This is a genomic window from Pseudomonas frederiksbergensis (assembly GCF_003732275.1).
GTDB classification, from domain to species: Bacteria; Pseudomonadota; Gammaproteobacteria; order Pseudomonadales; family Pseudomonadaceae; genus Aquipseudomonas; species Aquipseudomonas frederiksbergensis_H.
This window is the reverse complement of the sequence record NZ_MOBM01000043.1, coordinates 1-57489: the sequence shown is the minus strand read 5'-3', so window position 1 is coordinate 57489 and position 57489 is coordinate 1. Positions and strand designations below refer to the sequence as shown.

The following is a 57489-nucleotide window of genomic DNA, read 5'->3' as shown; positions in this document are numbered from 1 at the left end:
GTTGGAGGCCAAGGCTCAGCTGAAGCAGACCGCCGCGGTAGCCTGAACACCACAAAAGCCACTGTGGGAGCGGGCTTGCTCGCGAAGACGGACTGACATTCAATATTGATGTCGACTGACACACCGCTTTCGCGAGCAAGCCCGCTCCCACATTTGGATCAGTGTTTACAGGCCCAAGTCGGACAAGCCCGGGTGATCATCCGGCCGACGACCCAGCGGCCAGTGGAACTTGCGGTCGCTTTCCTTGATCGGCATGTCGTTGATGCAGGCGTAACGATTGAACATCAAGCCGTTCTCGTCAAACTCCCAGTTCTCGTTGCCATAGGAGCGGAACCAGTTACCCGAGTCGTCATGCCATTCGTAGGCATAACGCACGGCAATGCGGTTGTCGCCATAGGCCCAGAGCTCCTTGATCAGTCGGTAATCCAGTTCCTTGGCCCATTTGCGGGTCAGGAAAGCTTTGGCTTCTTCGCGGTTATGGGCAAACTCGGCGCGGTTACGCCACTGGGTGTTCAGGGTATAGGCCAGGGACACCCGTTCCGGGTCGCGGGAGTTCCAGCCGTCTTCGGCCAGGCGAACTTTTTCGATTGCCGATTCACGGGTGAACGGCGGCAATGGCGGACGAACTTCGGCAGTAGACATATAAAGTCTCCCTATCAAATTAACGTTCAAGCAAGTTGTCGGGCTTATTAAAGTGTTACAGGTCCAATAACTTTCGCGCCATGCATTGCGCATTATCGGCGGCACTGTGATCACCCATCACAAGCGCTACGGTAATGGCACCGTCGATCAGGATCAGCAGCTGTTTGGCCAGCGTCTCCGGGTCTTTTGCGCCATATTCGGTACAGAGCTCGCGCACGTAATCGAGCAGCTTCTGTTTGTGGTCTTTGGCGACCAGGCGAACCGGATCTTGCGCATCGCCGGTTTCGCCACTGGTATTGATGAACGCGCAGCCGCGGAAACCTTCGGAGGCGAACCAGGCTTTGAGCACGGTAAACAGGTTCAGCAGCCGGTCAGCCGGGGTTTGTGCCTTGCCGACTTCGCCTCGATACCAATTCATCCAGCGCACATCACGGCGTTGCAAGGCCGCGACGGTGAGCTCTTCCTTGTTGGCGAAGTAGCGGTAAATACTTTTTCTGGAGACGCCGGCGGTTTTCACCAGAAGATCCATGCCGGTGGCAGCGATGCCACTTTTATAAATCAACTTTTCGGTGACATCCAGAATGATGTCGCGTGTGTCGTTGCTAGTGATTTTGTTCATGTGGCCAACAGTAGAATGATCGTTCTCCTTGGTCAAGAAATTATTTGTGGTGACTGTGAAATTGCCATCGCGAGCAGGCTCGCTCCCACATTTGAAATGCATTCCCCTGTGGGAGCGAGCCTGCTCGCGATAGGGTCTTTACAGACACTAACAAGACCCAAGGCAATCCATGGTGTAAGCTCTCGGGTTCTTCGGATTCGACCCTTTTGCGAGCCCTATGCCGTCGCTTTTCAAACGCTCTCTGCTGCCTAAACTGCGCAGTTTTCCGCTGACCGCCGATGCCGTCACCATCCTCTCTGGCGCCGCCGAGTTCCGTCGTTGCCTGTTGGAACAAATCGCTAAGGCCACCCAGCGCATCTATATCGTCGCGCTGTACCTGCAAGAGGACGAAGCCGGCCAGGAAATTCTCGATGCCCTGCACGCGGCCAAACTGGCACGCCCGGAACTGGACGTGGTGGTGGTCGTGGACTGGCTGCGCGCCCAGCGCGGTTTGATCGGTGCCGGCAAGCAGCCAGGCAACTCGGCCTGGTATCAGGAAACGACCCACACCCACGAAAGCGTTGTGCCGGTGTACGGTGTGCCGGTGCAGACCCGCGAGCTGTTCGGCGTGCTGCATTTGAAGGGCTTCGTGATCGACGATTGCGTGCTCTACAGCGGCGCGAGCCTGAACAACGTTTACCTGCACAAATTCGACAAGTACCGCTTCGACCGCTATCACCTGCTGCAGAATCACGCGCTGGCTGACTCGATGCAGCACCTGATTCAGCACGGTCTGATCACCTCCAAAGCGGTGCATCGCCTCGATTTGCCGAACCTGCCGACCACCCGCAGCCTGCGCAACGACATTGGTGACCTGCGCAGCCGTCTCAAGCACGCGGCGTACGACACCACGGCGGGCAGCACGGCGAAGGACGGTTTATCCGTCAGTCCATTGCTCGGTGTGGGCAAGAACAACCCGTTGAGTCGGGTGATCTGCGAGTTGATCGCCAGCGCCCAACATCAGCTGACCATCTGCACGCCGTACTTCAACCTGCCGCTGGCGGTGACCCGGGAAATCAACCGGGCCTTGGCTCGCGGCGTGAAGATAGACATCATCGTCGGCGACAAAACCGCCAACGACTTCTACATTCCGCCCAGCGAGCCGTTCAAGGTGATCGCGGCGCTGCCATACCTTTACGAAATCAGCCTGCGACGCTTCGCCAAGCGCCATCAGCGCAGCATCGACAGTGGCAAGCTGAACCTGCATTTGTGGAAGGATGGCGACAACACCTATCACCTCAAGGGCATGTGGATCGATCAGCGCTACACCTTGCTGACCGGCAACAACCTCAATCCACGGGCGTTTCGCCTCGACCTGGAAAACGCGTTGCTGATCGATGATCCGAAAGGGGAGTTGCTGGAGCCGCGTGGTAATGAGCTGACGGAGATTTTCCGGCACACCCGGCGCATCGAGCGGTATCAGGATCTGGAAACGCTGCCGGACTATCCGGCGGGAGTGTCCAAGTTTCTCAAGCGCGTGAGTCGGGTACGGATCGAGCGGTTGTTGTATCGGATTTTGTGAGGGTTAACACGGCGGAGCGGATGTGTCGCCGGTGAGAAGGCTTTCGCGAGCAAGCCCGCTCCCACAGTGAGTTATGTGTCGGTCACACAATTGTGCATCGACTCAAATCCACGGTGGGAGCGGGCTTGCTCGCGAAGGGGCCGGTCCAGACGCCACAAAAACTCAATTCAAACCCAGTTTCCCCCGCAACATCGACAAATCCTCAGCCAACGTATTCACCGGCCCCACCAGCATCTTGCGGTCGCTGTCCTGCACCTTGTCATACGTCTCAAACCCACCACCCGTGGTTTTGTACTTGGCCAGCGTCTTGTTCACCGTGGCGAAGTTCTTGTCGACCTTGGCCATGAACGCCGCATCCTGCTTTTCGATCTGCGGACGGAACAGGTCGACGATTTTCTTCGCGCCGTCGATGTTGCCCTGGAAGTCATAAAGGTCGGTGTGGCTGTAGCGGTCTTCCTCTCCGGAAATCTTGGTGGCGGCCACTTCTTCAAGCAACGCGGCAGCGCCGCCGACGACTTTTTCCGGCGGGAAGGTCAGGCCGGCGACGCGGGTTTGCAGGTCTTTCACGTCTTTGTTCAAACCGTCGGCCAACTCGTCCAGGCCCTTGGTGCTGTTCTGCGAGAACAGCGAATATTCGAGGCTGTGGAAACCGGTGAAGTCTTCGGCCTTCACGCCTTTTTCGTGGTCGTCGACCCGGGAGTCGATGGACGCATCGAGGTCACTGAACAGCTCGGCAATCGGCTCGATGGATTCGTAGTAAACCCGGGTCGGCGCATAGAGTTTTTTCGCGGTGGCCAAGTCGCCTTTTTTCACCGCGTCGGTGAATTTCCGGGTGTGGCTGGCCAGTTCATCCAGTTGCTCGGTGACGTAGATCTTGTAGTCCGAGATCGGCCCCACCAACTCCAGCGGCGCCGTCGCCGCGAACGCCGAAAGCGGGGTGTTGAGCAAGCCAAGGGTCAGCAGTAACGCGAGGGGCGACTTTTTCATGGGACGGTTCCGTGGGGTTGTTAAGAGTCAGGCTGAGGCTTTGGGTTGTGTGGCGTTGAGCAACGAGCGACCGATGAAATCCTTGTCGCCGGTCATGCCAGGCAAGGTGAAGAAGTACCCGCCGCCGACTGGCTTGAGGTATTCCTCCAGCGGCTCGCCGTTGAGTCGGGTTTGCACGGTGATGAAGCCTTTTTGCAGGTCCGCCTGGTAACAGATGAACAGCAAACCCATGTCCAGCTGCCCGTTCTTGTTCACGCCGTTGGAGTAGTTGAACGGCCGGCGCAGGATCAGGTTGGCTTGGGTCGCGGTGGTGCGCGGGTTGGCCAGGCGGATGTGGGCGTCGAGTTTGGTCAGCTTGCCTTCCGGGTCCTTGGCGTAGTCCGGGACCTGGGTTTCATGCTCGCCGCCCATGGGGGCGCCGGTGCTCTTGACCCGGCCGAGGATGCTTTGCTGTTCTTGCAGCGGCGTGCGGTCCCAGCGTTCGACGAAGTTGCGGATGATCCGCACTGCCTGATAGCTGCCGTTGACCGTCCAGGCCGGTTCGTCGCTGCCGGGCTGCACCCAGACGATGCTGTCCATGGCCTTGGCGTCATTGGAATCGGGGTTGGCCGAGCCGTCGCGAAAACCCAGAAAGTTGCGCGCGCTTTGCGCCGGCACTCCGGGTTTCGCCGGGGCCTGGGGCGGCACACTGCCTTCCTGTTTCCAGCGCACCAGCAGCAGGTCCGGCAGGTTTTTCACAATGTCGCGCAGGGCGTGGATATTGGTGTCGGCGGTGTTGGAGCAGAACTGCAGGCTCAAGTCGCCGTGGCAGCAGTCCGCTTCCAGCGCATCGTTGGGGAAACCGACCATGCGGATCAGCCGCTTGGGCTTGGCACTGGCCAGACCGAAGCGTTCGTCGAACAGTGATTCGCCCACCGATACGGTGATGGTCAGGTTGTCTGGCGTCACCACCGGGCCAAGAATCCCCGAATCCAGCGGCGGCAGTTTCGGATCGACCTGAGCCACCGGGCCGCCCTGCATCAGGAACGCGATGCGTTCGTTGAGCGTGCGAAACAGCCGCTCCAGATCTTTACGGTCGCTGGCCAGCACGTCGAACGACACCAGCATGCCCGACGCCGGACGCGGGGTGACGATGCCGGTCTGGTGCTTGCCGTGGAACGCGTGGCGGTCCTCGGTTTTGTCGCTGCTCGGCGCTTCGGTGACTTGCGTGGGGTTGGCGGCCATCGCCGGGCAGCTCAGGGCCGAACCGGCTAATGCCACACCGGCGGCGCCCATGCCCATCAATACCCGGCGGCGTTGTGCTGAAAACTGTTCTGAGTCGTTCATGTAAAAGTGGTCTTCTGCTTACAGGCCGGAAAGGCCAAGGGCGGGATCGATTCCATCGAGTGCATCGGCCAGAACCTTGGCCTTGTCGGCGATGTGCTTGCGTTGCTCGGGGCTGACGGTGTCGTAGCTGGCGTAGCCTTCCTTGACCTTGAAGCCGTTGAGTTCGGCGTCGAAGGCCGTGATTGCGCTGTCGATTTTCGGCAGCAATTGGGCAGCGGATTTGCTCAGCAATGGCCGCAACAGGTCGACGACTTTGCGGGTCGCATCGAGGTTGGCGGCAAAGCCGTTCAGGTCGGTGTGGCTGTAGCGTTCTTCTTCACCGCTGCTGGCGCGTACTTCAGCGAGACTGTTGAGGTTGCGCACCAGAATGCTCACCAGTTGTTCCGGCGGCAGCGACTGGGCCAGCAGTTGTTGTTTGAGCGCGGTGACATCGCTGATCAGGCGCTGGGCGATGGGCGTCAAACCGTCGAGGTTGCGTTGCTGGAACAGTGCGTATTCGAGGCGGTGGAAGCCAACGAAACCCGCATCTTGCTCGCGCTTGTCGAAGTAATCGGCGCGGGCGTTGATCGCATTGTCCAGCTCCGCCAGGCGCTGGGCCGCTGGAGCCAACCGTTGATAGGCCGCGCGCGCCGGCACATACAAGGCTTGTGCCTGGCTCAGGTCGCCGGCTTCGATCGCTTGCTCAAGGGCGGTGACGGCTTTGATCAGCGCTGTGCTCTGGCTGTTCAGGTAGACGCGAAACTCCGACAGCGGGCCAATGAACGCCACCATCGATGGACGCGCCTTGGCAGCCGCATCGGAAGCGGCGGTCGGGGTGACATGCAAGGTGCCGCGTGGATTGCTCAGCAGGCCACAAGTGATTGCATAGTCGCCGGGCAGCAGATTGGCGTTGATCACCTGGCTCAGGCCGGGGGCGATGTTCTCGCGTTCTTCGACCACCAGCACCCCGTCGAGGATTTCCCATTCGACGGCACGGTCCGAGCGGTTGACGATGCGGAAACTGGCGCGACCGGCCGGGACCGTCAGCGCATTAGGCTCGCAGCTGTGCGGGTGAATGGTCACTACCACTTCGTCATGGTTAGTCTGGCGCTTGGCCGCGGCCATTTTCGAGGCGTAGTAGAACAGGCCGCCGGCAGCGATCATCACGATCACCGAACCGGCCACCGCCCAGCGCAAGGCGCGGGGAGGGGAAGCCTGGGGAGGGGCTTGATTTGGCATAGGTGCCCTTACTGACTGGAAACAGAAGAGGGTGTTTGAGCGGGGGCGGCAGCAGGAGCCGGAAGAAAAAACATCACCAGCGCCACCAGCAGATAAATCAGATACGCCCCGAGGGTGCTGACGGTCGGTGCGTCCTGATAGCCGAACATGCCGGCCAGCACCGAGCCCATCGGGCCATCCATTGGCAGCGTGGCGCTGAAGTCGAAGAGCACGGTTTGCAGGTGATTCCACATGCCGGCTTCATGCAGCGCCTGCACCGAGTTGGCGAGAATCCCGGCGGCCACCACCAGGATGAACAGCCCGGTCCAGCGGAAAAACGCCGATAGGTTCAGGCGCATGCTGCCGGTGTAGATCAGGAAGCCGATGATGATCGCCAGGACCAGGCCGAGCAGGGCGCCAATCGGTGCCGCCGGGCCTTCGCTTTGCTGGAACACGGCGAGCAGGAAGAACACCGTTTCCAGGCCTTCCCGGGCTACGGCGAAAAACACCATGGCGATCAGCGCGGTGACTTGATGTTTGGAACCGGTCAACGCGTGATCGAGGGAAGCGTGCAGCGAATGCTTGATCGAACGCGCCACCTTGCGCATCCAGAACACCATGGAACTGAGGATGCCGACGGCCACCAGACCGACCACGCCTTCAAACAGTTCTTGCTGTTTTTGCGGGAATTCGGCGCTGACCAGTTCCAGGCCACCACCCACCAAAAGGGCCAAAGCGGCAGCGAGAAATACGCCGATCCACACGGCGGGCATCCATTGACCGCGACCGGTCTGCTTGAGGTAGCTGGCGATGATGCCAACGATCAGCGCGGCTTCAATGCCTTCGCGCAGCATGATCAGAAAAGGAACGAGCATTCAGCACCGGAGGGGAATTAGATAGGGTGCTAAGTTGTAACATAATGACACTCATTCTCACATGGCAGTCATTGGCATTTAGCTGAACGTAAGCTGAACAGTTCTCAAGATCCCACCATCCCCTGTGGGAGCGAGCCTGCTCGCGAAAACGGTGTGTCAGGCGATATCAATGCTGACTGGTACGGCCCTTCGCGAGCAGGCTCGCTCCCACAGGGTTCTGCGCTAAGATGCCTGCACTCAAATAACAAGGCTCGCCACGGTCAATGTCGGAAAAAGACACCATCTCCATTCAACTGGTGCGTGAAGCGCTGTTGCAAAGTTGCGCCCCGGGCGCTGCCACCGAAGAGGTGTTGAACAAGGTCGGCATCGATCCGGCGTTGCTGGGTACAGCCGACACCCGTGTTCCGGCCACCGCTTATGCAAGGCTGTGGCGCTTGCTGGCCCGGCGTGGGGACGATGAGTTTTTTGGCATGGACCCACGCAAGCTCAAGTCCGGCAGTCTGGAGTTTCTGTGTCGTTGCTCGATGGTTCAGTCGAGCCTGGCCGCCGGGCTGACTTCGGGGCTGAGCTTTCTGTCGTTGATGCTTGAGCGCATGCCCGCGCAACTGGTTCGCCAGCAAAGCCTGGCGGAAATCGTCCTGCTGGAGGACGACGAAGACCCGCACCGCGCCTTCACCTATTTCACTTACTGGATGATCGTGCATGGCGTGGCCTGCTGGCTGGCGGGGCGGCGGATACCGATCCTGGCCATTGAGTTGCGTTGCCCGGCACCGGATTTTTGTGACGACTATCGGGTGATGTTCTCGGAGAACCTGCGGTTCGACCGGCCGCGCACGCGGATGATTTTTTCCGCTGACTGCCTAGACTTGCCGATCAAGCGCAGCCCTGAAGAGCTCAAGCGATTCCTCGCCCATGCGCCGGCGAACATTCTGGTCAAGTACCGCGATCCCGAAAGTCTGGCCAGCCGGATCAAACACGACTTGCGGCAACTGCCTGCCGAGCATTGGCCGGAGACCGAGGCGCTGGCGCAGCGACTGTGCATGTCGGCCTCGACCCTGCGCCGCCGCCTGGCCGAAGAGGGCCAGACGTATCAGGGGCTCAAGGACAGTGTGCGCAAGGAACTGGCCATTGTCTGGCTGGCTGAGCCGGCCATCAGCTTCGCCGAAATCGCCACCCGTTTGGGGTTTGCCGATACCAGCTCGTTCTACAAGGCGTTTCGCAAGTGGTCGGGGTCTAATCCGGGGCATTATCGGAGTTTGATTCTTAACGAAGCCAGCTGATCCGAGGTCACTGTCGTCGGGGCGGATGCCATCGCGAGCAGGCTCGCTCCCACATTGGATCTATGGTTTGAACACTCTCTATGTCACACCCAAATCCCCTGTGGGAGCGAGCCTGCTCGCGATGGGGCCTTCTCAGGCACCACACCTCTGAACCTTGGCCAAACCAGTCACACAACTTGATAGCTTTGACCATTGTCCCGCACCCCGCGCAGAGCGAGTATTTCCCTGTTATTTACGGTTCCCCAACCTAATAAAAATACACAGGGATTCTGGCAATGCGCGATTACTTGTCTGCCACGTCACAGTTCAATTATCAGCACACCGTCGATGCCGCGCTCACAGGGTCGTTGAGCGCGCTCAACGCCTGCGTCGAGTGTTGCGACCGGCATGCCTTGCCGGGGCGCATCGCGCTGTTCTGGGAAGGCCGCGACGGTGCCAGCGCGACCTACACCTTCAGCGACTTGCAGGATAAGGCCGCGCGATTTGCCAATTTCCTGCTGGCCCAGGGCGTGAAGAAGGGCGATAAAGTCGCCGGCCTGCTGCCACGCAACATCGAATTACTGATCACCGTATTCGCCACCTGGCGCATCGGCGCGGTCTATCAGCCGTTGTTTACCGCCTTCGGCCCCAAAGCCATCGAACATCGCCTCAACAGCTCCGGCGCCGCCGTCGTGGTGACCGACGCCGTCAATCGCTCGAAACTTGCTGAAGTGGCCGACTGCCCGACCATCGTCACCGTCGGCGGCCCCAAGGGCCAGGGCATCGTGCGCGGCGACTTCAGTTTCTGGGCCGAACTGGCCAATTATTCCCCTGAATGCGAACCGGTATTGCTGACCGGCGAAGACCCGTTCCTGTTGATGTTCACCTCGGGCACCACCGGCCCGTCGAAAGCGCTGTCGGTGCCGCTCAAGGCGATCGTCGCGTTCCAGAGTTACACCCGTGACGCGGTGGATTTGCGCCCTGAAGACGCATTCTGGAACGTCGCCGATCCGGGCTGGGCCTATGGCATCTATTTCGGCGTCACCGGCCCGATGTCGATGGGGCATCCGATCACCTTTTACGATGGCCCGTTCACCCTCGAAAGCACCTGCCGGGTGATCAACAAATACGGGATCACCAACCTCACCGGTTCGCCGACTGCCTACCGTTTGCTGATTGCCGGTGGCGATGAATTCGCCCGTTCGATCAAGGGCAGGCTGCGCATTGTCAGCAGTGCCGGCGAGCCGCTGAACCCGGAAGTAATCCGCTGGTTCGCCGACAACCTCGGCGTGGTGATTCATGACCACTACGGCCAGACCGAACTGGGCATGGTTCTGTGCAATCACCACGGCCTCGATCATCCGGTACACGTCGGCGCCGCCGGTTTCGCCTCGCCGGGCCACCGCATCGTGGTGCTCGACGACGAATACAAAGAGCTGGGAGTTGGCCAGCCAGGCATCCTGGCCATCGACCGTAGCCAGTCGCCGATGTGCTGGTTCGGCGGCTACGAAGGCGCACCGACCAAGTCCTTCGTCGGCCACTATTACCTGAGCGGCGACACCGTCGAGTGGAACCCGGATGGCAGCATCAGCTTCGTCGGCCGCAGCGACGACGTGATCACCACGTCTGGCTACCGCGTTGGCCCGTTCGACGTGGAAAGCGCGCTGATCGAACACCCGGCAGTGGTCGAAGCGGCGGTGATTGGCAAGCCCGATCCGGAGCGTACCGAACTGGTGAAAGCCTTCGTCGTGCTCAGCCCGCAATACCGCGCCGAACCTGCGCTCGCCGAAGAGCTGCGCCAACACGTGCGCAAGCGTCTGGCGGCGCACGCTTACCCCCGTGAAATTGAATTTGTCAGCGAACTGCCGAAAACCCCAAGCGGCAAATTGCAGCGCTTTATCTTGCGCAACCAGGAAATCGCCAAGGCTCAAGAGGCCACCGCGAAGAACGTTTCAGCTTGAATCCAAGGAAACAATGATGCAGATCGAAAACAAGGTTTTTCTCGTCACCGGCGGTGCGTCCGGCCTCGGTGCCGCCACTGCCGAAATGCTGGTGGCTGCTGGCGCCAAGGTGATGCTGGTGGACATGAACGCCGAAGCCGTCGCGGCGCAGGCTGCACGTCTCGGCGCACAAAGCGTGGTGGCGGATATCAGTAATGAAACGGCTGCGCAAGCGGCGGTGCAGGCGACGGTCAAAGCGTTTGGCGGCCTCAATGGTCTGGTCAATTGCGCTGGCATCGTCCGTGGCGAGAAGATCCTCGGCAAGAACGGCCCCCATGCACTGGACAGTTTCAGCCAGGTGATCAACGTCAACCTGATCGGCAGCTTCAACATGCTGCGCCTGGCCGCGGCGGCGATTGCCGAAACCGAAGCCGACGAAGACGGTGAGCGTGGCGTGATCATCAATACTGCTTCGGCCGCAGCCTTCGACGGCCAGATCGGCCAAGCGGCGTACTCGGCTTCGAAAGGCGCGATCGTCAGCCTGACCTTGCCCGCCGCCCGCGAACTGGCGCGCTTCGGCATCCGCGTGATGACCATCGCCCCGGGCATTTTCGAAACGCCGATGATGGCCGGCATGACTGCGGAAGTGCGCGAATCCTTGGCCGCCGGTGTGCCGTTTCCACCGCGCCTGGGCAAGCCGAGCGAGTACGCCGCGCTGGTCAGGCATATCATAGAAAACAGCATGCTTAACGGCGAGGTGATCCGTCTCGACGGTGCCCTGCGCATGGCCGCGAAATAAGGAGGATTTAGACATGACACTTTCCAACGATCCGATTGTTATTGTCAGCGCCGTCCGCACCCCGATGGGCGGTTTCCAGGGCGAACTGAAAAGCCTGACCGCGCCACAACTGGGCGCCGCGGCGATTCGTGCTGCCGTCGAACGCGCCGGTATCGCTCCTGAATCCGTAGAAGAAGTGCTGTTCGGCTGCGTGCTCTCCGCCGGTCTCGGCCAGGCCCCGGCGCGGCAAGCGGCACTGGGCGCCGGGCTGGATAAATCGACCCGTTGCACGACACTGAACAAAATGTGCGGCTCGGGCATGGAAGCCACGATTCTGGCTCACGACATGCTGATTGCCGGCAGTGCCGATGTGGTCGTCGCCGGGGGCATGGAAAGCATGTCCAACGCGCCGTACCTGCTGGACCGCGCCCGCAGCGGTTATCGCATGGGCCATGGTCGGGTGCTCGATCACATGTTCCTCGATGGCCTGGAAGATGCCTACGACAAGGGCCGCCTGATGGGCACCTTCGCCGAGGATTGCGCCGAAACCAACGGTTTTACCCGCGAAGCTCAAGACGCCTTTGCCATCGCTTCGACCACCCGCGCGCAACAGGCGATCAAGGACGGCAGCTTCACCGCCGAGATCGTGCCGCTCACCGTGACCGTCGGCAAAGAGCAGGTGCTGATCAGCCACGACGAACAGCCGCCGAAAGCCAAACTGGACAAGATCGCCTCGCTGAAACCGGCGTTCCGCGATGGCGGCACCGTGACGGCGGCGAACTCCAGTTCGATCTCCGACGGCGCGGCGGCACTGGTGTTGATGCGCCGTTCCGAAGCAGAGAAACAAGGCCTGAAACCGTTGGCGGTGATTCATGGTCACGCTGCATTTGCCGACACGCCGGGGTTGTTCCCGGTGGCTCCGGTGGGCGCGATCAAGAAGCTGATGAAGAAAACCGGCTGGTCTCTGGACGAAGTCGAGTTGTTCGAAGTCAACGAGGCCTTTGCGGTGGTGAGTCTGGTGACCATGACCAAACTGGAAATCCCCCACGAGAAGATCAACGTCCACGGTGGTGCTTGCGCCCTGGGCCACCCGATTGGTGCGTCTGGCGCGCGGATCCTTGTGACCTTGCTCTCGGCCCTGCGCCAGAAAGGCCTGAAGCGCGGCGTTGCAGCGATCTGCATCGGCGGCGGCGAAGCCACGGCCATGGCTGTGGAATGCTTATATTAAGGGCTGACGCCCAATCCCTGTGGGAGCGAGCCTGCTCGCGATAGCGGTGTAACAGTTGATAGAAATGTTGAATATGAGTCCGCCATCGCGAGCAGGCTCGCTCCCACAGGTTCTGCGTCTTCAGGATAATTTAAGGACTTGGCATGATTCCCAATGACGAACAACTTCAGATCAGCGACGCGGCCCGGCAGTTTGCCCAGGAACGGCTGAAACCGTTCGCCGCCGAGTGGGACCGTGAACATCGCTTCCCCAAGGAAGCCATCAGCGAGATGGCCGATCTGGGTTTCTTCGGCATGCTGGTGCCGGAGCAGTGGGGCGGTTGTGACACCGGTTACCTGGCCTACGCCATGGCCCTGGAAGAAATCGCTGCCGGCGATGGCGCCTGCTCGACCATCATGAGCGTGCATAACTCGGTGGGTTGCGTGCCGATCCTCAAGTTCGGTAACGACGATCAGAAAGAACGCTTCCTCAAGCCACTCGCCAGTGGCGCGATGCTCGGTGCGTTTGCGCTGACCGAACCGCAAGCCGGCTCCGACGCCAGCAGCCTGAAAACCCGCGCCCGGCTTGACGGTGATCACTACGTGCTCAACGGCTGCAAGCAGTTCATCACCTCCGGGCAAAACGCCGGGGTGGTGATTGTGTTTGCGGTGACTGACCCGAGTGCCGGCAAGCGCGGGATCACGGCGCTGATCGTGCCCACCGATTCGCCGGGCTATAAAGTCGCGCGTGTCGAAGACAAACTCGGTCAGCATGCTTCCGATACCTGCCAGATCCTCTTCGAGGATGTGAAAGTCCCGGTGGCCAATCGACTGGGTGAGGAGGGCGAAGGCTACAAGATCGCCCTGGCCAACCTTGAAGGTGGCCGTGTCGGCATCGCCTCGCAATCGGTGGGCATGGCCCGCGCCGCGTTCGAAGCGGCTCGCGACTATGCTCGTGAACGCGAGAGCTTCGGCAAGCCGATCATCGAACACCAGGCGGTGGCCTTCCGGCTGGCGGACATGGCAACCCAGATCGCCGTCGCCCGGCAGATGGTGCATTACGCGGCGGCATTGCGCGACAGCGGCAAACCGGCGCTGGTCGAAGCCTCCATGGCCAAGCTGTTCGCTTCGGAAATGGCCGAGAAGGTCTGCTCCTCGGCGTTGCAAACCCTCGGCGGTTACGGTTACCTGAACGACTTCCCGCTGGAGCGGATCTACCGCGACGTGCGGGTGTGCCAGATCTACGAAGGCACTAGCGACATTCAGCGCATGGTCATTTCGCGCAATCTTTGAGAATGAACCCCCGTAGGAGCTGCCGCAGGCTGCGATCTTTTGATCTTGATTTTCAGCAGCCCGAGAAGAGCAAGATCAAAAGATCGCAGCCTGCGGCAGCTCCTACGGGGATCGAGTGTTTATCAGGAGTCATATATGAGCTACGAAACGATTTTGCTGGAAACCCACGGCCGCGTCGGCCTGATTACCCTCAACCGTCCGCAAGCCTTGAACGCGTTGAATGCGCAAATTGTCAGCGAATTGAACCACGCCCTTGATGGCCTGGAAGCCGATTCGAATATCGGTTGCATCGTGCTGACCGGCTCGAAAAAAGCCTTCGCCGCCGGTGCCGACATCAAGGAAATGGCCGAGCTGACCTATCCGCAGATCTACCTCGATGACCTGTTCAGCGACAGCGATCGCGTGGCCAACCGCCGCAAGCCGATCATCGCCGCAGTCAACGGTTTCGCCTTGGGCGGTGGTTGTGAACTGGCGTTGATGTGCGACTTCATCCTGGCCGGCGACAACGCCAAATTCGGTCAGCCGGAAATCAACCTCGGTGTGCTGCCGGGCATGGGCGGCACCCAGCGCCTGACCCGCGCGGTGGGCAAGGCCAAGGCCATGGAAATGTGCCTGAGCGGGCGTTTGATCGATGCCGTAGAAGCGGAGCGTTGCGGCATTGTTGCCCGCATCGTGCCGGCGGATGAGCTACTGGAAGAAGCGCTGAAAGTCGCGGCGCTGATTGCCAAGAAGTCGCTGCCGATTGCGATGATGATCAAGGAAAGCGTCAACCGCGCGTTTGAAGTCAGCCTGTCGGAAGGTGTGCGATTTGAGCGTCGGGTGTTCCATGCGGCGTTTGCGACGCAGGATCAGAAGGAAGGGATGGCGGCGTTTATTGCCAAGCGGGAGGCGGAGTTCCAGGGTAAGTGATGTAGTGTTCTGATTGACGCCATCGCGAGCAGGCTCGCTCCCACAAGGGATCTCACGAACACTGGAGATTCACTGTGGGAGCGAGCCTGCTCGCGATGCTTTTAAAGGTCACACCAAATAGTTTTTCAACTCCCGGGCAATCACCATCCGCTGTATCTCGCTCGACCCTTCATAAATCTGCGTGATCCGCGCATCCCGGTAGTAGCGCTCCACCGGGTAGTCCTCCAGATACCCATACCCGCCATGAATCTGTATCGCCGAGGAGCAGACCTTCTCGGCCATCTCGGATGCAAACAGCTTGGCCTGTGAAGCCTCCGACAAACACGGTTTGCCAGCACTGCGCAACCTTGCGGCATGCAGGATCAGCAAGCGCGCGGCGTTCAAGCGGGTGTGCATGTCGGCCAGCATATTGGCGATGCTTTGGTGTTCGATGATCGGCTTGTCGAACTGCACCCGATCCCGCGCGTAAGCCAGCGCCGCTTCGAACGCCGCACGGGCGATGCCCAAGGCTTGCGCGGCGATGCCGATGCGGCCGCCTTCGAGGTTGGAGAGGGCGATGGCCAGGCCTTTGCCGCGTTCACCCAGCAGATTGGCCTCGGGAACGGTGCAATTGTTCAGGGTCACGGCGCAGGTATCGGAAGCGCGGATGCCCATCTTGTGTTCACTGCGGTCGACGATGAAGCCGGCTGTTTCAGTCGGCACCAGGAACGCCGAGATGCCGCGCTTGCCCAGCTCAGGATCGGTCACGGCGAACACGATTGCCAGCTTCGCCCGTTTGCCATTGCTGACGAATTGCTTGGCGCCGTTGATCACCCACTGGCCGTCGCGCAGTTCGGCGCGGGTGCGCAGGTTGTGGGCTTCGGAACCGGCCTGGGGTTCGGTGAGGCAAAAGCAGCCGATGGCCTGGCCACTGGCGAGGTCCGGCAACCATTGCTGTTTCTGTTCTTCGGTGCCGTAGTTGAGCACCGGCCCGCAGCCCACGGAATTATGGATGCTCATCAGTGCGCCAGTGGCGCCGTCACCGGCGGAAATCTCTTCCACCGCCAAGGCGTAGGCAACGTAGTCGACATAAGTGCCGCCCCATTCCTCGGGCACCACCATCCCCAGCAGACCCAGTTCGCCCATCTTCGCCACCAGCCCATCATCGATCCAGCCGGCCTTTTCCCAGGCTTGTGCATGGGGCGCGATTTCGCCGCGGGCAAAATCCCGGGCCATGTCGCGGATCATCACTTGCTCTTCGCTCAATTCGATATCGTGCATGACTCAGCTCCCGCTCTGCTCGAACCCGGTGAAAAAACTCGCCACGTGCTCGGCATCCAGCGCCTGTAAGGTCGGTGGGTTCCAGCGCGGGTTCTTGTCTTTGTCGATCAACAAGGCGCGCACGCCTTCGATCAGGTCGCCGCGTTCGAACCACTGGCGATCCAGGTGCAGTTCGAGGGCGAAGCACTGTTCCAGGCTCAGGTGCCGACCGCGTCGCAGCATTTCCAGGGTCACGCCCATGGCCAGCGGTGAACGGCTTTCCAGCAGGTCGGCGGTGGCCGTAGCCCACTCATGACTGCCGGCGACGGTCACTTCACGCAGTTGTTCCACCATACTCGGCACATCGGGCAGGGCGAAGAAGTGATCGATAGCCGGCCGCAACGCCGCCAGGGGCGCTGCCGGCAGTTGCTGCACGGCGAGTTTCGCCAGCATGCCTTGCAGGTCCTTGAGCGGCGTGTCGTGCCATTCGAGGTGATCGAGTTGTTCGTCCAGCGTGCCCAGGCTGGCGCTTTCCAGGTACCAGTCGGCCAGGCCGCAATAGAGCGCATCGGCCGCGCGGATTTGCACGCCGCTGACACCGAGGTAAATACCCAGTTCACCGGGAATGCGCGGCAGGAAATAGCTGCCGCCGACGTCCGGGAAATAACCGATGGCCACTTCCGGCATCGCCAGACGGCTGCGCTCGGTAACCACCCGCAAATCGGCGCCTTGCACCAGCCCCATGCCGCCGCCCAGCACAAAGCCGTCCATCAAGGCCAGGACCGGTTTGCGATAGTGATGGATGGCGAGGTCGAGGGCGTATTCCTCGATGAAGAAGTCTTCGTGCAAGGTGTCGCCGTTTTTGAAGCTGTCGTACAGCGAACGAATATCGCCGCCGGCACAGAACGCTTTCTCACCAGCGCCGCGCAACACCACCGCATGCACCTGCGGATCCTGTGCCCAGGCATCGAGCTGCTGTTGCAGGCTGCGAACCATGTCCAGGGTAATGGCGTTGAGGCCGGCGGGGCGATTGAGGGTCAGGTGCCCGATGTGATTGCGAACCTCGGCCAACACTTCGTTTTGCGTGGCATCCATGGGCTGTGTTGTCGGGGATGAAACCTGAGCAGTCATCACTAACTCCCTGCTTTTATTGTTCTTTATAGAGAAGCTCGCGCGCGAGCGATGCTGGATCGTATCAGTGCAAATTTGTGATGTACAACCGGGATACGTGCAGGTGCTGTTTGCATTTTTACCTTAAAGCCAAAACAAAAGATCGCAGCCTGCGGCAGCTCCTACGCAATCGATGTTCAACGTAGGAGCTGCCGCAGGCTGCGATCTTTTGATCTTTCTTTTAATCTTCAACCCTTGTTGGAAAATACATCCCCGATGCTACGGCGCTTGGCATGCAACTCGCTGGCATGGATCAGTTGTTCGAGGTCTTCGGGGGTGACGTCGTAGAAGGCTTCCATGTCGGCGAGGGCCAGTTTCAGATCCGCGGCAGTGATCGCCTGGCTGTCGGGGACGGGCATCATCGGTGCCGGTTCAGCGGGACGTTTGGGGTAACGAATGCGCGTCAGGTTGTTGTACGCCAGTGCGCTGAGCAGCATCGTCGAGCCACTGAGCATCACCGCACCGAGGGCTTTCCAGTCCAGGGCAATGGTCGCCGGGTCCGCCAACACCAACAGCAACGCCAGCGCCCCGGCCGGTGGGTGCAGGCAACGCAGCCAGCACATCAGAATCAGCGCCATGCCCGCCGCCAGGCAGGCGCTGCCGAGGGTGCGTCCGAGTACGTGAGCGACCAGCAGCGAAATCACCCCGGCGCTCAAGTAGCCGCCAAGAATCGACCAGGGCTGGGCGAGGGCGCCTGAGGACACGGCAAACAGCAATACTGCGGATGCACCCAGCGGGCCGATCAGGTGCTGCGCCACTTGCATGCCGAATACCTGACTGCAGAGCCAGACACTGAACATCGTGCCCAGCGACATGCCGATGGCGGCGCGGCTCCATTCCGAAGGGCGGGTATTGATGGCGGCAGGTAACCAGCGAGCGAACATGAGGCAAACAATCCGTAAAAAATCGAGGCAAAAAAAAGGCTTAGCTGGGAGACCCAGAAAGCCCTTGAAGTAGTTCCAACTATTGGGGGAGGAACGCCGCACAGTGTGCCGATCAATCCTGATGCTGACAAATTCATATTAATGCAGCTTCAGTGCATTAATTTTGCGGTATCGCCACTCGCCGACCGCTCATGAAACAAAGAAAACCGCCCATCGCCGTCAACGCGCTCAGAGCATAGAACATGGTGGGCGCGGGTGTGTGCATCAGCAGATAGCCACAGATCACCGGGCTCAGCGCACCGCCGAGGGCCGCGAGGTTCTGCGCGCCGTAATAGCTGCCGCGCAGTTCTTCCGGGGCCAGGGTGTCGACGAAGAGGAATTCGGCCGGATAAATGATCATTTCGCCGAGGGTGAAAATAAACATCGCCACGCACCAGCTCACCAGGCTGTCAGCCAGGCTGAAACCGATCAACCCGAGGATGAACAGGCTGGTGCCACCGGCAATCCAGTAGCGCAGTTGTTCACGTTTGAGGAACCGGCCGATCTGGTATTGCAGCAGGATCACGCTGATGGCGTTGCAGGCGAGCAGGGCAGCCATGGTTTCCAGGGCGCGTTTGGTGTCTTGGGTGACCAGCAGGTATTGCGACAGGTACAGGGTGAAACGACCGTGCACCACGGTGCTGAGCAGGCAGCCGCAAGTGAACATGATCAGTGTGCGGTCGTTCTTCAGGGTGATCAGGGTTTTGAGGAAACTCTGGGGCTGGCCGATGGCGGGTGTCTGGGCCGGGTCTTTGGGAATCCCGCTCATCAGGAAAATACTGAAGAACGCGATGCCGCCGGCAATCAGGAACGGCGCCAGCGGCTGCACCCCGGCGATCACCACGCCGAGCATCGGGCCGGTGGCGTAGCCGATGTTGGTCAGGGTGTAGCGCAGCGAAAAAGCCTTGGCGCGCTGGCCCATAGGCAGGTTTTCGCTAAGGATCGCCTTGGACCCGATCAGGAACAGCGCCGAGGCGGTTTCGGTGATCACCAGGGTGGCGGTGGTCAGGTAGAGGTTTTCGGCGAAGGTCAGCAACACGAAACCGATGGCGCTGGAGAGCATGGCGAGGATCAGCAGCCGACGCTTTTCGAGGCGGTCGATGATGTAGCCGCCGTAAAGGGCGAGCAGGGTGGCAATAAACACCGCGATGCCCAGCAACAGGCCGACGTCCTGTTGGTTGAGGCCGAGTTTGTTGCTCAGAAACAGGGTGAGCAACGGGCTGGTAATGGCGCGGCTGACGACGATGGTCAGCGAAACGATCATCAAGCGGCGAATAACGAGGGAGTAAGTGGCCACGGTGGGGCAAATGTCCTTATTCAGATTTTTAGCGAGGTGTCGCCGCCAATCGCGAGCAGGCTCGCTCCCACAGGGGCACGCATTTCAAATGTGGGAGCGAGCCTGCTCGCGATGAGGCCGGCGAAGGCAGCGCAATATTCAATTCAACCACCGATCAAGGTTGCGAACCGACTCCAGTTCTTCCAGCCGCCACAAATGCTCAATCAATCCTTCCGCCCGCTGTCGCGGCATCACCCGCCCCGCGAGACTGAAAAACTTCTCCTCCAGCGCCTCATCACTCAACGGATTGCCCGGCGCACCCAACGGCAGTTCAACACACAGGCTCGCTTGCCGACCGTCCACGGTCTGCAGGCTGACCACAGGCTCGCCATCCTCCGACAGTCGCAGGTCGACTTCAAGGCGAATGCGCGACAACCAATGAGCAATCCGCGGGTGGTGGCGCTGTTCATCGTCGTAGGCTTCCAATCGGCAATGACCATGAACCAATCGAGCCGCGAGGGCATAACGCAAGCTCATCTGCGCCGCCGGCAGGGTGTTGATGTCCTGACCGCCACACATGTCCTGAAGGAATCCGCACAGCGAAACCTGAACGCTCTCGACCTGATCCGCGCTGACCTGCAATTGATCGAGCAACAGGCCCAGTGCATCGATCGCCGAATGCGTCCCCCGGCATGCCGCGTAGGGTTTGATCGAGCAGCGGGCGAGTTTCCATACCTGCCCCAGTTCGGCATCCAATGCCTCAGGCACAGCGGTATCCGCCGCGAGGGTCTTGAGAAAACCTCCCCAGACATCATCGAACAGCTTTGTCGGCCCGGTGATCCCTTGTTGAGCAAACCGCGCCGCCAGCAATCCACCTTCGGCGGCCCGACCGCTGTGGAGTTTTTTGCTTTGCGAGCCGTCATGAATGAAGGCCCAAAGACCGCCGCTGAAGCTGCCGGCGATGCCCAGCGCTGCCAGGGTTTGCTGCGCATCCAGACCCAGAATTCGCGCACTGGCCGCCGCCGCACCAAACACCCCGCACGTCGCCGTGGAGTGCCAACCGGCGCCGTTGTGGGCCGAGTAACTGCCGCAGGCTTCGAGTACCCGCCGGCCGATTTCGTAGCCGATCACCACTGCAGTGATCAGTTCGCGGCCGTCCACTGACGCTTCAGAAACCGATAGCTCCGACATCGATAGCGCAGCCATCACCGCCGGCAGCACCACCGCACCGGAGTGGTCGCAGCCGCCGGTGTCGTCCAGCTCCAGGGCATGCGCGGCGATACCGTTGAGCATGGCGGCCTGTGCCGCGCCGACCCGCTGACCGGTGCCCCAGACCAACGTGCTGCCGGCTTCCCCCTTGAACACCTGACGCGCCTGACTGGCGACATCGCTGTCAGCTCCGGCCAGGGTCACGCCGAAGGTGTCGAGAATGTGCCGCTTGGCTTGCTCCACCAACGCGCAGGGTAAATCTTCGAAGCGAGTATCGACACAAAACTGCGCCAACCGCTCCATCCGCATCACCCCATCGTAGGAGTTGCCGAAGGCTGCGATCTCTTGATCTTTCATACCCCGTAATCCCGATAGTGACGTTCATACACGGCCGCCGGATGATCCTCGGTCACGGGCGCTGCCGATTCGGCCCACCACTGAGCGACCTCGGCACCGGTGGCGATCCACACGTCGTCATGCTGTTGGATGCTTTGCAGCAATTCGCGCAACACGCCGATCCGCCCGGGCGTAGCGATGATTTCCGGGTGCAGCCGCAGCACGTAACACAGCCCGAAGCGGTGAAACCCGGCGAAGTCCATTTGCAGGTTGCCCAGGGTATGGCTGTAGGAGGCGATCCGCGATTGCGCCGGCGGCACTGCCGGGCTGAGGTTGAAGGCGAAGTAGGGTTCGTCTTCCAGTTCGTAGTGCAACGGCAACTCGATCACTTCAGGCGCCGTCGGGTGAGCGAAGGGCAAATCATCGCCGCGCCATGACGAGTCCCAGCAAATGCCATGCTCCCTCAACGCTTCGATGAAACCAGGCGCACCGTTGCCGGCCGGGATGCGAAAACCTGTCGGACGCTGACCGGTCAGCGCGCTCAAGGCCGCGCAACCCTTGGCGACTTCGGCGCTTTGCTCGGCCAGCGTCAGGTTGTCGTAGTTCTGATGGCGATACCCGGCGCAGGCAATCTCATGCCCGCTGGCCTGGATCGCTCGGATGTGCTGCGGGTTTTCCTCGGCGACGATGCCGGGAATGAACCAACTGCTGGAAACGCCCAGGGCTTCGAACAATCCGAGCAAACGCTCGACTCCGCGTTGGGTGCCGTAGCGCCACACAGACAAGGTTTTGTCGCGCCCGGCGACTTCCGGCGCCTGGGTGAGGATGCCGTGGATGTCGTTGTAATCGACGGTCAGCACCACGGCGCAGCGGTAGCCGTTGGGCCAGACAGTGGAATCAGCCATGGTGATGCTCCTTCAGCCACCAGCGGGCGACGTCGCGGCAGGTGGCGAACCAGACGTCGTCGCGCTGGCGCATGTGTTCGAAGATTTTTTCCAGGAGCAGGATGCGCCCCGGTTTGCCGGTAATCTTGGGGTGGAACAGGGTGGTCAGGCACAACCCTTCATCCATGGCGCCGTCGAACTCGCGGCACCAGTTGTCGAGGGTCAGCGTGTAACTGGCGGTGCGGTCGAGTCCCGAGGGAAAGTCTGGCGCGCGGGTGTAGGCGAGGGAGGCGTAGTCGTCCATTTCCCAGCGACCGGGGATTTCCACCAGCGGCGTATCGAAGCCCGGCACGTTGACCAGGTAAGGCCGGTCATCGCCGCGCATGCTGCTGGAATAGGTCACGCCGGCTTCCACCAGCATGGCCGGAGTTTCGGCTCGCCAGTCGCCGGATGGCGTGCGAAAACCTTCGGCGCGGATGTTCAGATGCTTCCAGAACACCTCACGGGATTTGTGCATCACGTCCTTTTGCTGATCGAGCGTCAGGGCGTAAAAGGATTCATGTTTGTAACCGTGGTACGCCACCTCATGCCCGCGCTCGACAATCGCCTGGCACTGTTTCGGCCAGTTCTCCACGACCCAGGCCGGGACGAAGAATGTCGTCGGGATCCGGAACTCATCCAGCAAATCGAGAATCCGCGGCAGCGCCCGATAGGGGCCATAACCACCGAAACCGAAATACTCGGGCTTGCGCCAGATCGAGCCGTTGAGCATCGCATCGCCGGTCGGGCCATCGAGGTCGAAGGCCAGGGCGATACAGGCTGTGTGCTGATCGGGCCAGGTGGGTCGTAGCGAGGAGGACATGTGGTGCTCCAACTATTTAAAATTAAACGCCGAACCCTGTGGGAGCGGGCTTGCTCGCGAAGAGGCCGGCACATTCAACATCTATGTCACCTGACAGACCGCCATCGCGAGCAGGCTCGCTCCCACAGGTTTTTCGGTTGGCCACAAAATTGTGATCGACCCAGAGTTAGTGTGGGAGCGGGCTTGCTCGCGAAGAGGCCGGCACATTCAACATCTATGTCACCTGACAGACCGCCATCGCGGGCAAGCCCGCTCCCACAGGTTTTTCGGCTGGCCACAAAATTGTGGTCGACCCAGATTTAGTGTGGGAGCGAGCCTGCTCGCGATGGGGCCAGCACATTCAACATCCATGTCACCTGACAGACCGCTATCGCGAGCAGGCTCGCTCCCACAAAGGCATCACACCGATCCATTATTTCCCGGCGTTGATGGTCACGGTCTTGATCGCGCCCAGTTCCAGTTCCCATTTTTTCAGGATGGTCTGGTAGCTGCCGTCATCAACCATGCTCTGCAACGCGACTTTCACCGCTTCACTCAGCTCAGGCTTTTTCTTGCTCACACCCAGCCCGGTGAACTGCTTGGAAATCGGCAGGCCCACGGTTTTGTACATGTCCTTTTCCTGGGTCTTGAGGTACGGCAGGGTTTCGCTGCCCTGCATGGCCGCGTCGATACGGCTTTGACGCAGTTGCGCGCGGGCGTCGGCCGAGCCTTCGGTGCCGATCACGTTGATCGCAGGCTTGCCGGCGGCTTCGCAGTTGGCCTTGCTCCACTCGGCGATTTCCGCCGGGAAGGTCGTACGCCGGCTGGTGCCGACTTTCTTGCCGCACAGGTCGATGATCTCGTTGGTGTCCTTGTTTTTCTGCAAGGTGTAGAACTGCGGACCGCTGGTGAAGTAGTCGACGAAGGTCACACTGGCCTGGCGCTCGGCGGTGTCGGTCATGCCTGACATCACCATGTCGACGCGGTCGGTGGTCAGCGCGTTGATCATTTGCTCGAAGCCGGTTTCCTGCCATTTGATCTTCACGCCCATCCGCTCGGCCAGGGCGTTGCCCAGGTCATAGTCGAGCCCTGTGAGGGTGTTGGTGGCCGGGTCCTTGAAATCCATCGGCGGGTAGTTCGGCATGATTGCCACAACGACCTCGCCCTTGTCCTTGATGCTGGCCGGTAACTCGGCTGCGAAGGTAAAACCGGAGGCCATGACGCCTGCGAGTACTGCTGGAATAACGAAGTTCTTCATGGTCGTTCTCTTATGAGTGTTGTTACGCAGCTCTTGGTTTCCGAGTCTGGCGCTTAGGTTCGAACGGCAGAAATGAAGCTTTGGGTGCGGGGGTTTTGTGGACTTATTAGTATTTCTTCGGGGCTTCCAGCCTCCACGATCTGTCCCTCGTCCATGAACACCATGCGGTTGGAAACCTCGCGAGCGAAGCCCAGTTCATGGGTGACGACGATCATGGTCATGCCGGTCTGCGCCAGATCGCGCATCACCGACAGCACCTCTCCGACCAGTTCCGGGTCGAGTGCCGAAGTGGGTTCATCGAACAGCATCAGCTTGGGTCGCATGGCCAACGCTCGGGCAATTGCCACCCGTTGTTGCTGGCCGCCCGATAGCTCGATCGGATAGCTGTTGCGCTTGTCGGCCAGGCCGACGCGAGCGAGCAATTCCAAGGCTTCTTCGTGTGCCTCTTTGGGCGAACGCTTGAGCACCTGGCACGGCCCTTCGATGATGTTTTGCAGCACAGTCATGTGCGGGAACAGGTTGAAACGCTGGAACACCATGCCGGTGGCCAGGCGCTGACGGGCGATCTGCGACTCGTTGAGTTCGTGCAGTTTGTTGCCGACGATCCGGTAACCCACCAGTTCGCCGTCGACCCACAGGCCGCCCTTGTCGATTTTTTCCAGCTGATTCACGCAGCGCAATAGGGTGCTCTTGCCGGAGCCGGACGGGCCGATGATGCACAGCACTTCGCCTTGCTCGACCTCGATGTTGATGTCCTTGAGCGCGTGGAAATGGTCGTAATACTTGTTCAGGCTCACGGCTTTGACGATGCTTCTCATGTTGAACTCCTCAAGAACGCTTGCCGGCACCGCGAGCGAAACGACGCTCCAGACGGCTTTGACCAAAGGACAGAACAGTGACGGTGGCCAGGTACCAGATACCGGCGACGATCAGCAGCTCCATCACGCGGGCGTTGGCGTAGTAGATGTTCTGGGCGTTGTAGAGCAGTTCCGAGTACTGAATGACACTCGCCAGCGAGGTCATTTTCACCATGCCGATGAACTCGTTACCCACCGGCGGAATGATGATCCGCATGGCCTGGGGCAGGATGATCCGGCGCAAGGCTTGCAGGCGCGGCATGCCGATCGACTTGGCGGCTTCGTACTGCCCGGTGTCGACCGAGAGCAGACCGGCGCGCACCACTTCGGCGGTGTAGGCGCCTTGGTTGATGCTCAAGCCGAGGAGGGCGGCCACGAACGGCGTCATCAGGCTCACGGTGTCCATTTCGAACAGGCCGGGGATGCCGATGGTGGGGAAAATCAGCGCCAGGTTGAACCACAGCAGCAGCTGCAGAATCAGCGGCGTGCCGCGGAACAGCCAAGTGTAGGTCAGCGCCACGTAGCGCAGGATCGGGTTGGCCGACATGCGCATGATCGCCGTGATCACCCCGAAGACGATGCCCAGCGCCATCGCCAGCACCGCCATGACGATGGTGTTGAGCAGGCCCCACATAATTGCCTGTGAGGTCAGGAACTGGCCGATGTACGACCATTCGATCTTGCCCTCGGCGAAAGCCCGCACCAGGCCGACAATCGCAATCACGATCACCGTGGCGAAGAAAATCCGCCCGTAATAACGCCGTGGCACATACTGGTACTGGGTGATATCGAACTGGTTTTCCGCCAGTTTGCGCTCCGCCTGGAGTCGTTCTGCCTGAGTCTGGCTCATGTTGTTTCTCCGTACGCCGCGCTCAATAAAGACGGCGTGTATGGTTTTTCAGGTTAAGCGCAATCCCTGTGGGAGCGAGCCTGCTCGCGATGGGGGCGGGTCAGTCAACATGGATGTTGAATGTAATACCGCTATCGCGAGCAGGCTCGCTCCCACAGGTTTGGTGGCGTTGTTTCAGAGCCGGAAACCCTGATAGTTCTCGGTCCATTGCTGCTGGGCGGCGAGGGCGGTTTTCAGTCGACCGATCTGCTCGCGCACCTGTTGCGGCGCGGTGCCGCCCCAGCCGCTGCGGGCGGCGATGGCGGCTTCAAGGGTCAGGCTGTCGCGCACTTCAGGCTTGAGGCGTGGATCAGTCTCGGCCAATAGCGCCGGGGACGCTTCCCACAATTCGATGCCGTGTTTCTCGCAGGCCTGGACCAGTGCGCCGGTGATTTCGTGTGCTTCCTTGAACGGCACGCCGCGCACCGCCAGCCAGTCCGCCACTTCGGTAGCCAGGGTGAAACCCAGAGGTGCCTGACGACGCAGCTCTTCGACGTTGACCTTCATGGTTGCGACCATTCCGGCCATGGCCGGCAGCACCAGCAGCAGGGTGTCGACGCTGTCGAGCACGCCGTTCTTGTCTTCACTCAAGTCGCGGTTGTACGACAGCGGCAGGGATTTGAGGGTCGACAACAAACCAGTCAGGTTACCGATCAGGCGACCAGCCTTGCCCCGAGCCAGTTCAGCGATGTCCGGGTTTTTCTTCTGCGGCATGATCGAACTGCCGGTGGCATAGGCATCGTCCAGTGCGACCCAGCGAAATTGCCGCGACGACCACAGGCAGAATTCTTCGGCGAGGCGGGAAATGTTGATCCCCAACATGCTGGCGATAAACAGGAACTCGGCAACGTGATCGCGGCTGGCCACGGCGTCGATGGAGTTTTCACACACACCGCTGTAGCCCATTTCCTTGGCCGACTGCTGCGGCAGACGAGCAATGGCGGAACCGGCCATGGCCGCCGCGCCGAGTGGCGACAGCGAGGTGCGCACGTCCCAATCCACCAACCGCTGCACATCGCGCAGCATCGATTGGGCGTGGGCCAGCAAGTGGTGAGCGAAGACGATCGGCTGCGCCTGTTGCAAGTGAGTGAACCCAGGGCAGATGCTCTCGATGTGTTGCTCGGCCTGGTCCACCAGCGCTTGTTGCAACGCCAGCACTTCAACGGCCAGGGTGCGCACGTGATCACGCAGGAACAGTCGCAGGTCGTTGGCGGTCTGGTCGTTGCGCGAGCGACCGGCGCGCAGCTTGCCGCCCAGTGCGCCGAGGCGTTCGGTCAGCAGGCGCTCGATGAAAGTGTGGACGTCTTCGTCGTCCAGCGTCGGCGCGATGCTGCCGGCACGGAAGTCATCACCGATACGCTCCAGGGCGTCGAGCATGGTCTGGGTTTCCTGCTCGCTCAACAGCCCTGCGCGCTGCAATTCCCGGGCATGCGCCTTGGAACCGGCGAGGTCGTACGGGGTGAGGCGAAAGTAGCGCTCAGGGCAACGGGACAGGGCCGCCAGGGCTTCGGACGGGCCGCTCTTGAAGCGGGCACCCCAGAGACGGTCGGTGGTTTGAGACATTGTTGTTTTCCTCGTCGTAAAGCGAATTGAAACCGGTATGCCGAGCCCGAAACACCTGCCGAAAATCGTTCGGGCGTGGTTCGGCTCAATCAAATTCAAGGGCAGGGGAAAAGCGCAGTTGCTAAATGGCGAGAGCTGATCGAAGTGTCAGCTTTTAATAGTTCGAAATCAGTGAGTTGGCACTGATCTGCGGGATTTATTAACGGTTGCCAAGCCTTGTTTTCTGTGTTCATTATTATTGGTCGGCTATGTTTTTGTTGTTGGACACAGATTGTTGAATAGGGCGCCAGAGGTAAATAAGCATTATGGAAACCCCACTTTCCAATTCCGGAAACCCGCCGCCAAAAACGGTACATCGGGCTCCGCTGGCCCTCAGTGGTCTGGACTTCAAACTGCTCAAAGTGTTCAAGGCCGTGGTCGAGGCCGGCGGTTTCAGCGCAGCGCAGAATGAGCTGAATGTGGGCCTGGCGGCCATCAGCAAACAGATCTCCGACCTTGAGATTCGCATCGGTATGCGCCTGTGTACCCGAGGACGGGAAGGTTTTCACCTGACCGAAGAAGGGCGTCTGGTGTACCAGGCGTCAATCGATTTATTTGCCTCGGTCGATAACTTTCGTGATCGGCTTAGTTCAGCTCAGAACGAACTTATTGGCGATCTTGGGGTGGGCGTTATTGATAATACGATCACCGACGATAATTCGCCGTTAGTTGCGGCGCTTAGAAAGATAAACGAAGAGTCGCCGAAAGTAAGGTTTCAACTTCAGGCGTCTCAGTTAGATGAGGTGGAAAGAGGCGTAGTCGAGGGGCGGTTAGTGGCCGGAATCGTGCCGGTTTATCAGAAAAGAGAGGAGTTCGATTACTTCCCGCTTTATGAAGAACGCTCGTACGTTTATTGCGCCGTCGGCCATCCACTGTTCTCGATGCCGGAGGCGGACATGGGCAGCAATGTGCTGCTGGATTACGAGTGCATCAACCACCGCTACGCGATCCACCGGGACAAACTGGATTTTGCCCGCTACGACAGTTTTTCCGCCTCGGCGACTCAGGTCGAAGCCGTGGCGTTGCTGGTCAAGACCGGCCGTTTTGTGGGTTTTCTGCCCGAGCATTACGCCGCAACTTTGGTGGCTCAGGGGCAGTTTCGGGCGGTGCGGCCGGACCTGATCAACATCATCACGCCGTTCAATCTGATCCTGCGCCACAACACCGTGCGCAGTCCGCTGGTAAAGGCGTTTGCCCAGGCGCTGGGAGTCGATTTGAAGGCGCCGGTATGATCCCAAGCCTATGTGTTCCAGCGTGGCTGACAATAACTAACGGACAATACGTCTCTATGTAGAAGCTGCCGAAGGCTGCGATCTTTTGATCCTGATCTTCAGCAACATCGAAACCGCCAAAAGATCGCAGCCTTCGGCAACTCCTACAAGGGAGGCGTGTGCAGGAGGACGTAATCGTTTTTATCTAAACGCCCACTCAATATCGGCGTCTGGGCACCCAGCGGGGTGCCTTGCAGGCCGTTGTAGTCACTCCGATCCATGATCAACCACGCCGGCCCTGGCAGCGCTTCGAGTTCTTGAATCGATTCGGTGAACAATGGTTGCAAGTCCTGCTCGATATTGACCATGAACTTGATCGCCTTGGCGTCCTTGCCCATGCCGTGCAGCACCAGCGGTGCCGGGTCTTTCTGGACCTGTGCGAATGCCGCTCGACTGAAAGTTTGCGTGTCGTAAAGCTGGCGCTCAACCGGTTCAAACACCAGGATGTAAACCGACCACAGCGCCAGGATTGCGCAACCGGCCAATACTTCCGCCCGCCAGCGAGACCGGAACCATGCCACCAGCGCGATGATTTGCAACGCCGCAAGCGCGATCAGGACCGGCACAAAGGCAGCCGGTTGCGTGGGCAGACGCCGTTGAGCGACCAGCAATACGACGATCAACAACCCCGGAATCAGCAACCATAACCCTTGCATCAAGCCCCGTAGCCAACCGAACACCCGACCCTGCGCCACCTGAAACGGATACGCCGCAATGATCGCCGCCATGGGCAGCATCGGCAGCAGGTAGCGGGCCTTTTTTGCTTGAGGAATCGACAAGCCAATCATCACGATCAACCCGGCCGCTGTGCAGTACTGCAACAGGCGCAATGCCGGACCGGCCTGTCGTGGATTCGTCAGCCAGACCGCGGCCAACACCAGCAACGCCAGCGGATAAGCGAGCGCATAGTTACCCAGCGAACGAATGAAGTAATACAGCGAACCGCTGACGCCCTCGCTGCCGTCCATGCGCCCCATGAACTGCATGCGTACCACGTTTTGCATGAAGGTCGGCCCGCCGCTGGTTTCGGCCAGCCACAGCAGCACGCCGACACACACCGCCAGCAACATCGCCGCCAGCAAGACGAAACCGAACAACCGCGACCATTGGCGATTGAGCACGTAATAACTGCACAGCATGGCAGTGGGAATCACCAGCCCGATCGGCCCGCGAATGCCGAAGCCCAGCAGCAACAAGGCAAAGATCAGCGGCAACCGACGAGGCATCGCGAAATGATCGGTGGCGTACCCCAGGTAGAACACCGAGAACGCGACGGCCGCCAGCATCAGGTCCTGGGACACCGCACGGGTTTCAGTGACAAACGTACTGGTCAGCAACATCAAGGCGATGCTCAGCAGCGCCCAACGTCTGGAGTACGCTGCGAGCAACCGGTACATCAACGTGACGATCACGGCGGCGGCGATGGCGCTCGGCAACCAGGCGCTGAGGCTGTTGACCCTCCCGAACGGCAGGGACAACAACCAGATGAACACCGTCGACAGCGCCGAGTAATCGGCATAGGGCTGGCCGTAGGTGGTCGGAAAAACCGACGGCCCATGGCGCAGCATTTCCTGGGCGAACAGCACGAACCGCGAATCAAAACCGATCGCCGCTTGCTGATAAACCCCGGCGATGAACAGCAATAGCGCCAGCAGCCCAACCCCCAGGGACTGCCGACGAATACCGGGTGAAACCGTATTCACGCGACGACCGAAGCCGCCGGCCATTGCTGAAGCGGAATCGGCAACTTGCGCGAGTCACCACGGCCCATCGGGAAGTACAGGAAGCCGCTGCGGGCCAGGCGTTCGGCGTCGTACAGGTTGCGCCCGTCGAAGATCACCGGTGCATTCAACCGTTGCTGGATCAGGTCGAAGTCCGGCGCCTTGAACTGCTGCCATTCGGTGCAGATGATCAGTGCGTCCGCACCCGCGAGCACTGATTCCGGGGTGCCCATGAGCATCAGCTTCGATTCGTCAGGGTAAAGGCGTTGGGTTTCCTGCATGGCTTCCGGGTCGAACGCCCGCACATTGGCCCCGGCGGCCCACAGCGATTCGAGCAGCACCCGGCTCGGCGCATCGCGCATGTCGTCGGTATTGGGCTTGAAGGCCAGGCCCCACACGGCGAAGGTCTTGTCGCGCAAATCTCCCTTGTAGAAGGCGTTGATGCGTTCGAACAGTTTGTGTTTCTGCCGCTCGTTGATCGCTTCCACTGCTTGCAGCAGGTCGCTGGAGCAGTGGGCCTCTTCGGCACTGTGAATCAGCGCGCGCATGTCCTTGGGGAAACACGAACCACCGTAACCGCAGCCGGGATAGATGAAGTGGTAACCGATGCGCGAATCGGCACCGATGCCAAGCCGCACCGATTCGATATCGGCGCCCAGGTGTTCGGCCAGCTCGGCGATCTGGTTGATGAAGCTGATTTTGGTCGCCAGCATGCAGTTGGCGGCGTATTTGGTCAGCTCGGCGCTGCGCAGGTCCATGAACATGATGCGGTCATGGTTGCGGTTGAATGGGGCGTAGAGGTCGCGCATCACGTCGCGCACTTCATCGCGCTCACAGCCGATGATGATGCGGTCCGGGCGCCGGCAATCAGCCACGGCCGAACCTTCTTTGAGAAACTCGGGGTTGGAGACGATATCGAACTGCAACAGCCGACCGACCTCGAGCAGGTACTTGTCGATATGGGCGCGCAGCGTATCGCCCGTGCCCACCGGCACCGTGGATTTCTCCACCAGGATCACCGGCTGTTCACGATGACGCGCCACCGCTTCACCCACCGATAGCACGTATTGCAGATCCGCCGAACCATCCTCCCGGGACGGCGTGCCGACGGCAATGAACAGCACCTGGCCATGCTGCACCGCGAATTTTTCGTCGGTGGTGAACTGCAACCGTTTGGCTTCCAGGCTTTCGCGCACCAGGCTGGCCAGTCCCGGCTCGAAGATGCTGACGTGGCCTTGTTGCAGCAGCGCGACTTTTTTCTCGTCAATGTCCATGCACACCACGTCGTGGCCGACTTCAGCCAGGACGGCAGCTTGCACCAGGCCAACATAACCGCTACCAAATACACTGATTTTCATGAAGCACTCCTAAGTTCGGGCGCACGAGCAGGTCGAGAGTTGATAGTGATGACACCGAGGATGACCAGCGCCACTCCCAGTGTTTTCGAAAGGCTGAAGGTTTCGTTGAACAACGGCAGGCTGGCGGCCAGCACGTACACCAGCGCGTAGCTGATGCTGAGCAGCGAATAGGCCCGACCCAAGGGCAAATCCCGCAGGGCGGCGAGCCAGGTAAGCATCGACACGGCATAGGCGAGGATGGCGGCCAGCACGACGGCCACGGCAGACACATCGACGCTGCCGTTACTCAACGTGGATATAAATTGTTCGGGATGCGGCAAGCGGGTCATGCTCCAGCGCATGCCCAACTGCGCGGCGCTGCCCAGCAACACGCTGCCCAAGGCGAAGGCGAGTCCGCGACGCAGGCTCATGCCTGCTGCCCCAACAACGCCACGCCACCGATCACGAGTGCCACGCCCAGCCAGTGACGGCGGTCGATGGTTTCGTGGAAGACGAAGCGGGCGACCAATGTGATCAACACGAAATTCAGGCTGAGCATGGGATAGGCGACGCCGACTTCGAGGCGCTGCAACACCAGCAGCCAGACCAGCAAGCCCAATCCCAGAGCGGCGATCGCCAGCCACAGCCACGGCGAGCGCAGTTTCTCGCCCCAGCCCGACGTCTTGCCGCGCCAACTTTCCACGGCGTACTTCTGGGCGATCTGGCCCAGGCAGGTCAGCAGGCAGGCAGTCAGTAAGAGCAGGAGGCTCATGAGGCCTCCTGAGGGAAAATCAGAATGACCAGGTTGCCTTGTTCATAACGTTTGCCATCCTTGGGCAGCCGTTCGATTTCCTGCAGTTCGTCATCCCCCTTGACCCGCATCACCACGCCGACCGAACCACTCTGGCGGGCTGCGCGCATCCACTGTTGCACTTGATCGAGGTCGACCCGCTGCTGTGAGCCATCAGGATAGGCGAGGCCATATTTCAATTCGCCTATTGAGTTGTACAACGCCACGTCAGGGCGTTTCAGGCGCCAGGCCAGGGCCGAAGCGGCGCCCAGATCGTTGCTCAACAGCTTGCCGGTCTGCGCCAGTTCCTCGACGTGTTCGAGGATGAACTGGTCGGGCATCTTGTTCGCCACCACCGAGTCGGGCATCCCGGCCGGCAGCACGCCGATCAGCAGCAAACTGCCGAACGCCGGGGCAGCCCAGCATTGCAACGGGCGGAAGGCTTGCAGCAAATTGGCCATGATCCAGCCAATCAACCCGATGAACACCAATATCAGGTTGTGCAGCTCATGGTCGTACAGCGGCTTTTTCAGTTGCAGATAGACCAGCGTAATCAGGGTGACCACGCCCAACGTCAGGTTCAGCAGGCCATTGATCCCCAGTACCCGGCCCTGTTCCTGCTTCAGACGGTCCGCCAGCGCATGGCCCAGCAACAACGCCAGGGGCAGAAGGCAAGGCAAGATGTAGGTCGGCAATTTGCCGTTGCTCAGGCTGAAAAACCCCAACGGCATCAACAGCCACAGCAACAGGAAAGCGATATTGGCCTGATGCCGGGTTTGCCAGGCCTGTTTCAGCGCCGATGGCAGCAACGCCACCCACGGCAGACTGAACCCCACCAGCAGTGGCAAATAGAACCACCACGGCGCCTCATGTTGAGCGTCATCCCCGGCGAAACGGCGAATGTGTTCGTGCCAGAAGAAGAATCGCCAGTAATCGGGCTCCTGCGCGTGTACCGCCAAGGCCCACGGCAGGCTGACCGCGATGGCCACCACAATAGCCACCGGGCCGTAAGTCAGCAGCTCCCGCCAGCGTTTTTGCCAGAGCATCCAGGGCAGGGCGACCAGCACCGGCAGCAGCCAGGCGAGGAAACCCTTGGTCATGAAGCCCATGCCGCAGGCCAACCCCAGCAGCGCCCACCCGAGCAGACGCGGGCCACGGTTGACGCTGTCCAGCGCAAACCACAAAGCCACCAGGCTCAAGTTGACCCAGAAGGTGAATTGCGGATCGAGATTGGCGTAACCCGCCTGGCCAGCAACCACCGTGAAACTCATGTACAACAGCGCGCAGGCGAAACTCTTGCGCGGTTCGTTCCACAGTCGGCGGGCGATCAGGTAACACAGCAACACGCTCAACCCGGTACTCAGCACCGAGGCAATGCGCACGCCAAACAGGTTGTCGCCAAACAGCGCCTGGCCAATGGCGATCATCCAGTAGCCGGCCACTGGCTTTTCGAAATAACGCAGGCTCATGAAGTGCGGCGACACCCAGTTACCGCTCAGGAGCATGTCCTGGCTGATTTGGGCATAGCGGGTTTCGTCGGGAATCCATAAACCGTGAGTACCCAGCGGCAGCAAGTATGCCAGCGCCAAAACGACCAGTAAAAACGGCAGTGCCCAGCGCTTGCTCATGCGCCTTGTACCCCCAGCCAGCCCTCTCGGCCCTCAAGGGTGCCGCGAGCGACATGACCCATGGGCAAAGTGGCGGGTGCCTCGGGCAGCAGATTGCCCAGGGGTTGGAAATGAATGTCCTGCCGGCGCGCTTCGGCCAGCAGTTGACGGAAATCGTTGGCCATTAGAATCCCTTCTACTTCGGCATGGATCGTGTAGACGTTGAGTGCTTGCGGGGTGAACCGCTGAAGAATGAAGGCGTTGAAGTCCTTGGCCGCGACAGCCGGGCCGACCACCTCGTCGAAGGTCGGCAGGTCCACCGGAATTTGCGGTGTCCCCGGACTGCCATCGGCCAACGTCGGCCGGAACAGGCGCTGACCCCGACAATCGCTGTTGTAGCGAAAGCCGAAACCCTGCTTGGCTTCGATCACACGCTCGTCCGCTCGCCAACCGGCAGACGCCGAGCACTCGACTTTTTGCCCGAGGATATCACTGAGACTATCGACGCCACGACGAACTTGCTCGATCAACTGCGCCTCGCTCCAGCGCCCGGCATTGGCCTGCCAGCCGTGGTGATCCCAGGCGTGCAGGCCGACCTCATGCCCGGCCGCCAGGGTCTGACGCATCAGGTGCCCGAGATCGCGGCCGATCGGCTTGCCCGGCCACGCAGTGCCGGCCAGCAAAATGTCCCAGCCATACAGGCCGGCGGCGTTGGAACGCAGCATTTTCCAGAGAAATTGCGGGCGGATCAGGCGCCACAGATGGCGGCCCATGTTGTCGGGCCCGACGCTGAAGAAGAATGTCGCCTTGACTTGAGCTTCATCGAGCATTTCCAGCAGCCGAGGTACCCCCTCACGGGTGCCTCGGTATGTATCGACATCGATTCGTAGGCCTGCCTGCATCAGCATGATTCTTCTGTAGATTCTTTTATAGATCGCTCCGCGACTTCGAGCATGGCCTCGCGCAGGAAGAAGTCCAGCGTGTTGCCGATGGTCTCGCTCATCTCCACCGTTGGTGTCCAGTCAAGCAGACGTTTGGCATTGGCGATGCTCGGTTTGCGATGAGACACGTCCTGATAGCCAGTGCCATAGAAGGCTTTGCTTTCGATATCGCGGAATCCGGCGAACGGCGGGAAGTTGTTGCGCAACGGGTGAGCCTCGAACTGGCGCAGCAGTTCTTCGCCCAACTGACGAATGCTGGCTTCGTTGTCAGGGTTGCCGATGTTGATGATCTGGCCGTTGCAGGCGTCGTTCTCGTTGTCGATGATCCGCGCCAGGGCTTCGACGCCATCGGCGATATCGGTGAAGCAGCGTTTTTGCTCACCGCCGTCGAACAGACGAATCGGCGTGCCTTCCACCAGGTTGAGGATCAGCTGGGTGATGGCCCGGGAACTGCCGATGCGTGCCGAGTCCAGTCGGTCCAGACGCGGCCCCATCCAGTTGAAAGGACGGAACAGAGTGAAATTCAGGCCTTTCTGGCCGTAAGCCCAGATCACCCGGTCGAGCAACTGCTTGGAGATCGAGTAGATCCAGCGTTGCTTGTTGATCGGCCCAACCACCAGGTTGGAGCTGTCTTCGTCGAAGTTGCCGTCCTGGCACATGCCATAGACTTCGGAGGTCGACGGGAAGATCACGCGCTTGTTGTACTTGACGCAGTAGCGAACCAGTTTCAGGTTCTCTTCGAAATCCAGCTCGAACACCCGCAGCGGATTGCGGGTGTACTCGATCGGCGTGGCAATCGCCACCAGCGGCAGGATCACGTCGCACTTCTTGATGTGGTACTCGATCCATTCCGAATGGATGCTGATGTCGCCTTCGACGAAGTGGAAGTTCGGGTGGCTGCGCAGGCGCTCGATGGCGTCCGAGCCGATGTCCAGGCCGTACACTTCATATTTGTCGTCACGCAGCAGGCGCTCGGACAGGTGATTGCCGATGAAGCCGTTGACGCCGAGGATCAGCACCCGGGTGCGACGCGGTGCTCGGCCCGATTCGGCGCCACGCAATACGGAGCCATCGACCAGCCCCAGCTCATTGGCCAGTTGCGGGCCGCTCAGGTACAGACCGTTGTCGTTACGCTGGCCGGCATTGATCACCAGCGAGTCTTCGCCACAGGCGATACGCAATGGATCAACACTGATGACCCGACCCGGTGCCAGGCCTTCATTGCCCTTGACCACGTCGGCGTTCCAGACAATCAGCTTGTGCTCACCCACGGCGCAGAAGGCGCCCGGGTAAGGCTGGGTCACGGCGCGGACCAGATTGAACAGCTCTTCAGCCGGTTTGTTCCAGAACAGTTTGCCGTCCGCCGGGGTGCGACGGCCGAACACCGTGGCTTGAGATTCGTCCTGAGGCGTTTCGCTGATTTTGTCCTGAAGCAGCGCGGGCAAGGTGTCGCGCAGCAGATCGGTGGCGGCCAGGCGCAATTTGCCGTGCAGGGTCAGCGCGGTGTCGGTGCGCTCGATCGCCACCCGCTGCTGGGCGATGATCGCGCCGGCGTCGGCACGCTTGACCATGCGGTGCAGGGTCACCCCGGTTTCCGTTTCACCGTTGACCAGCACCCAGTTGGCCGGTGCCCGGCCACGGTAGCGAGGCAGCAACGAGCCGTGCAGGTTGAACGCACCTTTACGGGCCGTGGCCAGCAGTGGCTCACTCAACAGGTTGCGGTAGTAGAACGAGAACAGGTAATCGGGGTTGAGCTTGCTGATGCGCTCGATCCACAGCGGGTGGTTGGCGTCCTCCGGGGCATGCACCGGAATGCCTTTGCGCGCGCACAGTTGCGCAACCGAGCCATAGAACGCGTTTTCCTTCGGGTCATCGGGATGGGTGAACACGGCGGCAATCTCGTAACCCGAGTTGAGCAGGGTATCGATGCCGGCACAGCCAATATCGTGATAGGCGAAGACAACAGCTTTTGCGCTCATGAGAGAACCTGATCTGAAGAGGTGGAAGTGAGGCCGTCGACGGTGATAACGGGAGCAGGGGCAGAGGGGGTGCTACGCAGAACCTTTTCGATGAAGAACCGTGGACGCGCCCGAACGTCGCTGTACATACGGCCCAGGTACTCACCCAACAGGCCCATGCCAATGAATTGCCCACCGGTGAAAACGAACAGCACGGCGAACAGGACGAACGTACCGTCGCCAGCCCAACTGGCACCGAAAGCCAGGCGCAGCACAATCAACGCGATGGCGAATAACACGCCGAGGCCGGCCATGCCGAAGCCGACGATGCTCAGTAATCGCAGCGGTGTGGTGGTCATGCAGGTGATCAGGTCGAACATCAGGTTGATCAGGCGCATCGGGCTGTATTTGGATTCGCCGTGTTCGCGCTCGGCGTGGGTCACCAGGATTTCCGTGGTGTGCCGGGCGAAGCTGTTGGCCAGGATCGGGATGAAGGTGCTGCGTTCGCGGCAGGCGAGCATGGCGTCGACGATGGTCCGGCGATAGGCGCGCAGCATGCAGCCGTAGTCGCTCATGGCAACGCCGGTGGAACGCTGCACGGCGAGGTTGATCAGCTTCGACGGCCAGCGGCGCAAGGCAGAGTCCTGACGGTTGTTGCGCACGGTGGCGACCACGTCGTAGCCCAGCTCGGCCTGGGCCACCAGCCGCGGGATTTCTTCCGGCGGGTTTTGCAGGTCGGCGTCGAGGGTGATCACCACATCACCCTTGCACTGTTCGAAACCGGCCATGATCGCCGCGTGCTGGCCGTAGTTACGGTTGAGAATGACCGCCACCACCGGGCTGCATTCGCGACTGGCTGCGTCCTCGAGGATTTGCGCCGAGTTGTCGCGACTGCCGTCATCGACCAACACGATTTCGTAATCCTGGTGCAGTTGCTGGCACGCCGCTTCGGTACGCCGGAGCAACTCGGGCAGGCTGTCTTGCTCGTTATAGACCGGGATGACGATTGATACGCAACGGATCGGATAAGGTTTCACAGGCGTCTGTCCAATGTGTTTTCAATGGCGCCAACGACGCGATCGACGTCGTCTGCGGTCATGTCGGGGAACAACGGGATCGAACACAGCCGCGCCGAATTCCATTCGGTGTTGGGCAGGTAGATGTTGGGGAAACGCTGGCGGTAGTACGTGTGCAGGTGCGTGGCGATGAAGTGAATGCCGGTACCGATGTTCTGTTCCTGCAAAGCCTTCATGAACGCCTCGCGGTCCAGCCCGCAGCGTTCGGTGTCGATACGCAGGATGAACAGGTGCCAGGCGTGTTGCTGCGCATAGGCCGGAATGGCCAGCGGTTGCACCGGCAAGCCTTCCAGACGTTGCAAATAGGTTTGGGCCAACTCCGTGCGCTTGGCGTTGATCGCGTCCAGACGCTCCAGTTGCACCAGGGCGATGGCCGCGTTGATGTCGGCCAGGTTGTACTTGAAGCCGGGCTCCATCACTTGGGCCTGGGGTTTGCGGCCGTGGGTCAGGCGGTCGTAGGCATCCACGCCCAGGCCATGAAACTTGAGCATGCGCACTCGAGTGGCCAGGGCTTCATCGTCGCTGACAAACATGGCGCCCTCGGCGCACGTCATGTTCTTGATCGCGTGGAACGAGAAGATCGCGGTGCCTTGGGCGCCGACGTGCCGACCTTTGTAGAAAGTGCCTGCCGCATGAGCCGCGTCTTCGACGATGGCGATGCCATGTTTGTCGGCCAGCGCGTAGAGCGGATCGAGGTCGAACGCCGCGCCGGCGTAATGCACCGGAATGATTGCCTTGGTGCGAGGCGTGATTGCCGCTTCGATGCTCGCCAGGTCGCTCATTAACGTGTCGCGGTCAACGTCGACGAAAACCGGCGTCGCGCCGAGCAGACAGATCATGTTGGCGGTCGATACCCAAGTCTGGGACGGTGTGATGACTTCGTCGCCGGGACCAATCCCCAATGCCAGTAACGTGATGTGCATCCCGCCGGTGGCCGAGGACAGTGCGACGGCATGGCGACAGCCGACATAGTTGGAAAAATGCTCTTCCAGTTGTTGGTTTTTCGGCCCGGTAGTGATCCAGCCGGAGCGCAGTACTTGTTCTACCGCGGCAATTTCTTCATCGCCGATACTGGGGCGGGAGAAGGGGAGAAACGCCTGAATCATGGGCACCTCGGGGTAGAAAAATAGACAGCCTTGCAGGCCGAAAACAACGGATCCAATCTCAGCGTAGACGTTAAAACAGAAGGTGCATCAAGCAGTTGCAAAAAAGTTGCGACAAATCACATTGGTTGACTTTTCGTGTCATGGTCGGCACGTTGGACGCTTACAAGGCGTCATTTCTGATCCATGGAGGTTAAGCGCGATTTTGTGAAAGGAACATGAAAAACCGGTTGGCGAATCGTTTATCTGAAACTCATACAGCCACTGTTCAGACTCTGCCGCCCATCGCGTTTTTTATAAGAAAAGACTGACAGGAGTGTTCGCGTTACAGGACTTGTGTTGCAGTCCTTAGTTATTTTGTTGAACTTTATTCATTTCAAGGCCGTTTCATTGATTGACTTACCTGCTACTGAATCCATCGTTTCAAAAGCCAACCCGTTGACCCTGTATCTGGCGCGTCTGGCGCCGTCCAGCCAGTTGACCATGCGTTATGTATTGCAAGACGCCGCCGACCGCCTGGACTTCGAAGACGTGAACATCGAAGAGATTCCCTGGCATCAACTGCAGCCCGAGGATGTCGTTGCACTGGTGGCGACCTTGCGCGAAGACGGCTACGCCCCCAATACCTCGTCGCTGTACGTTAACGCGGTGCGCGGGGTGATGAATGAAGCGTGGCGCATGAGCCTGATCAGTCAGGAACACTTGTTGAAAATGCGCTCGGTCAAAGGCATTGCCGGCACGCGGCTGTCCCAGGGGCGCAACCTCAAGCGCACCTTGATCCGGGATCTGATGGAGGTGTGCGCCGCCGATCCACGGCCCCAAGGGCTACGGGACGCGGCCATCATCGGGATTCTGTACGGTTCGGGGATGCGCAAATCGGAATCGGTGAATCTGGACCTGGCCCATGTGGATTTCACCGAGCGCAGCCTGTGCGTCACCGCCAAGGGCAACAAACAGCTGATCAAGTACGCGCCAGCCTGGGCCTTCGCCAAACTGGATGCGTGGCTGGAATTACGGCGTTCGCAGTTAAAAGTGGGTGAAACGGACGACCCGTTCCTGTTCAACCGCATCCGCCGTGGCAGCCACATTACCCGCGAGCGCATTACCAAACATGCGATCTACTACATTGCCCGGCAACGCGGCGCGCAGGTCGGGGTGAAAATCATGCCGCACGATTTCCGGCGGTCGTTCATCACTCGAGTGATTGAAGAGCACGACCTGTCGATCGCGCAGAAACTGGCCCACCACAGCAACATCCAGACCACCGCCAATTACGATGTGCGCGACGACAATGAACGTCGTCGGGCGGTTGATCGCTTCGATTTATGAACCACCATCAGGACGCCGAAGGACACCCTTTTTGCGAGCCGATCGCCTGACTGATCAGCGCAGCCAACCGTTTCACATTGTTCTGATGAGCGACCACCAGGTCATCAATGCTCGCACCCGAAGGGGTCTGCAACGTGCTGCGACAGGTGATCAGTGCGGTATTGCCGGCGCCGAGACTGCGCAGGCGCCATTTGACGTCGATCAACGCGTATTGACCGGGAATCGAATCAAAGCGCTGCACGTCCAGGCGCAACGACACTCTGCGTTGCAGATTGCTGTTGATCAGTTGATCGACCAGGGCGCTGCGCAATTCATCCACCAGGGTCGCCGCCCACCATTCGGTTTCGAGGATCGCCAGGCCACTGTTGCCCTGGCGAATGACAATCTGCGGGCGGTCGACCTGTGGCGGCACCGTGATGCTTTCGATCTGGATCTCCGCGCTGCTGCTTGCGCCGCTCAGTTGGGCCGGGGTCAAGGTGTGGAACTGAATCGGGTCGCTGCGACAAGCGGTGAGCAACAGCAACGCAGTGACCAGCGTGATCTTCAGCGAAAAAGCCATGGTGTAGCTCCTGTGATCAGTTGCGCGGTGGCGCCTGCATGTCAATCGGTGCGGCATTGTCGGGACGACCGCGAATCAGTGATTCCGGATGCCGGCCCAGGTAATCCGAGAGCTCACGCAGTGAGCGCGACATGCGCCCGAGTTCGTCCAGAGTTTGAGTCAACTGCTCCCGTTGCGGCGAATCGTCGGCGAGGGTCGAACTGGCCGATTGCAAGGTCTTGCTGACGTCCGCCAGGGTGGTTTGCACGCCGGGCAGGGTCCTGGCGTTGAACTGTACGAGGCCCTTGCGCAGTTCGACGAGGTTGCTGTCGAGGTTGCCGGCGATGCGTTCGATTGGTAGCTGGTTGATCTTGTTGACCATGCCCTCCAGTTTTTCCTGCAACTGCTCGAGGCTGCCAGGAATGGTTGGAATAACGACGGGACGGGCGGTCGGGTCGAACACGACTTTCTCTGCTTTGGGGTAGAAGTCGAGTGCGATGTAAAGCTGGCCGGTCAACAGATTGCCGCTACGGGCCTGGGCCCGCAGGCCATTATCGATGAAGCTGCCCATCAGCCTTATGCCAGCGGCTTCATCATTGGGATCATGGTTCAAGGCCTTAAGCATCTTGGCGTGGGCCTGGCCGAGTCGCTGGGGGTAGATCATGATGCCGACATTGAGCGGAAAACTGCGCTTTTTCTCATCGAAATCCAGATTGATCGACACGACTTTGCCGAATTCCACGCCGAGGAATTCCACCGGTGCGTCGATCTTGAGCCCGCGTAAGGCCTGATCGAAACGCAGGCTCAAGTACTGCCCTTTGCCGAAGGGGGGAGCGAGGGCAGTTTGCTGATCTACGAACAGGTCGAAGGCTTTATCCTCGCTGGCCGGCTGATCGTTGGGGCTGTAATCCGGCGCGCGAAACGCGATACCGCCCACCAACAACGAAGACAGGGATTCGGTCTTCACCGCAAAACCGTTGGCACCGACGCTCACATCGATACCACTGGCGTTCCAGAACCGGGTGTTCTCCGTGACGTAGGCGTCATTGGGTGAATGCACGAAGACCTCGATGTTCACCCCTTTGCCGTCAGCGTCCAGTGCATACGCCACCACTTGCCCGACCGGGATCTTGCGGTAGTAGACGGGAGAACCGATATCCAGCGAGCCGAGGTCCTGAGTGTGCAGCATGAAGCGTTTGCCCGGTTCGCCATAGGTAATGGGCGGCGGGTTTTCCAGCCCCGTGAAGTGTTTGGAACGGGCATTGGCCTGACCGATGTCGGCGCCAATGTAATCGCCTGATAGCAGGGTATCGATGCCCGAGACGCCGCCGGCTCCAATGCGCGGGCGCACGACCCAGAATTGCGAATCTTCGCGGGTGAAGCTTTCAGCCTGTTTGTCGAGTTTGATCGTGGCGTTGACGCTTTTCTGGTCGTTGCTCAGCTTCACTTCAGAGACATGGCCGATGACCACGTTGCGATACTTGACCTCGGTTTTGTTGGCCGTGAGGCCACCACCGGTCTTGAACGTGACGGTGATGGTCGGACCTTCCTGCATCATGCTGTGTATCACCAGGGAGATCCCTACCAGCACCGCAACGATCGGCACGATCCACACCAGCGAAACGCTGAAGCGACGGGTCTTGATAGTGGCCTGGCCGGGGGCTTGCGGCCCGTCAGTGGCTTGCGACTTCATCCGTGAGCTCCTCATTTGGTGGGTTATCCTGCTCTTCCCGCTCTATATCTCGCTCGTTATCCCAGATCAGCCGCGGGTCGAAACTCATCGCCGACAGCATGGTGAACACCACTACCAGACCAAAAAACAGAATGCCCATGCGCGGTTCGATATCGCCCAGGGCCTGGAATTTCACCAATGCCGCGACCAGCGCGACGACAATCACGTCGAGCATCGACCAGTAGCCGATCAGCTCGACGAAACGGTAAAGCTTCGAACGTTCCTTGCGCGCCCAAAGACTGCCGCGTTGCACGGTGATCAGCAGCAGGGAGAGGGCAACGAACTTGATGCCCGGTACCGCGATGCTGGCGATGAAAATGATCAGGGCAATGTCCCACGCACCGTGTGCCCAGAACTCCAGCACACCGCTCATGATGGTGCTGTCGGAACCGTTGCCGAACAGACTGGTGTTCATGACCGGCAGCAGATTGGCCGGGATATAGAACACCAGTGAGGCCAGCAGATAGGCCCAGGTACGGGTCAGTGAGTTGGCTTTGCGGGCATGCAGTGGCGCGCCACAGCGTTGGCATTCGTGAGGGTTGTCGGTCATGTCGCAGGCCAAGCCGCAGCTGTGGCACAGGCACAGATTGAGCTCGCTGGCGAGCGGCGGCCTGTTCATAGGCTGTCCCACAAGTCACGGACATCGCGCCCGGCGATGCGAATCAACAACAGGCTGAGAACGGCCAAAGCAAACAGGCCGATGCCGGGTATGACATCCAGCAACCCGGCGAGCTTGAACACCGCGACCATGGCCCCCAGCAGGCAGACTTCGAGCATGCTCCAGGGCCTGAGGGTTTCCAGCCAGCGCATGCATACTTTGAAACCGGGCGAGCGCTGGGAGGTGAGGGCGAAACCCAACACCCAGATCAGCAGGAGCAACTGGAACATCGGTGCGATGATGATGGAAATCGCGGCCACTAGCGCAATAAAAGTGATGGGGCCCTGGCTCAGCGCGACAACCGAGTCCCAAAGCGTCGCACTGTTTTTCAGCCCCTTCATGCTGATGCTCATGACCGGATAGAAATTGGCAAAGATCCACAACACCGTCGCGGTGATGCTCAGCGCCAGACGTTGTTGCACCGACAAGCTATTGTGACGCTGAAGCACGCCGCCGCAGCGTGTGCACAGGGCTTTTTGATGTTTGGCGAGCGTGACTTTTTCATACACGCAGTCGCAGTGCTCGCAAATGATCAGTTGGTCAGTCGTAGCCATAGACCGCACTCGCCAGGAGACAGGAACGTCAGAGCACTCCCTCAATATAGAAGTGACTTGCGATTGAGCAAATTAAAGACTGATCAAGCGGATGGGGGCATAAAGTCTGATCGACGGCGTCATCGTTCTTCGCGAGCAAGCCCGCTCCCACATTCGAGCGCATTCCTCTGAGAGAACTCGGTCAATTGTGGGAGCGGGCTTGCTCGCGAAGACGGCCTGACATTCAACAAATAAGTGGCTGACACACCATCCTTGCGAGTAAACCAGTACCCACGACGGTATCTCCCTTCAGCCGAGCAATTCGCGCAGGCGATACCAGAACATGCCGAGGGCCAGCAGCGGTGAACGCAGGACTTTTCCACCGGGGAAGGTCATGTGCGGCACGGCGCTGAAAATATCCAGCCCCTGGCTGTGCCCGGCATGAATCGCTTCGGCCAGCAACCGTGCGCACCAATGGGTCACGTTCAGCCCATGACCGGAATAGCCCTGGGCGTAGAACACGTTCGGGTACTGGCTCAAGCACCCGGCCTGGGGGAAACGGTTGGCGGTGATGCCAATCTTGCCGCCCCATTGATAGTCGATGCGCGCATCCGCCAGTTGCGGGAAGACCTTGAGCATTTTCGGCCGCATATAAGCGCCGATGTCCTCCGGATCACGCCCGGAATAATGGCAGGCACCGCCGAACAACAAGCGTCGGTCCGCCGAGAGCCGGTAGTAATCGAGGCCGACTTTCTGGTCGCACAGCGCCAGGTTCTGTGGGATCAATTGGGCGGCAACCTCAGGTGCCAAAGGTTCGGTAGCGATGATGTAACTGCCCGCCGGTAAAACCTTGCCGCTCAGGCGTGGTTCGAGTTCTTCCAGGTGCGCGTTGCAGGCCAGCACCAGACTGCCGGCGCGCACCGTGCCGCCCGCGCAGCGAATCTGCACGGTGCTGCCATGGATCAACTCCAGCACCGGGCTTTGTTCGAATATTCGTACCCCCAGGGATTCGGCAACGCGCGCTTCGCCAAGCACCAGGTTCAGCGGATGCAAATGCCCCGAACCCATGTCGATGAGGCCGCCGGCATAAACATCGGAGCCCACCACTTGCTGGCGGATCTGCTCGGGGCCAACAAGTCGGGTTTCATGGGGGTAACCCAGTTCGGCGAGGCTTTGCAGTTCCGCCTTGAATGCCTCGAACTGCGCCGGGGTATTGGCCAGCTCGCAAAAACCCCAGCGCAGGTCGCAATCGATCCCGTGCTCGCGAATGCGCTTGCCCACCAGTTCCACCGACTCGATGCCAGCACGCTCCAAATAGCGCACGCCGTCCTGACCGACATATCGGGCGAAACCGCTGACATCGTGACCGATGCCGCGGATCAACTGCCCGCCGTTACGCCCGCTGGCGCCCCAGCCGATCCGCCGTCCTTCCAGCAGAATCACCGAAAGCCCGCGCTGCGCCAGTTCAATCGCGGTGTTGACGCCGGTAAAACCGCCGCCCACCACGCAGACATCGGCCTCAAGGTCCGAGTCCAGCGTGGGGTAGGGTGTCATGCCCTTCGCCGAGGCAGCGTAATAGGAATGAGCGTGTTCGTTGTCGTACTGATTCATTGGTTGGACTTCACTTTGCTCCAGGAGCGGGTCATCAGACGCATGATCGGCTGGGGCGGGGTGGTGGAGATGTAGAGTTTGTCGAGGACTTCCTGAGGAGGATAGACCTCTGGGTTATTGACCAGCTCCGGGTCCATGTATTGTTTGGCCGCCGGGTTCGGATTGGCGTAACCGACCGAGGCGCTGACTTTGGCGATTACTTGTGGATCCAGCAGGTTGTTGACGAACGAGTGGGCCTCTTTCGAGTTGCTGGCGTCGGCAGGAATCGCCAACAGGTCGAACCACAGATTGCTGCCTTCCTTGGGGATCGAGTAGGCGATGTTCACACCGTTCTTCGCTTCCTTGGCGCGGTTCGCCGCTTGGAACACATCGCCCGAATAGCCGAACGCGACGCAAATGTCGCCATTGGCCAGGTCCGACACATACTTGGATGAATGGAAATAGGTGATGTAAGGCCGAATGGTCATCAATTTGGCTTCGGCCTTTTTAAAGTCCTCGGGATTTTCGCTGCGTGGGTCCATGCCCATGTAGTTCAGGACCGCCGGGAAAACCTCATCCGCCGAATCCATCATCGACACGCCGCACTGGCTGAGCTTTTTCAGGTTCTCCGGCTCGAAAAACACCGCCCAGGAATCGATGCGATCGATGCCCAGCACTTGCTTGACCTTGTCGACGTTGTAGCCAATGCCGTTGGTGCCCCACAGGTATGGCACCGAATGTTCATTGCCCGGATCGTTTTTTTCCAGCAAGGCCAGCAGTTTCGGGTCGAGGTTTTTCCAGTTGGGCAGCTGCGAGCGGTCCAGTTTGAGGAACGCGCCGGCTTTCACCTGGCGCGCGAGGAAATGGTTGGAGGGCACCACCACGTCATAACCCGTGCGGCCGGCGAGCAGTTTGCCCTCCAGGGTTTCGTTGGAGTCGAATACGTCGTAGATCACCTTGATCCCGGTTTTCGCCTGGAAGTCGGCGAGGGTGGTCTGGCCGATGTAATCGGTCCAGTTGTAGACGCTCACACTTGGCTGAGCCTGTGCGGTGGCGTTGAACAGCAACGCCAGCGCGACCGGAACCACGGATTTCAATAGACGCATATCGACACCTCTTTTAGTTATTGAATTTCTTCAGGCGCTTCTTTGGTGTTCTGGCGACCGTCTTCGCGAGCAGGCTCGCTCCCACAGGGGAATACATTTCAAATGTGGGAGCGAGCCTGCTCGCGATGGGGCCGTTACGGACTAAACGCTGAGCAGCAGGAACTCCCGCTCCCAGGAGCTGATCACACGCTTGAAGTTTTCGTGTTCGGCGCGCTTGACCGCGACGTAACCGCGGACAAACTTGCTTCCCAGATAACGCTCGACGGTGTCGCATTCTTCCATCTGTGTCAGGGCATCTTCGATGGTGATCGGCAAGCGCAGGTTGCGACGTTCATAGGCGCGGCCTTGTACCGCTGCGCTCGGTTCGATGCGTTCGACCATCCCCAGATAACCGCACAACAGGCTCGCGGCAATCGCCAGATAAGGGTTGGCGTCGGCGCCCGGCAAGCGGTTCTCCACACGCATGGCGTCCGGGGTGGAGGTCGGTACGCGGAGGCCGACGGTGCGGTTTTCTTCGCCCCATTCAACGTTGACCGGCGCCGAGGTGTCGGGCAGGAAGCGGCGGAACGAATTGACGTTGGGTGCGAACATCGGCAGCACTTTGGGAATGTACTTTTGCAAGCCGCCGATGTGGTGCAGGAACAGCTCGCTCATCTGCCCGTCGGCATCGGCGAAGATCGGCTGGCCGGTGGCGATGTCCACCACGCTTTGATGGATATGCATGGCGCTGCCAGGTTCGTCACCGATGGGCTTGGCCATGAAGGTTGCGGTGACGTTGTGCTTGAGTGCCGCTTCGCGCAGGGTGCGTTTGAACACGGTGATCTGGTCCGCCAGATCGAGGGCGTCACCGTGACGGAAGTTGATTTCCATCTGCGCCGGGCCGTCCTCGTGGATCAATGTATCGAGGTCCAGGCCCTGGAGTTCGCACCAGTCGTAGACGTCTTCAAACAGTGGGTCGAATTCGTTGGCAGCGTCGATGGAAAACGACTGACGACCGCTTTCCGCTCGGCCCGAGCGTCCCAGTGGCGCCTTGAGCGGCAGGTCCGGGTCTTCGCAGCGCTGGGTCAGGTAGAACTCCATTTCCGGCGCGACAATCGGCTTCCAGCCTTTGTCGGTATAGAGCTTCAGGACTTTTTTCAGCACGTTGCGTGGCGACAGTTCGATGGGATTGCCGAACTTGTCGAACGTGTCGTGGATCACGATGGCGGTCGGCTCGATAGCCCATGGAATGACGTAAACCGCGTCGGCGACGGGCTTGCAGACCATGTCGATGTCGGCCGGGTCGAGCAGGTCGTAGTAGATGTCGTCGTCGACAAAGTCCCCGGTTACCGTTTGCAACAGCACACTTTCCGGCAGGCGCATGCCTCGCTCATGCAGGAACTTGTTGGTGGGTGCAATCTTGCCGCGAGCAATGCCGGTCAAGTCGCTGACCACACACTCGACCTCGGTAATCTTGTGATCTTTCAGCCACGTGAGCAGCTGATCGAAAGGGGCATTCATAAAGACCTCGTTGTTGGTTTTATTGACGCCGGGGAAAGCGGTTTCATCCACCTAACACTTCCCCTGTAGCGCGTTGACGACTATCTTGGGCGAGCCTTGGCATTCCATCTATCCACTTTAAGCAGCACCAAAGCGCACCAAAAGAGTGCGCAAGGTCACCCCATGACAGCGTGCAATCCGTTACAGGTTCAAGCGTTCAACACCGCCGACGTGGCCGAGCAAATCCGCGCCACACCGGGTTGGGTGCAGCACTATCAGCAGATGTCCCCGGGGCATTTCGCCGGGCGGGTACGCTATCTGGATTTGCAAGGCGTAGAGATTTACGAGGAACAGATGAACACCCGGGTCGAGCAGAATTTCAGCGCCCCCGAAGGCGCGCTGGCGTTCTGTTTCGATCGCAACGACACCTCGCTGTATGTGCTGAACGGTGAAAGTCGCAACATCTGGATCACCCCGGAGAACTACCAGGAAATCGCCGTGGTATTCGGTCCGGAGTTCGTTCAGCGGCATGGTCTGGACGTGGCGCGACTCGAAGGCTTGTTCATGTCACCGCTCAATTCAGGCCAGAACGCGCTGTTCAGCCGCTGGTTGAGCGGGACGTTGACGCGGTTGACGCAGACGCTGGATCCGCCGAGCAAAGAGGCGTTGACCCAGCAACTATTAGAGGACTGTTTGTACATCCTCGATAACGCCTGTGTGTGCCTGGATCGCGCAGGTTTGCAGCGTCGGGCGGACGAGCGAGCAATCATGAAACGCGTCGCCGAATGGGCCGCCGATACACCGGAAGAAACCCTCAATTTGCTGCAGCTGTCCCAAGTGGCCGGGGTTTCGCTGCGTCAGTTGCAGCATGCGTTCAAAGCGTATACAGGAATGACACCCACGCATTGGTTGCGCTTGCGTCGGCTCAACAGCGCGCGCCGCGAATTGCTCAGGCGAACGGCCGGGGAAACGACAGTCGCGCAAGTGGCGATGGATTGGTCGTTCTGGCATTTGGGGCGGTTTTCCAGCAGTTATCGAGCGCTGTTCCAGGAACTTCCCAGCCAAACACTGGCCCGTAAACACAGTGGACCTTGTCGGAGGTCGTCATGAGTCGGTTATCGCCTTTTAGCCTGTGTGTCGTCATGTTGATGGTCTATACGCAGGTTCAGGCCGAAACGGTCGTGCCCTTGAAAGGGCAGACCTCGCAACAAATCCAGCTGGACATCAATGATTGCAGCAACGTCACGGCCAGCCAGAGCACCTCAAGCCCGCCACCCTCGGAGGGTGCTGCGGTGGATGCTACGCAGGTTCCAGGACGTCAACATGATGAGTTTTATGAGCAGGTCGAGGGCGATGTGAAACAGCACGATCACGGTTGCCTGCAAGGGCGGGGTTATCAGGTCACTCCGTGAGCTGAGTGACGCCTGGATTGCGCTGCCGCCGATCGAGTAAATGAACCATCAGCAAGGCATAGAGCGTGAGGGCGATAAACAATCCCATGCGCACGACGAAGGCGGTATAGACGTCCTTTCCGGCGAGGCTGTCCTGAACCGATTGACCCAGCAGGATGATCAACGTGATCAGGCTGTTGAGCCAGAACCCCGGGGTTTGTCGAGTCGGGCTCAGGGCATAGAGCTTGCGCGCCAACAGCAAGCCGAACAGGAGCATCCACAGAAAGAACATCCATAGATGCACAAACAGGCTAAGCGCGCACCAGAACACAACGGCCAACAGCCCGCCCATGAAGGTCGAACCGAGCAGCTCATGAGCAGCGTTGCGTGCCGTTGTCGTCGAACTCTGCTGACCAAGGCTGACCGCTTTCAAAATGATTGGCAGATAGCTGGCCGGATCGATCAGGGCCAACAGGAACGCCGGTATAACAATCAGGGTCGCGCGCAGTGCAACCCGGCCCACTTCCTGCGCCGGCAGAGCGCTGGCGGCGGGTGGGGAGGGTGCATTGGCCGGTTCGGGGAACAACCAGTGACTGAACGCCACGACGATGACGGCGAGGATCAAGCCCAATACCAAGGCACCAATGACCATCATCGCCAGATCGAACTCGGCGACGCCGGCTGAGGAAATCATGGTCAGGCCAATGATCAGGAAAGTCATGATCAAGGTGTTGCCGCCGCGCAGGCCAAAACCAAAGGCCAGGAACAGACTGACTCCGATCAGCAGCACACCGCAGAAGGGGTAATAGCGCAGGACGGGGATCAGCAACAGGCCGATGCCGGTGGTCAGCATCGCGGCCACCGCAAGCACCAGTGCGGCCTTGAATGGCAAAGGCCGATTGAGCGAGGCCAATAGCAACACGGCGAGCACCGGCGAAATAAACGGGATCGGCAGCGCCAGGCCGAAGCTGATGGCCAGGCATAGCGCCGTGCCCGTGGCGAGACGCAACGCCCGTTGTACACGGGGCGTGCGCTGAGTAGACATGCCCTTAATAGGCATAGCTCAGCCAGCTCATTAGCCCCACAAACAGACGCCCAAGCGGGTTCAGCGGATTGCCTTCGGTAGGAAACGCCATGACTTCAGCCTGCCCACCGGCACGGATGGCGCGACTGTCGAACAGCGTTTTCCTTGAGTCTTCCGAAAACTCAATGATCACCGGAAAACGCTGGGCCGGACGCAGCCAGTCACGACTGTTCTGCACACTGGGGAGGCTGCCGGGCGCAGTGGTCTGCCCCACGCTGACACCGTAGCCGACGCTGCGCACACGGCCCTCGAAAACCTTCCCCGGCAGGGCATCCAGAACGATCGAAACAGGGGTGTCGACCTCGACCAGACCGAGGTTGTTTTCGGTCATGTCCGCGCTGATCCACACATCGTGGATGGCAATCAGGGTCATGACCGGGCTGCCGGCAGTGGCGAACTGTCCGACATCGGTGCGCAGATCGGTGACAAGTCCCGCCGACCGTGCGCGTATCTGCGTGTTGGACAAGTCCAGTTCGGCTTTCGACAACGCCGTGGCGGCGCTACGCAACAGCGCGTTGTCTTCTTCGCTGCCGCCTTCCTGTTCCCGTGCCCGCTGAACTTCGGCACGGGCTGCGGCAACCTGACTGACGGCCTGTTCACGGTTGGCCCGAGAGACTTCCAGCAGGCGCACGGAAATGGTGCCGGGGTCTTCGCGGTACAAACCTTCAAGACGCTGATTGTCCTGCCGTGCCTTGAGCTCATTGGCCTGGGCAGCGCGCAACGAGGCCTGCGCGGAGGCAATACCGGCGGTGCTGGCACCGATCTGGCGGCGGGTAGACTCCAGGTCGGCACGTGCGCGGTCGACGGCGATTTGATAGGGCTGCTGATACACCTCAAACAGCACATCGCCCGCCTTGACGTCTTGATTATTACGCACATTCACGCGGACTACCCGGCCGGCCACTTCGGATGCGACCGGAATGACAAAGGCACCCACCCGAGCCTGTTGTGTATAAGGCGTGAACCGGTCAGCCAACAAGTACCAGGCCAGGCTCAGGACGATCAGCAGCATCACCCATCTGATGCCCTTTTTTGCGGGATCGGCAGCAGGCTCGGGCGCCTTGGGGGAGGGGGCCTCTGTGGCGGGCGGCGAGAGTTCAGTCATCGGCTTTGACCTTCTGGCACGGGATAGGAGGCTTGCGAAGGGGCCGACTCATTCAGCAGGTTGCCCCAGTCGGTGCGTTGTTCCATTTGCTGGCGAGTGCTTTGATCGACTGTCGGCTGGGCGCTGTACCATCCACCGCCAAGGGCTTTGTACAGGGCGATCAGGTTGCTCACGGCATTGCTGCGGCTGAGCAGGTAATTGTCCTGCTGTTCGAGCAATGCGCGTTGAGCATCCAGCACGCGCTGAAAGTCCGAATACCCTTCGCGGTATTGGGTGCTGGCCAGGTTCAACGAACGTTTGGCAGCGACCTGCGCTTCACCCAGGATGCGCTCGCGTTCCAGTGATTTGATCAGGCTGCTGGCGGCATCATCGGCCTCTCGTGCGGCCTGGCGGACTTTATCGCGGTAAACCTCAATCAGCTGCTGCAACCGCGCATCTTGTACACGCACGTTGTTGCTGATCTGGCCGTGGTCAAACAGGTTCCAGCGCAAACTGGGGCCGCCGATCAGGTCCAGGCTGTTGGAGGTGCCGCTCAAGGTGTCGGTGGTCCAGACGATGCTGCCCAGCAAGGTTAGCGACGGATAGAAGTCGGTTTGCGCCACACCGATCAGTGCCGACTGGGCGGCGACATTGAGCTCGGCAGCGCGCACGTCCGGTCGACGCAACAACAGGCTGGCCGGCACGTCTTGCAGCACGGCTCGGTCCACCAGCGGGATCAGCCCCTCGTTCTCGAGCAATTGGGGCAGGGCGCTGGGTGGTCGGCCGATCAGCACGGCCAACGCGTTGCGGGTGCGCTGCACTTGCGCCTCAAGATCCGGAATGCTGCTCAAGGTGCCCAGGTATTGGGTCTTGGCTTGTTGCAAGTCGAGTTCGGCGTTCTGGCCACTGTTGAACAGTTTTTCGGTGATCTCAAAGTTGCGCTTTTGCTGTTCGGCGTTTTCTCGGGCGACGCGCAAACGCGCTTCGGTAGTGCGCAACGAAAAGTATGTATCGGCCACCTGAGCACGCAGCAGTACAAGTACGTCTTCATAGTTGGCTTGAGCCGCAAAGTAACTGGCATCGGACGACTCGATGGCTCGACTGAAGCGCCCCCAGAAATCCAGTTCCCAACCGACGTCAAAACCCGCGCTGTGTTGCCAGAAGTGGCTGTCTTGCGGCTTGTTGCCGCCGGACTGCTTGCGGTTGAAGTACAGACTGTCGGCGCTGGCCTGTTGCAGCTGCGGAAAGCGTCCGCTTTGCGCAATACCCAACCGGGCACGGGCTTCCATGACGCGAAGGCCGGCAATCTTCAGGTCTGAATTGTGCGCATCCGATTCGGCGATCAGCGCATCGAGGACCGGGTCGGCGAACACTTGCCACCACTGGCGAAGATCGGGATTCAGGCTTCGTTGGCTGGCCTGCTCAAGCGCAGGGCTGCTCCAGAGTTTTGTCCATGCTTCGCCTGGGGCCTGAAAATCCGGCCCCAGACGGACACAGCCGCCAAGGCCAAGGGCAACCAGCAGAAGCAGCCGACCTGAGCGCGTCAGCATCGATGTACTGAAAGCAGATCTTGGGAAAACGTCATCCGAACATCCCCAGTATTGAAATGGCGTTGGTTACCGGTTCGCTTAGGTTAGTACAGCTCGGACGAATACAAGGTCATGTTGAAATGATCATGGAATCGACCAACTGCTACGCTTCTGAAGATTTATTAATTTCTACCAGAAAAGAAGGTTAAGAAGACCATGAGTAGCCCCCAGGACAACATTGCACCCAGCTCCACCGGTTGGCGTTTCAAACTGGGCATCGCGATTATCTGTTTAATGCTGGGATCCTGGTTGATGGTGCCTCTTGCTGCCGCAGCGGGTGTGTCAGGTTCAAAGGTCGCGGCACTGACAGGCATTTTGTTTATCAGTAACAAGATTCTGTTGATTCTCGCGATTGCGATCATGGGCAAATCCGGTTTTCAGCAACTCAAGCGCAGCATGTTCGGTTACGTCTCCACGCTTGCACCGGCAGACGTGGAAGTAGGCCCGGCTCGCCATAGGATTGGCCTGGTGATGTTTTGCCTGCCGCTGATCTCGGGATTTCTCGAACCTTACATAGACACGCTTTGGCCGGGGCTGAGACCGAATCTCTGGCAGCTGCAGGCGCTTGGCGATGCCATGTTGATCGGCAGCTTTTTCGTACTTGGGGGGAATTTCTGGGACAAGGTACGCGCGTTGTTTGTTCGCACGGCACGTGTCGTTAATACGAGTACGGTGTAAACCGCCTCTAACGCGAAATGATCCCGTGATCGATCGCGTACTTTACGAGGGCCGCGGGCTTGTCGATGTTGAGCTTGCGACGGATGCTCAGGCGATGGGTTTCTACTGTCCGGACACTGATGTCCAGTTCGCGAGCCATTTCCTTGTTGTTCAGCCCCTGAGCCATCTTGTACAGCACCTGGCTTTCGCGCGGAGTCAGCTCGTTGTCGGTACTTTTATCGGCAATGAGCCGCTGTGCGATTTCGGCACTGTAGAACGTCCCGCCACTGACAATGGCTTCGATCGCCGCAATGATTTCCCGTGAAGGCGCGTTCTTCAGCACATAGCCGCTGGCACCCGAGCGAACGGACTCACTCACGTATTCATAGTTGTCGTACATGCTCAGCACCAGCACTTTGAGCGACGGGTACTGGCTGCGTAACAACCGGGTCAGCTCGAGGCCGTTGATGTCCTTCAGGCTGATGTCGACCAGCAACAGATCCGGCTGGCAGCGCCCGACCATCTCGATGGCATCGACGCCATTCTCGGCTTCTCCCACCACTTCCAGCTGCGCCATGACCGCCAGCAGCGATTTGATTCCATCGCGGACCAGGGAGTGATCGTCGACCAGGGCGACGCGGATCGGGTAGGGCAGGTTCATCGCAGGCATTCACTCTAATTGTTATGGGGTGAGTCAGCGTTCTGTACCGGGCAGTTTCATCGGCAGCAGCACGTCCAGCTCACTTCTTCCCGGCATCGATGTCAGGTCGAATCGACCGCCAAAATGCTCGACACGTTCACGGATATTGCGCAGGCCAATGCCAGCGTGACGACGTTCGACCTGAGCAACGTTGAAACCGATACCGTCATCGACCACTGTCAAGCGTACGGACTTTTCAGAACCGTGCAGGGTAATGATGACGTTTTTTGCCTGTGCGTGGCGTTCGATATTGGTCAGGCCTTCTTGCACGATGCGAAACAACGAGACGGCGGCGCCATCGACCAGATGACAGTCGAATTCGTTATCGTTGAAAGTCACGACCAGACCGCTGCGTTGCTCGAATTCTGCGGCGAGTTGACCGATCGCCGCCGGCAGGCCGAGGGTGTCGAGCAACGACGAGCGCAGGTCGTGAGAGAGGCTGCGAACTTCGCCAATCGCGTCCCCGAGGCGCTGCGTGGCGTCTCTTAAAATGCCCAATCCCTTGTCTTGCCCATTCTCCAGCACATGGCTGGCCAGTTCGAACTGAAACTTGATAGACACCAGTAGCTGGCTGATGCCGTCGTGCAGCTCTCGGGAAACCCGTGACCGCTCTTCCTCCTGCAGGCTGACGATGCGTTGAGTCAGGCGCTGGAGTTTTTTGTCGGCCAGGCGATGTTCGCTGACATTCAGCGTCATGCCGCTGGCAAATACAAACAGCACCGCCACAAGGGCCACCGCCGCAATCGCCCCCATGGTTTTACGGATGCCCTGAGCCACCTCGGCACGCGCTTGTTGGGTGGCGCGTTCGACGTCTTCAAGGTAGATGCCGGTGCCGAGCATCCAGCCCCAACGATCCAGCATCACCACGTAGGCGAGCTTGTCAGTCACTTGGCCTGAAGAGGGTTTGTTCCAGGCATAACGCTGAAAGCCTTCGCCTGATTGCGCACTTTTGAGCAACGCCTGGATCACCGGCAAGCCGTGAGGGTCGGTCATGTCCCACAGGTATTTGCCCACCAGCTCTGACTGGCGCGCGTGCATCAGACTGCGGCCCTCGCGGTCGTAGACGAAGAAGTAGCCGTTGATGCCAAAGCTGAGCTTGCGCAGTTCTTCCAGCACTTGTTGCTGCGCGCGCTCATCGCCCCGACCGTCGTCGTACAGCGGCGCGATCAGGCTTTGCGCCATTTCGACGTAGTTTTTCAGCTCCGCGCGCTTGCTGGCCAGAATGCTGTCTTCGATCAGTTGCGCCTGTTGATCACCCAGTTGGCGGTTCAGGGAAATCACCAGCGCGCAGATGACCGCGATCGCCAGCACCAGCGGCAGAATCCCGAGCGCGACGATTTTGTGTTTGAGCTGCATCTCTACTCCTGGCCAGACCGAGGGAAGGCGAAGGCCCGGCATCATATGCCAAAGATACGCGCCTCCAGTAGCGGTGCTGGACAGAATGACCTGCGAAATGCAAAACCTTGTGGGAGCGAGCCTGCTCGCGATGGCGGACTGACATTCAGCGTCGATGTTGACTGTGCCACCGCTATCGCGAGCAGGCTCGCTCCCACAGGTTTTGCGTCATCTACGTAGAACTACGTAGACGCCACGTACGTAGTAACGCGGATTTATTTGTCGACAGCATGGGCGGATATTGGGCCCGCTCCGCAATGCGGACACAATTATAATAATTACCGCCGCAGCCACTGGCTGTCGGCAGGAGACACGCTATGCCCCGTCTGGCTAAACACCTCGCCTGGTTTGCCGTGGCTGTCCTGGGAGCGTTTGCGCTAAGTGTCGTGGCCCTGCGCCGCGGCGAAGCCATCAACGCCCTCTGGATCGTAGTCGCAGCAGTCGCTATTTATCTCGTCGCATACCGCTATTACAGCCTGTTCATCGCCACCAAGGTGATGCAGCTCGATCCCAATCGAGCCACTCCCGCCGTACTCAATAATGATGGTCTGGACTACGTGCCGACCAACAAACACGTACTTTTCGGTCACCACTTCGCAGCCATCGCTGGCGCAGGGCCGCTGGTCGGCCCGGTCTTGGCGGCGCAGATGGGCTACCTGCCTGGTACGCTGTGGTTGATTGCCGGCGTCGTGCTGGCCGGTGCGGTTCAGGACTTCATGGTCCTGTTCATGTCCACCCGCCGCAACGGTCGTTCCCTGGGCGATATGGTCCGTGAAGAAATGGGCCGCATCCCGGGGACCATCGCGCTGTTTGGCTGCTTCCTGATAATGATCATCATCCTCGCGGTGCTGGCGCTGATCGTGGTCAAGGCCCTGGCCGAAAGCCCGTGGGGCATTTTCACGGTGATGGCGACCATCCCGATTGCAATGTTCATGGGCATTTACATGCGCTACATCCGCCCGGGTCGCATCGGTGAAATCTCGGTGATCGGCGTGGCGTTGCTGCTGGGTTCGATCTGGCTGGGCGGGCAGATTGCCGCTGACCCGGTCTGGGCCAAAGCCTTTACCTTCACCGGGCTCCAGATCACCTGGATGCTGATCGGTTACGGTTTTGTGGCGGCCGTGTTGCCGGTGTGGCTGATCCTGGCGCCGCGTGACTACCTGTCGACCTTCCTTAAAATCGGCACCATCGTTGCGCTGGCGATCGGCATCCTGATCACCATGCCCGACCTGAAAATGCCGGCATTGACCCAGTTCATCGACGGCACCGGGCCGGTATGGAAGGGTGGGTTGTTCCCGTTCCTGTTCATCACCATTGCCTGTGGCGCGGTGTCCGGCTTCCACGCGCTGATTGCTTCCGGCACCACGCCGAAGTTGCTCGCCAGTGAAGGCCATGCCCGTTACATCGGTTATGGCGGCATGCTGATGGAATCCTTCGTGGCGATCATGGCAATGGTTGCCGCTTCGGTGATCGAGCCCGGCGTGTACTTCGCCATGAACAGCCCCGCAGCCCTTGTAGGCTCCGATGCTGTTTCGGTGGCTCAGACCGTCAGCAGCTGGGGTTTTGCAATTACCCCGGAAGCGCTGCAAGCGGTGGCCAAGGACATCGGCGAAACCACCATCCTGGCCCGTGCCGGTGGTGCGCCGACCCTGGCGGTCGGTATCGCGCAGATCCTGCACCACGTTCTGCCAGGTGAAAACACCATGGCGTTCTGGTACCACTTCGCAATCCTGTTCGAAGCGCT

Annotated in this window: 52 protein-coding genes (1 of these 52 only partly in view); 14 read left to right on the top strand and 38 right to left on the bottom strand. The window is 59.9% G+C overall.

Annotation, left to right across the window (positions count from 1 at the left end):
- Positions 1-46: the 3' portion of a dimethylsulfone monooxygenase SfnG gene (gene sfnG / locus BK662_RS33980; RefSeq protein ID WP_123361209.1), read on the top strand. 1049 nt of this gene lie to the left of the window's left edge; only the last 46 of its 1095 coding nucleotides appear in the window; the start codon falls outside the window, past its left edge; it ends in the stop codon at positions 44-46.
- A 119-nt stretch (positions 47-165) separates the two neighbouring features.
- Here the strand turns inward: sfnG and BK662_RS33970 are convergent, their stop codons facing one another.
- Positions 166-642, bottom strand: a complete 477-nt coding sequence (locus BK662_RS33970; protein ID WP_123361208.1) for a nuclear transport factor 2 family protein — start codon at positions 640-642, stop codon at positions 166-168.
- Between the two features lie 55 nt (positions 643-697).
- Complete coding sequence (locus BK662_RS33965; protein WP_123361207.1) at positions 698-1261, bottom strand: TetR/AcrR family transcriptional regulator; 564 nt, start codon at positions 1259-1261, stop codon at positions 698-700.
- 217 nt (positions 1262-1478) lie between these two features.
- Between BK662_RS33965 and pssA the strand changes: the two genes are divergently transcribed.
- On the top strand, positions 1479-2822 hold the full coding sequence (pssA, locus tag BK662_RS33960; protein WP_123361206.1) for a CDP-diacylglycerol--serine O-phosphatidyltransferase: 1344 nt from the start codon (positions 1479-1481) through the stop codon (positions 2820-2822).
- Positions 2823-2984: 162 nt separating this feature from the next.
- On the opposite strand, the gene efeO (BK662_RS33955) is transcribed toward pssA, so the two are convergent.
- Genes efeO (BK662_RS33955) through efeU form a run of 4 tightly spaced genes read right to left on the bottom strand, consistent with a single transcriptional unit; the run spans position 2985 to position 7207 of the window.
- Positions 2985-3809: an iron uptake system protein EfeO gene (gene efeO / locus BK662_RS33955; RefSeq protein ID WP_123361205.1), complete on the bottom strand. Its 825-nt coding sequence runs from the start codon at positions 3807-3809 to the stop codon at positions 2985-2987.
- Positions 3810-3836: 27 nt separating this feature from the next.
- Positions 3837-5135 carry an iron uptake transporter deferrochelatase/peroxidase subunit gene (gene efeB / locus BK662_RS33950; protein WP_123361204.1) on the bottom strand — a complete coding sequence of 433 codons (1299 nt, stop codon included), beginning with the start codon at positions 5133-5135 and terminating at the stop codon, positions 3837-3839.
- An 18-nt stretch (positions 5136-5153) separates the two neighbouring features.
- Positions 5154-6353 (bottom strand): iron uptake system protein EfeO, encoded by a 1200-nt coding sequence (efeO, locus tag BK662_RS33945; protein ID WP_123361203.1) that lies wholly within the window; start codon positions 6351-6353, stop codon positions 5154-5156.
- Positions 6354-6361: 8 nt separating this feature from the next.
- Positions 6362-7207: an iron uptake transporter permease EfeU gene (gene efeU / locus BK662_RS33940; protein WP_123361202.1), complete on the bottom strand. Its 846-nt coding sequence runs from the start codon at positions 7205-7207 to the stop codon at positions 6362-6364.
- Between the two features lie 263 nt (positions 7208-7470).
- On the opposite strand from efeU, the gene BK662_RS33935 reads away from it, so the two are divergent.
- From BK662_RS33935 to BK662_RS33905, 6 genes are all read left to right on the top strand, one after another.
- The gene (locus BK662_RS33935; protein WP_123361201.1) at positions 7471-8487 is read left to right on the top strand and encodes an AraC family transcriptional regulator; all 1017 of its coding nucleotides are present in this window, start codon (positions 7471-7473) and stop codon (positions 8485-8487) included.
- Positions 8488-8762: 275 nt separating this feature from the next.
- A complete protein-coding gene (locus BK662_RS33925) occupies positions 8763-10427 on the top strand; it encodes an AMP-binding protein (protein WP_123361200.1) in 1665 nt (554 codons plus the stop codon).
- A 16-nt stretch (positions 10428-10443) separates the two neighbouring features.
- Positions 10444-11205: an SDR family NAD(P)-dependent oxidoreductase gene (locus BK662_RS33920; protein WP_123361199.1), complete on the top strand. Its 762-nt coding sequence runs from the start codon at positions 10444-10446 to the stop codon at positions 11203-11205.
- Positions 11206-11218: 13 nt separating this feature from the next.
- Positions 11219-12412, top strand: a complete 1194-nt coding sequence (locus BK662_RS33915) for an acetyl-CoA C-acyltransferase (protein ID WP_123361198.1) — start codon at positions 11219-11221, stop codon at positions 12410-12412.
- Between the two features lie 143 nt (positions 12413-12555).
- Positions 12556-13683, top strand: a complete 1128-nt coding sequence (locus BK662_RS33910; RefSeq protein ID WP_030131386.1) for an acyl-CoA dehydrogenase — start codon at positions 12556-12558, stop codon at positions 13681-13683.
- A 135-nt stretch (positions 13684-13818) separates the two neighbouring features.
- The gene (locus BK662_RS33905; protein WP_123361197.1) at positions 13819-14592 is read left to right on the top strand and encodes an enoyl-CoA hydratase; all 774 of its coding nucleotides are present in this window, start codon (positions 13819-13821) and stop codon (positions 14590-14592) included.
- Between the two features lie 108 nt (positions 14593-14700).
- On the opposite strand, the gene BK662_RS33900 is transcribed toward BK662_RS33905, so the two are convergent.
- The 11 genes from BK662_RS33900 to argH all read right to left on the bottom strand — a co-directional run bounded on the left by BK662_RS33900 (position 14701) and on the right by argH (position 27037).
- Positions 14701-15852, bottom strand: coding sequence for an acyl-CoA dehydrogenase family protein (locus BK662_RS33900; protein ID WP_008072412.1), 1152 nt, complete (start codon positions 15850-15852; stop codon positions 14701-14703).
- 3 nt (positions 15853-15855) lie between these two features.
- Positions 15856-16962, bottom strand: coding sequence for an enoyl-CoA hydratase/isomerase family protein (locus BK662_RS33895; protein ID WP_123361196.1), 1107 nt, complete (start codon positions 16960-16962; stop codon positions 15856-15858).
- A gap of 227 nt (positions 16963-17189) precedes the next feature.
- Positions 17190-17885 carry an HPP family protein gene (locus BK662_RS33890; RefSeq protein ID WP_123361195.1) on the bottom strand — a complete coding sequence of 232 codons (696 nt, stop codon included), beginning with the start codon at positions 17883-17885 and terminating at the stop codon, positions 17190-17192.
- 157 nt (positions 17886-18042) lie between these two features.
- The gene (locus BK662_RS33885; protein ID WP_123361194.1) at positions 18043-19221 is read right to left on the bottom strand and encodes an MFS transporter; all 1179 of its coding nucleotides are present in this window, start codon (positions 19219-19221) and stop codon (positions 18043-18045) included.
- Between the two features lie 138 nt (positions 19222-19359).
- Positions 19360-20766 carry an MmgE/PrpD family protein gene (locus tag BK662_RS33880; protein WP_375539023.1) on the bottom strand — a complete coding sequence of 469 codons (1407 nt, stop codon included), beginning with the start codon at positions 20764-20766 and terminating at the stop codon, positions 19360-19362.
- The gene (locus BK662_RS33875; protein ID WP_123361193.1) at positions 20763-21650 is read right to left on the bottom strand and encodes a polysaccharide deacetylase family protein; all 888 of its coding nucleotides are present in this window, start codon (positions 21648-21650) and stop codon (positions 20763-20765) included. Before BK662_RS33875 ends, BK662_RS33880 begins: the two co-directional genes overlap by 4 nt.
- Positions 21643-22491, bottom strand: a complete 849-nt coding sequence (locus BK662_RS33870) for a polysaccharide deacetylase family protein (RefSeq protein ID WP_123361192.1) — start codon at positions 22489-22491, stop codon at positions 21643-21645. The genes BK662_RS33875 and BK662_RS33870 overlap by 8 nt, the downstream gene beginning before the upstream one ends.
- A gap of 412 nt (positions 22492-22903) precedes the next feature.
- Positions 22904-23728, bottom strand: a complete 825-nt coding sequence (locus BK662_RS33855) for an ABC transporter substrate-binding protein (protein ID WP_123361189.1) — start codon at positions 23726-23728, stop codon at positions 22904-22906.
- Positions 23729-23781: 53 nt separating this feature from the next.
- Entirely contained in the window at positions 23782-24546 is a 765-nt protein-coding gene (locus tag BK662_RS33850; RefSeq protein ID WP_007900205.1) for an amino acid ABC transporter ATP-binding protein, read from the bottom strand.
- A gap of 10 nt (positions 24547-24556) precedes the next feature.
- Entirely contained in the window at positions 24557-25435 is an 879-nt protein-coding gene (locus BK662_RS33845; protein WP_123361188.1) for an amino acid ABC transporter permease, read from the bottom strand.
- 174 nt (positions 25436-25609) lie between these two features.
- Positions 25610-27037 (bottom strand): argininosuccinate lyase, encoded by a 1428-nt coding sequence (argH, locus tag BK662_RS33840; RefSeq protein ID WP_123361187.1) that lies wholly within the window; start codon positions 27035-27037, stop codon positions 25610-25612.
- A 305-nt stretch (positions 27038-27342) separates the two neighbouring features.
- Between argH and BK662_RS33835 the strand changes: the two genes are divergently transcribed.
- Positions 27343-28308, top strand: a complete 966-nt coding sequence (locus BK662_RS33835) for a LysR family transcriptional regulator (RefSeq protein WP_123361186.1) — start codon at positions 27343-27345, stop codon at positions 28306-28308.
- 143 nt (positions 28309-28451) lie between these two features.
- On the opposite strand, the gene BK662_RS33830 is transcribed toward BK662_RS33835, so the two are convergent.
- Genes BK662_RS33830 through arnB form a run of 9 tightly spaced genes read right to left on the bottom strand, consistent with a single transcriptional unit; the run spans position 28452 to position 38883 of the window.
- Entirely contained in the window at positions 28452-30074 is a 1623-nt protein-coding gene (locus BK662_RS33830; protein WP_185047224.1) for an ArnT family glycosyltransferase, read from the bottom strand.
- Positions 30047-31426 (bottom strand): UDP-glucose dehydrogenase family protein, encoded by a 1380-nt coding sequence (locus BK662_RS33825; RefSeq protein ID WP_123361185.1) that lies wholly within the window; start codon positions 31424-31426, stop codon positions 30047-30049. Before BK662_RS33825 ends, BK662_RS33830 begins: the two co-directional genes overlap by 28 nt.
- Positions 31423-31836, bottom strand: coding sequence for a 4-amino-4-deoxy-L-arabinose-phosphoundecaprenol flippase subunit ArnF (gene arnF, locus BK662_RS33820; RefSeq protein ID WP_123361184.1), 414 nt, complete (start codon positions 31834-31836; stop codon positions 31423-31425). The genes BK662_RS33825 and arnF overlap by 4 nt, the downstream gene beginning before the upstream one ends.
- Entirely contained in the window at positions 31833-32177 is a 345-nt protein-coding gene (gene arnE / locus BK662_RS33815) for a 4-amino-4-deoxy-L-arabinose-phosphoundecaprenol flippase subunit ArnE (protein WP_123361183.1), read from the bottom strand. Before arnE ends, arnF begins: the two co-directional genes overlap by 4 nt.
- A complete protein-coding gene (gene arnT, locus BK662_RS33810; protein WP_123361182.1) occupies positions 32174-33823 on the bottom strand; it encodes a lipid IV(A) 4-amino-4-deoxy-L-arabinosyltransferase in 1650 nt (549 codons plus the stop codon). The genes arnE and arnT overlap by 4 nt, the downstream gene beginning before the upstream one ends.
- Positions 33820-34704 (bottom strand): 4-deoxy-4-formamido-L-arabinose-phosphoundecaprenol deformylase, encoded by an 885-nt coding sequence (arnD, locus tag BK662_RS33805; RefSeq protein WP_123361248.1) that lies wholly within the window; start codon positions 34702-34704, stop codon positions 33820-33822. Before arnD ends, arnT begins: the two co-directional genes overlap by 4 nt.
- Positions 34704-36722, bottom strand: coding sequence for a bifunctional UDP-4-amino-4-deoxy-L-arabinose formyltransferase/UDP-glucuronic acid oxidase ArnA (gene arnA / locus BK662_RS33800; RefSeq protein WP_123361181.1), 2019 nt, complete (start codon positions 36720-36722; stop codon positions 34704-34706). Before arnA ends, arnD begins: the two co-directional genes overlap by 1 nt.
- A complete protein-coding gene (gene arnC, locus BK662_RS33795; protein WP_123361180.1) occupies positions 36719-37738 on the bottom strand; it encodes an undecaprenyl-phosphate 4-deoxy-4-formamido-L-arabinose transferase in 1020 nt (339 codons plus the stop codon). The genes arnA and arnC overlap by 4 nt, the downstream gene beginning before the upstream one ends.
- On the bottom strand, positions 37735-38883 hold the full coding sequence (arnB, locus tag BK662_RS33790; protein ID WP_123361179.1) for a UDP-4-amino-4-deoxy-L-arabinose aminotransferase: 1149 nt from the start codon (positions 38881-38883) through the stop codon (positions 37735-37737). Before arnB ends, arnC begins: the two co-directional genes overlap by 4 nt.
- A 387-nt stretch (positions 38884-39270) precedes the next feature.
- On the opposite strand from arnB, the gene BK662_RS33785 reads away from it, so the two are divergent.
- Positions 39271-40209 carry a site-specific integrase gene (locus BK662_RS33785; RefSeq protein ID WP_375539022.1) on the top strand — a complete coding sequence of 313 codons (939 nt, stop codon included), beginning with the start codon at positions 39271-39273 and terminating at the stop codon, positions 40207-40209.
- 7 nt (positions 40210-40216) lie between these two features.
- Here the strand turns inward: BK662_RS33785 and BK662_RS33780 are convergent, their stop codons facing one another.
- From BK662_RS33780 to BK662_RS33750, 7 genes are all read right to left on the bottom strand, one after another.
- Positions 40217-40768, bottom strand: coding sequence for a PqiC family protein (locus tag BK662_RS33780; RefSeq protein ID WP_123361178.1), 552 nt, complete (start codon positions 40766-40768; stop codon positions 40217-40219).
- 16 nt (positions 40769-40784) lie between these two features.
- Positions 40785-42440: a PqiB family protein gene (locus tag BK662_RS33775; protein WP_123361177.1), complete on the bottom strand. Its 1656-nt coding sequence runs from the start codon at positions 42438-42440 to the stop codon at positions 40785-40787.
- Positions 42421-43098, bottom strand: coding sequence for a paraquat-inducible protein A (locus tag BK662_RS33770; RefSeq protein ID WP_123361176.1), 678 nt, complete (start codon positions 43096-43098; stop codon positions 42421-42423). Before BK662_RS33770 ends, BK662_RS33775 begins: the two co-directional genes overlap by 20 nt.
- Entirely contained in the window at positions 43095-43691 is a 597-nt protein-coding gene (locus BK662_RS33765; RefSeq protein ID WP_123361175.1) for a paraquat-inducible protein A, read from the bottom strand. The genes BK662_RS33770 and BK662_RS33765 overlap by 4 nt, the downstream gene beginning before the upstream one ends.
- 288 nt (positions 43692-43979) lie before the next feature.
- Positions 43980-45281: an NAD(P)/FAD-dependent oxidoreductase gene (locus BK662_RS33760; protein ID WP_123361174.1), complete on the bottom strand. Its 1302-nt coding sequence runs from the start codon at positions 45279-45281 to the stop codon at positions 43980-43982.
- Positions 45278-46366, bottom strand: a complete 1089-nt coding sequence (locus tag BK662_RS33755; protein WP_123361173.1) for a polyamine ABC transporter substrate-binding protein — start codon at positions 46364-46366, stop codon at positions 45278-45280. The genes BK662_RS33760 and BK662_RS33755 overlap by 4 nt, the downstream gene beginning before the upstream one ends.
- A gap of 141 nt (positions 46367-46507) precedes the next feature.
- Complete coding sequence (locus BK662_RS33750) at positions 46508-47866, bottom strand: glutamine synthetase family protein (RefSeq protein WP_123361246.1); 1359 nt, start codon at positions 47864-47866, stop codon at positions 46508-46510.
- Positions 47867-48028: 162 nt separating this feature from the next.
- On the opposite strand from BK662_RS33750, the gene BK662_RS33745 reads away from it, so the two are divergent.
- Both BK662_RS33745 and BK662_RS33740 read left to right on the top strand, forming a co-directional pair.
- Entirely contained in the window at positions 48029-48955 is a 927-nt protein-coding gene (locus tag BK662_RS33745) for a helix-turn-helix domain-containing protein (protein ID WP_123361172.1), read from the top strand.
- The gene (locus tag BK662_RS33740) at positions 48952-49257 is read left to right on the top strand and encodes a hypothetical protein (RefSeq protein WP_123361171.1); all 306 of its coding nucleotides are present in this window, start codon (positions 48952-48954) and stop codon (positions 49255-49257) included. Before BK662_RS33745 ends, BK662_RS33740 begins: the two co-directional genes overlap by 4 nt.
- Here the strand turns inward: BK662_RS33740 and BK662_RS33735 are convergent.
- From BK662_RS33735 to BK662_RS33725, 3 genes are read right to left on the bottom strand one after another with little or no spacing between them, the layout of a single operon-like run.
- Entirely contained in the window at positions 49247-50281 is a 1035-nt protein-coding gene (locus tag BK662_RS33735; protein ID WP_375539024.1) for a DUF2955 domain-containing protein, read from the bottom strand. The genes BK662_RS33740 and BK662_RS33735 overlap by 11 nt on opposite strands.
- Before the next feature lie 4 nt (positions 50282-50285).
- Complete coding sequence (locus tag BK662_RS33730; protein WP_123361169.1) at positions 50286-51425, bottom strand: HlyD family secretion protein; 1140 nt, start codon at positions 51423-51425, stop codon at positions 50286-50288.
- Entirely contained in the window at positions 51422-52954 is a 1533-nt protein-coding gene (locus BK662_RS33725; protein WP_123361168.1) for an efflux transporter outer membrane subunit, read from the bottom strand. Before BK662_RS33725 ends, BK662_RS33730 begins: the two co-directional genes overlap by 4 nt.
- 195 nt (positions 52955-53149) lie before the next feature.
- On the opposite strand from BK662_RS33725, the gene BK662_RS33720 reads away from it, so the two are divergent.
- Positions 53150-53671, top strand: a complete 522-nt coding sequence (locus tag BK662_RS33720; RefSeq protein WP_123361167.1) for a transporter suffix domain-containing protein — start codon at positions 53150-53152, stop codon at positions 53669-53671.
- A 7-nt stretch (positions 53672-53678) separates the two neighbouring features.
- On the opposite strand, the gene BK662_RS33715 is transcribed toward BK662_RS33720, so the two are convergent.
- Positions 53679-54311, bottom strand: coding sequence for a response regulator (locus BK662_RS33715; protein WP_008015035.1), 633 nt, complete (start codon positions 54309-54311; stop codon positions 53679-53681).
- Between the two features lie 33 nt (positions 54312-54344).
- Complete coding sequence (locus BK662_RS33710; protein WP_123361166.1) at positions 54345-55706, bottom strand: cache domain-containing protein; 1362 nt, start codon at positions 55704-55706, stop codon at positions 54345-54347.
- A 356-nt stretch (positions 55707-56062) separates the two neighbouring features.
- Here BK662_RS33710 and BK662_RS33705 point away from each other — a divergent pair.
- Positions 56063-57489, top strand: a 1427-nt coding sequence (locus BK662_RS33705) for a carbon starvation CstA family protein (protein WP_123361165.1), incomplete at its 3' end; no start/stop codon positions are given.

Bases quoted from the DNA above. Each gene is read 5' to 3' on its own strand.
- BK662_RS33970 (WP_123361208.1), bottom strand. From the start codon at position 642: ATGTCTACTGCCGAAGTTCGTCCGCCATTGCCGCCGTTCACCCGTGAA.
- BK662_RS33965 (WP_123361207.1), bottom strand. From the start codon at position 1,261: ATGAACAAAATCACTAGCAACGACACACGCGACATCATTCTGGATGTC.
- pssA (WP_123361206.1), top strand. From the start codon at position 1,479: ATGCCGTCGCTTTTCAAACGCTCTCTGCTGCCTAAACTGCGCAGTTTT.
- efeO (WP_123361205.1), bottom strand. From the start codon at position 3,809: ATGAAAAAGTCGCCCCTCGCGTTACTGCTGACCCTTGGCTTGCTCAAC.
- efeB (WP_123361204.1), bottom strand. From the start codon at position 5,135: ATGAACGACTCAGAACAGTTTTCAGCACAACGCCGCCGGGTATTGATG.
- efeO (WP_123361203.1), bottom strand. From the start codon at position 6,353: ATGCCAAATCAAGCCCCTCCCCAGGCTTCCCCTCCCCGCGCCTTGCGC.
- efeU (WP_123361202.1), bottom strand. From the start codon at position 7,207: ATGCTCGTTCCTTTTCTGATCATGCTGCGCGAAGGCATTGAAGCCGCG.
- BK662_RS33935 (WP_123361201.1), top strand. From the start codon at position 7,471: ATGTCGGAAAAAGACACCATCTCCATTCAACTGGTGCGTGAAGCGCTG.
- BK662_RS33925 (WP_123361200.1), top strand. From the start codon at position 8,763: ATGCGCGATTACTTGTCTGCCACGTCACAGTTCAATTATCAGCACACC.
- BK662_RS33920 (WP_123361199.1), top strand. From the start codon at position 10,444: ATGCAGATCGAAAACAAGGTTTTTCTCGTCACCGGCGGTGCGTCCGGC.
- BK662_RS33915 (WP_123361198.1), top strand. From the start codon at position 11,219: ATGACACTTTCCAACGATCCGATTGTTATTGTCAGCGCCGTCCGCACC.
- BK662_RS33910 (WP_030131386.1), top strand. From the start codon at position 12,556: ATGATTCCCAATGACGAACAACTTCAGATCAGCGACGCGGCCCGGCAG.
- BK662_RS33905 (WP_123361197.1), top strand. From the start codon at position 13,819: ATGAGCTACGAAACGATTTTGCTGGAAACCCACGGCCGCGTCGGCCTG.
- BK662_RS33900 (WP_008072412.1), bottom strand. From the start codon at position 15,852: ATGCACGATATCGAATTGAGCGAAGAGCAAGTGATGATCCGCGACATG.
- BK662_RS33895 (WP_123361196.1), bottom strand. From the start codon at position 16,962: ATGACTGCTCAGGTTTCATCCCCGACAACACAGCCCATGGATGCCACG.
- BK662_RS33890 (WP_123361195.1), bottom strand. From the start codon at position 17,885: ATGTTCGCTCGCTGGTTACCTGCCGCCATCAATACCCGCCCTTCGGAA.
- BK662_RS33880 (WP_375539023.1), bottom strand. From the start codon at position 20,766: ATGAAAGATCAAGAGATCGCAGCCTTCGGCAACTCCTACGATGGGGTG.
- BK662_RS33875 (WP_123361193.1), bottom strand. From the start codon at position 21,650: ATGGCTGATTCCACTGTCTGGCCCAACGGCTACCGCTGCGCCGTGGTG.
- BK662_RS33870 (WP_123361192.1), bottom strand. From the start codon at position 22,491: ATGTCCTCCTCGCTACGACCCACCTGGCCCGATCAGCACACAGCCTGT.
- BK662_RS33855 (WP_123361189.1), bottom strand. From the start codon at position 23,728: ATGAAGAACTTCGTTATTCCAGCAGTACTCGCAGGCGTCATGGCCTCC.
- BK662_RS33850 (WP_007900205.1), bottom strand. From the start codon at position 24,546: ATGAGAAGCATCGTCAAAGCCGTGAGCCTGAACAAGTATTACGACCAT.
- BK662_RS33845 (WP_123361188.1), bottom strand. From the start codon at position 25,435: ATGAGCCAGACTCAGGCAGAACGACTCCAGGCGGAGCGCAAACTGGCG.
- argH (WP_123361187.1), bottom strand. From the start codon at position 27,037: ATGTCTCAAACCACCGACCGTCTCTGGGGTGCCCGCTTCAAGAGCGGC.
- BK662_RS33835 (WP_123361186.1), top strand. From the start codon at position 27,343: ATGGAAACCCCACTTTCCAATTCCGGAAACCCGCCGCCAAAAACGGTA.
- BK662_RS33830 (WP_185047224.1), bottom strand. From the start codon at position 30,074: ATGGCCGGCGGCTTCGGTCGTCGCGTGAATACGGTTTCACCCGGTATT.
- BK662_RS33825 (WP_123361185.1), bottom strand. From the start codon at position 31,426: ATGAAAATCAGTGTATTTGGTAGCGGTTATGTTGGCCTGGTGCAAGCT.
- arnF (WP_123361184.1), bottom strand. From the start codon at position 31,836: ATGAGCCTGCGTCGCGGACTCGCCTTCGCCTTGGGCAGCGTGTTGCTG.
- arnE (WP_123361183.1), bottom strand. From the start codon at position 32,177: ATGAGCCTCCTGCTCTTACTGACTGCCTGCCTGCTGACCTGCCTGGGC.
- arnT (WP_123361182.1), bottom strand. From the start codon at position 33,823: ATGAGCAAGCGCTGGGCACTGCCGTTTTTACTGGTCGTTTTGGCGCTG.
- arnD (WP_123361248.1), bottom strand. From the start codon at position 34,704: ATGCAGGCAGGCCTACGAATCGATGTCGATACATACCGAGGCACCCGT.
- arnA (WP_123361181.1), bottom strand. From the start codon at position 36,722: ATGAGCGCAAAAGCTGTTGTCTTCGCCTATCACGATATTGGCTGTGCC.
- arnB (WP_123361179.1), bottom strand. From the start codon at position 38,883: ATGATTCAGGCGTTTCTCCCCTTCTCCCGCCCCAGTATCGGCGATGAA.
- BK662_RS33780 (WP_123361178.1), bottom strand. From the start codon at position 40,768: ATGGCTTTTTCGCTGAAGATCACGCTGGTCACTGCGTTGCTGTTGCTC.
- BK662_RS33775 (WP_123361177.1), bottom strand. From the start codon at position 42,440: ATGAAGTCGCAAGCCACTGACGGGCCGCAAGCCCCCGGCCAGGCCACT.
- BK662_RS33770 (WP_123361176.1), bottom strand. From the start codon at position 43,098: ATGAACAGGCCGCCGCTCGCCAGCGAGCTCAATCTGTGCCTGTGCCAC.
- BK662_RS33765 (WP_123361175.1), bottom strand. From the start codon at position 43,691: ATGGCTACGACTGACCAACTGATCATTTGCGAGCACTGCGACTGCGTG.
- BK662_RS33760 (WP_123361174.1), bottom strand. From the start codon at position 45,281: ATGAATCAGTACGACAACGAACACGCTCATTCCTATTACGCTGCCTCG.
- BK662_RS33755 (WP_123361173.1), bottom strand. From the start codon at position 46,366: ATGCGTCTATTGAAATCCGTGGTTCCGGTCGCGCTGGCGTTGCTGTTC.
- BK662_RS33750 (WP_123361246.1), bottom strand. From the start codon at position 47,866: ATGAATGCCCCTTTCGATCAGCTGCTCACGTGGCTGAAAGATCACAAG.
- BK662_RS33745 (WP_123361172.1), top strand. From the start codon at position 48,029: ATGACAGCGTGCAATCCGTTACAGGTTCAAGCGTTCAACACCGCCGAC.
- BK662_RS33740 (WP_123361171.1), top strand. From the start codon at position 48,952: ATGAGTCGGTTATCGCCTTTTAGCCTGTGTGTCGTCATGTTGATGGTC.
- BK662_RS33735 (WP_375539024.1), bottom strand. From the start codon at position 50,281: ATGTCTACTCAGCGCACGCCCCGTGTACAACGGGCGTTGCGTCTCGCC.
- BK662_RS33730 (WP_123361169.1), bottom strand. From the start codon at position 51,425: ATGACTGAACTCTCGCCGCCCGCCACAGAGGCCCCCTCCCCCAAGGCG.
- BK662_RS33725 (WP_123361168.1), bottom strand. From the start codon at position 52,954: ATGCTGACGCGCTCAGGTCGGCTGCTTCTGCTGGTTGCCCTTGGCCTT.
- BK662_RS33720 (WP_123361167.1), top strand. From the start codon at position 53,150: ATGAGTAGCCCCCAGGACAACATTGCACCCAGCTCCACCGGTTGGCGT.
- BK662_RS33715 (WP_008015035.1), bottom strand. From the start codon at position 54,311: ATGAACCTGCCCTACCCGATCCGCGTCGCCCTGGTCGACGATCACTCC.
- BK662_RS33710 (WP_123361166.1), bottom strand. From the start codon at position 55,706: ATGCAGCTCAAACACAAAATCGTCGCGCTCGGGATTCTGCCGCTGGTG.